The following is a 57,671-nucleotide window of genomic DNA, read 5'->3' on the forward strand; positions in this document are numbered from 1 at the left end:
TGATGATACTGGCTAAGACGAAATAGGGAAGTGAAGGCGCAAAAGAAAAGCCCTCGGTGCGAGGGCTAAGAAAGTTTGACTGCTTTCAAGGTGTTGTGAGGAGATACAGGTCGATACTAGGCCAGGTGTGTTACCGAATTGTGACAATCGCCGTCTGACCTAGCGTCTCAGCGCATGGCCTTTTCCTGCATTGCCCGCACGTCGCGCACCCTTTCTTGCAGGATTGCCGTGGTGTGGTAGTTGCCTTCGGCCAGTTTCAGGCCATTGCGCAGCTGCACCATGGCGGCGTCGTAGATGCCGTTTAGGATGAAATACTCCGCTCGCGCTTCGTGCACACCTAAAATATTGCCCGCTAAGCCGTGAACTTCCGCCAGCTGATACCACACATAGGGGTCGGCGCTGCGGCGGCGAGAGTGGCGGTCGAGAACCTGTTCGCTCTGTAGGTAAAAGCCGGCCTTCATCAGGGTATCGGCGTAAGCCATGTTGACCGGATGGTTGGTGGGCTCGGTTTTCAGTAGCTGTTGCTGGACGGCAATAGCTTCTTCGTAGCGGGCTTCGGCGGTGTAGATATCGGCGAGGGCGAGTTGATATTCCAGTTTATTCGGGGCCTGTACGAGTAGAGGCGCTAGCGCTTCGTGGGCGCGATCGGGTTGGCCAGACTTGCTGTAAGCGAGGACTAGGCCATAGCGGCTGGCTTCTTTATTCAGGCTGTCGCCGTCAATTTCGCTACTGAAGCGCTTAACAGCTGCTTGTGGGCTCTCGGCTTGCATCAAAAAGACCCGCGCGCGCATCAAATGGAAGCTTAGGCTGGATTCGTAGCTCTTCTTCGGAAAGCGGGTGGCTCTGTTCATGGAGTCGGCGATTCGGCTTTCGGTCACCGGGTGAGTGAGCAAAAACTCCGGCGGCCGGCGCGAGTAGCGGGTAGAGCGTAACATGGACTCAAACATCTCTGGCACCGCGTAGGGGTCTAGCCCTGCAGCTACCATGGTCTCCATGCCCACCCGGTCTGCCTCTTGCTCATTTTGGCGCGAGAAGCGCAATTGGTTGTCGAGCGAGGCCGCTTGGGTTGCCATCATCGCCGCCATGCCAGCATCGCCGCCGGCAGTGGCCATTAACACCAAGCTTGCCAGCATGGCCGCGGTGGTGGGAATGCTGGCATTTTGCCGGGCTTCGACGCCACGGGCAAAGTGACGCTGGGATAAATGCCCCAGTTCGTGCGCCAGCACCGATGCCAGCTGGTTTTCAGTATTGGCCGTGGTGAACAGCCCGGTGTGAATACCCATAACGCCGCCGGGCACGGCAAAAGCGTTCATGGTGGGGTTTTTAACCAGCAAAAGCTCTATTCTCTTATCGGGCAGCTCGCTGTAGCCGGCCAGTTTGGCCACCAACTTCTCTAAATAATCGACCATAAGTGGGTCGTGCGAGGTGGGCACCTGGGCGCGAAAGGCCCGTGCCCAACTTTCCCCCAACTCTCTTTCCTGTTGGGGTGATACAATGCCGCTGGTTGCATCGCCGAGGGCGGGAAGCTGGATGTCGTTGGTTTGGCTAAACGCAGGAGCGCTTAAACAGGCCGCGGCCAAGAGGGTGGCGATCAAGGTTTTCGTGGAATGTCGGCCGCAAATTTTGGGCACAAAGCGCTCTCCGTGTAATGATGGCTCCACTCTATCGGTTTCGGGCTTTATCGACCAGCCGTGTTGAGTGGTGAATGTGTAATTTGACCCTGAACTTGAACCTAGGTTCAGCAATTTTTTGTAAAGCGAATGAACATGTCTGCAGACAAGCCGTTACCCGATGCGCAGCTAACCATCGATGCCCGCCATATGGCTTGCCCTATGCCGCTGTTGAAAGCCAAGCAGGGTATGAATCAACTCACCAGTGGCGAGGTTTTATGCCTGTTGGCCACAGACGCCGGTTCGATGCGCGATATTCCGGCTTACTGTAAAATCAGTGGTCATTTTTTGATCGCCGAGCGCGCGACCGATACTGAATTTTGCTATTGGTTGCAAAAGCGCTAGGATTCGCACCCGGTACTCTTCCCCTATTTTGGAACCCCACAGAATGCTCAATATTTTTCGCAGTTGGACTAATCGCTACTTCTACGACGAGGAAGCGATTCTACTGTTGATATTGTTGGTTGTCGGCTTGGTTTTGGTGGTCACCATGGGCACCATTCTTGCGCCCATGATTGCCGCTATTATCTTGGCGTTTCTGTTGCAGGGGCTGGTGGTTCGATTGTCGAACATGGGGCTTAACCCCATGGTGTCGGTGTGGCTGGCGTTTACCTTGCTAGTGGCGGGGTTGGTGTCCACTTTATTTGTAGTATTTCCCATACTCTGGCGGCAAATGGGCAACTTGCTCGACGAGCTGCCGCGCATGATGGTGCAAGCCAAGTCGCAGCTGGCATTGCTACCCAGCCGCTACCCCGAGTTTGTCTCTGAAGAGCATATCGAGCGCATTAACAATTTGGCCGGCGCTGAACTTGGCCAGGTGGGGCAGAGCCTTGTGACCTATTCGGTCGCCTCGGTGCCGCTACTGGTTACGGCGTTGATCTATTTAGTGTTGGTGCCGATTTTAGTGTTTTTCTTTTTGAAAGATCATCGCCAAATACTCGCCTGGCTGAGTGGTTTTCTGCCCCGCAAGCGCCCGATTATGCGCCGTGTTTGGTTGGAAATGAATGACCAGGTGGCTAACTATATCCGCGGTAAAGCCTTGGAAATTTTTATTGTTACCGGGGTCAGCTTTGCCGCCTTTTCCTTCTTAGGTTTGCGTTATTCGCTGCTGCTTGCTATCGCCGTAGGCTTGTCGGTTTTGGTGCCTTATATAGGCGCTGCGGTAGTCACCTTGCCGGTGTTAATGGTGGGTTTGTGGCAGTGGGGGTTGGCGCCAGATTTTTATTGGCTGCTGGTGGTTTACGGCATCATTCAGGCGGTCGACGGCAATGTCTTAGTACCCGTGTTGTTTTCTGAAGCAGTTAATTTGCACCCAGTGGCGATTATTTTAGCGGTATTGGTGTTTGGCGGTGTCTGGGGCTTTTGGGGCGTGTTTTTTGCGATCCCATTAGCCACACTCATTAAAGCCGTGTTGAACGCTTGGCCGAGTAAGACCAATGGTGAGAGTGCGCCGGAAGTTTCAGTTTGAAAATGATTGCACAACCTAAATATTGCCTCTCGGCGCTGACCTTGTGGTTGGCGACTTATTTTTTCTCCGCGCTGGTGTGGGCTCAAGTTAGCGAGCAGACCACGCAAGCGACAACAGCGGTGGATAAAGGCGATAGTGCGGTCGCAGAAGAAGTACTGAAAGCGCCATCGGCAGAATCAGTGATCGTGCAATCGGTGGTGCCGGTTAAAAGCCCTAACGACGATCGCGATTACAAATACATAGAGTTGGCCAACGGCTTAAAAGTATTGCTGATATCAGACCCAGTCACCGAGGAGTCGGCCGCGTCGCTGCAGGTTGCCGTGGGCAGCGCGCAAGACCCAGAAGGTCGCGAGGGGCTGGCACATTTTCTTGAGCACATGTTGTTTTTGGGCACAGAAAAATACCCAGAAGCCGATGCCTACCCGCAATACATCGCTAAAAGTGGCGGCAGTCATAACGCTTACACTAGCCTTGATCACACCAATTATTTCCTCAGTGTCAGGCCCGACTTTCTCGCCGGTGCGCTGGATCGCTTCGCGCAGTTTTTTATTGCGCCGCTGTTTACCGAAGCCTACGTAAACCGAGAAAAAGAAGCGGTACAGGCCGAGTTTCTGGCCAAAATTAAAGACGATAGCCGGCGCAGTCATTCGGTGGTTCAGGCCGTCATGAACCCGAATCATCCCGCGGCTCGGTTTACGGTCGGAAATCTCGACACCTTAGCCGACAGGCCGAACCAAAATGTTAGGGATCAACTCATTGAATTTTACGCCAAGTATTATTCGGCCGACCAAATGTCGCTGGTGGTGCTGGGGCGTGAGAGCTTAGCGGAACTCGAGCGCATGGTGGCCGAGCGCTTCAATGCGGTGCCGCAATTGGTGAGACCCGAAATGCTCAATAGTCAGCCGCTGTTTCTACCCGACGCGCTACCACTCGAGGTGCGCTATAGGCCAGAGCAAGAATTGCGCGAGTTGCGGCTAACCTTTCCCGTGCCCGATAGCCGAAGTTATTTTCAAGAGAAGCCATTAACGCAAATTGCTAACTTACTCGGTCACGAAGGCCGCAGTAGTTTGTTGTCGGCGCTGAAGGCCGAGGGTTTGGCAGAAAGTTTATGGGCCGGCGAAAACGACTACGGCCCCTATGGCAGTTCCTTCGTGGTCTCGATAGCCCTCACTGAAAAAGGCCAAAATAATCCTGAGCTGGTTAAGGCGTGGGTATTTACCGCCATCGATATCATCAAGCGCGATGGCTTAGAGCCGTGGCGGTTTGAGGAGCTTAAACAGCTGGCCGATATTAGCTTTCGCTTCCAAGAAAAAAGAAGCCCCGCGTCTCTCGTGCAAACCTTGGCGCGAAATTTACATCTATACCCAGCGCCCGATGTGTTGCGAGCCGGCTATATTTACGAGGGTTTTGACCAATCTTTATTAGAGTTATATCTCGATTACTTGCGGCCCGACAATGTGTTTGTGCTGCAGGCCGACGACAAGCTAGAAACGCAACAATTAAGCCCCCTGTACGACACGCCTTATTTAGTGCAAAAGCCAAAGCCGCTTTTAGCGTTAACACAAGAACAGCGCGACCAACTCAAGTTGCCTGCGCCCAACCCCTTTATACCTGGGCGTTTACAAGTGCGCGATACGGTATCTAAAAGCAGTTTGCCCGAACGCTTAATTGCCGAGTCAAAACTCCGGCTTTGGTATATGCAGGATAACCAATTCGATTTGCCCAAGAGTGTGATTCGCATTCAGTTGCGCTCGCCGGCGGTTGGCGTCGATTTGCAAACTCGGGTGCAAGCCGAGTTGTATGTCGCCATGGTGTTGGACGAATTAAATGAATACAGCTACCCCGCTTTTTTGGCCGGCCTAGGGTTTGATGTGCAGGCCACGGCGCGCGGGCTGGATATTACCGTAGCCGGTTACAACGATCGACAGGGCTTGTTGTTAACGGAAGTGCTGGAGGCCTTGGTTAGCCCGCGGTTGGAATCATCTCGGTTTGCCAATGTGCGCGGTGAGTTAATGCGGCGAGCGCGCAACGGCGATAAGCAACCACCTTATATTCAGCTGTTTCAGCAACTGGTGCCTACGCTGTACGAACCCGCTTGGCCGAGCGCCGAAATAGCCGACGCCATGGGCAACACTGGGCTTGCCGATTTGAAAAATTTTGGCCGCAGGTTCACCCTCAATAGCCAGGTCGATATGCTCGCCTATGGCAACCTGCTGCCGGCCGAAGCGCGCCAACTGGCCACCTTGGTGGGCCAGCAATTAACCCAAGGTAGGCCGATCAATCAGAAGGGCAAGTTAAAACTACTCACCTCCGCGCGCGGTGGTTACGAGCGGCAATTATCAGTGCAGCACAACGACAACGCGCTGGTGATCTATCACCAGGCCGACAGCGATAGGTACAGCGATAGAGCCCACCTGATGCTCTTGGCGCAAAGTATTCGCACGCCTTTCTTCAACAGTATTCGCACCGAGCAGCAATTGGGTTATGTGGTCTTCGCCGGCGCCATGCCCATCGCCGAATACCCGGGCCTAGTGCTGGTGGCTCAGTCGCCGCACGCCGATGCCCGCCGGTTGCGCGCGGCCTTTGATGACTTCATTAGCCAAATGCCCGAGTGGCTAGCCGATGATTTGGATTTACAGCGCAGTGCCGTGCTGGCGCAATTGCAGGAAAAACCCAAAAATCTGGCGGAGCAGGCCGGCCGCTTCTGGGATGAGATTGCCGCTGTGGGGCCGGCCGGCGACGTCGATTTTCAGCGCCGTAAAAAGCTCATTAAAGCGCTGGAACAGGTTAATGCGGTGACCTTGCGAACCTTCGCCTATCGACTATTCGACCCAGAGCGCCGCTTGGTGCTGGGGACAGGGCCTATGGCCACAGAGGCCGAGCCGGTGACCAAGGTCACGGACCTCTCAAGCTTTAAGGCGAGCGGTAAGCACTATATAGTGCCTTGAGCTATGCGGTATTGCCCTCAGGCCATGTCTAGGTTGGTTTTGTAGAAAAATTACAAATGAAACTAATTTTACACTAGGCCATTTCGGCAATTATTTTCGGCATTTCCGCCGGAAAACTCGCAATAATCTAAACGACCCAGTATTATGATGCCAATTATCAAGCGCATAGCTGTATCTCATGCCTTGATTTTGTAAAAAAACTACAAGAATGAACATAGAGGACGTAATTCTCGCTCAGTCAGTTTTTTTTGAGCGATCATTGCGCTGCCTCTATACTCTTTCGATTGTTTATTTCACACGTTGACTACAACCGGCATGCCCGGGTGAAAGGAGAGTTGAATGACAGAGGATATTGATGCCCTCGAAACGCGCGAGTGGCTCGATGCTCTACACGCGGTAATTCGTTACGGCGGCGACGGCCGTGCGGCGTTTTTGCTCAAGCAGATGTTCGACCGCGCCACTATGGCCGGTGTGGATTTACCTGCAGCAATTACCACCCCCTACCGCAACACCATTCCCCCCAAGAAAGAAAAGCGCATGCCGGGCGACCTGTTCATGGAACGCCGCATCCGCTCGTTAATTCGTTGGAATGCCTTGGCCATGGTTATGCGTGCCAATGACAACGACGACGGTTTGGGTGGCCACATCTCTAGCTTTAGTTCCGCGGCGACTTTGTACGACGTGGGCTTTAACTATTTCTTCCGCGGCAACGACGGCGAAGAGCTAGGCGACCTCATTTACTACCAGGGCCACAGCGCGCCGGGTATGTACGCTCGCTCCTTCCTCGAAGGCCGCTTGAGCGAAGATCAGCTCGACAACTTCCGCCGCGAAGTGGATGGCGCTGGTTTGTCTTCTTACCCGCACCCTTGGTTAATGCCCGATTACTGGCAGTTCCCCACCGTATCTATGGGCTTGGGGCCATTGCAGGCCATTTATCAGGCGCACGTGATGCGCTACGCCTCGGCGCGGGGCTTATCGCCACGTGGCGATCGCAAAGTTTGGGCCTTCTTGGGCGACGGCGAGTGCGACGAGCCGGAGTCTTTAGGTGCCATTGGTTTGGCCGGCCGCGAAGGCTTGGAAAACCTGATTTTCGTGATCAACTGTAACCTGCAGCGCCTCGATGGTCCGGTGCGCGGTAACGGTAAGATCATGCAAGAGCTGGAAGGTATTTTCCGCGGCGCGGGTTGGAACGTGATTAAAGTGGTGTGGGGCCGTCATTGGGACGCACTGCTGGAAAAAGACACCACCGGCTTGCTGCAAAAGCGCATGGACGAAGTGTGCGACGGCGAATTGCAAAACTACAAGGCCAACGGCGGCGCTTATACCCGCAAGCATTTCTTCGGCAAATACCCGGAGCTGCTTGAGCTGGTAAAAGACATGAGCGATGACGAGATCATGAAGCTCAACCGCGGCGGTCACGATCCCTATAAGGTTTACGCGGCTTACGCCGAGGCCATGGCCTGTAAAGGTCAGCCCACGTGTATATTGGCCCAAACTGTAAAAGGTTATGGCCTAGGTGCAGCCGGTGAAGCGGCCAACATCACCCACTCGGTGAAGAAGTTGGATGTGGAATCGCTGAAAGGTTTCCGCGATCGCTTCGGTATTCCTATCTCCGATGAAGAGCTGAAAACCGTTCCCTACTACCGTCCAGCGCCAGACAGCCCAGAGATGCAGTACATGCACTCGCGCCGCAAGCAGCTGAATGGTTACCTGCCCGCGCGTCAGGCAGATTTCGATGCGCTGGAAATTCCCTCGTTGGAAACTTTTAAAGCCCAGCTTAAAGGTACCGGTGAGCGCGAAATTTCTACCACCATGGCGTGGGTGCGTTTTATCTCTACCTTAGTAAAAGATAAAAACATTGGCGAGCGCGTGGTGCCCATCGTGCCCGATGAAGCGCGCACCTTTGGTATGGAAGGCATGTTCCGTCAGCTGGGTATTTATACCTCTGAAGGGCAAAAATACGTGCCCCATGATCACGATCAGATCATGTACTACAAGGAAGACAAGAAGGGTCAAATTCTGGAAGAGGGTATCAACGAAGCCGGTGCTATGGCCGCTTGGTTGGCCGCGGCAACTGCCTACTCGAACAGCAACTGCCCGCTGATTCCTTGCTACATCTATTACTCCATGTTCGGTTTCCAGCGTATCGGTGACTTGGCGTGGGCTGCAGGCGATAGCCAAGCGCGCGGTTTCTTGATTGGCGCAACCGCCGGTCGCACCACCCTAAACGGTGAAGGTTTACAGCATCAGGATGGTCACAGCCACGTATTGGCCAACACCATTCCCAACTGTAAAACCTACGACCCAACCTACAGCTACGAGCTGGCGGTGATCATGCACGACGGCATGAAGCGGATGTATCAAGACAAGGAAAATTGTTTCTACTACATCACCACCATGAACGAAAACTACGTTCACCCCGACATGCCCGTTGGCGCCGAAGACGGCATCATCAAAGGTATGTACTTGCTGAAAGAAGGCAAGAAGACCAAGAAGGGTGGCTTGCGGGTTCAGTTGATGGGGGCAGGCTCAATTCTGCGCGAAGTGGAAGCGGCGGCGGAAATTCTGCGCGAAGATTTCGGCGTAGAGTCCGACATCTGGAGCATGACCAGTGTGAACGAACTGACCCGCGACGGTCAGCGTGTATCGCGCTGGAATATGTTAAACCCAGAAGCCAAAGCGCCACGCAAAGCTTACATTACTGAGTGCCTAGAGAAGCAAGAAGGCCCAGTGATTGCAGCAACCGACTACTTGAAAACCTATACCGAACAGCTGCGCGCCTTTATTCCTGGCGACTATGTAGCGCTTGGTACCGAAGGTTTCGGTCGCTCGGATACGCGTAAAAAGTTGCGTCACTTCTTCGAAGTAGATCGTCACTTTGTTGCCGTTGCTGCGCTGAAAGCGCTAGCAGACCAAGGTGCTATTAAAGCCTCTGTGGTGAGCAAAGCGCTGAAGCAATTCGGTATCGATTCAGAAAAGCCAGACCCAATGAGCGTGTAAACGCTCTGGCCTTAAAAAGTGGTGGTTCACTTCGCCACTTTTTACTTAGGGGCCGATAGGTAATAAAAACAGGATAATTTTTTATCCGAGATCTTTGCAGGAGCGGGAATTTTGTTCTCTGGCAAGGCGGATCAGCACACAGAGAGGGCGTTTATGTTGATAAATGACCGATTGAGCACAGATCCAACGCCAGCAGAGGGGAAAATGACAAACCTGCACTGATCTCAAATCCCTTGAAAGATCATACGCAAGGAGTTGACCTTGGCTATTCAAACTATCGCGGTGCCGGATATTGGCGGTTCTGCAGATGTAGAAGTGATAGAGGTATGTGTTGCAGTGGGCGATACCATCGAGTTGGAGCAATCCTTGGTGGTGTTGGAAACTGACAAAGCCTCTATGGAAGTGCCGGCTACGGTTGCTGGCAAAATTACCAAGCTTTCTGTGAAAGAGGGTGACAAAGTCTCTGAAGGCAGCATTCTGGTTGAAGTTGAAACTGGTGCTGCGGCAGCCGGTGCTGCGGCAGTCCACACTGCGGCAGCCGATACCGCCCCAGCTGAGCCAGAGGCCGAACCAACCGCTAAGAAGTCAGCGCCCGTCGCCGATAAGCCGGCACCAGCCACTGCTTCGGCTCAAACCAGTGCCGAGCAGTCGGTAGAAGTGCCCGATATCGGCGGCGCCGACAATGTAGACGTGATTGAAATTTGCGTCAGCGTTGGCGATGAAGTCGCCGAAGGCGATTCGCTGATTGTGTTAGAAACCGATAAAGCCTCCATGGAAGTGCCAGCACCATTTGCCGGTAAAGTGGTGAGCTTAAGCGTGGCCGAAGGCGCAAAAGTGTCGCAAGGTACTGTGATTGCCGTACTGGCGACAACCAGTGCAGCAACCCAATCTGATGCTGCCGAGCCGTCTCCAAAACAAGCGGCGGCAGCGCCTGCCCCCACAGCGGCGGCTAAAGCTCCTGCAAGTGCACCGGCCGGCGATCAAAATTTGGTTGTGCCAGAAATCGGTGGCGCCGAAGGTGCTGAAGTTATCGAAATCTGCGTAAAAGCGGGCGATAGCATCAGCGAAGGCGACTCACTGATTGTGTTAGAAACCGATAAAGCCTCCATGGAAATTCCAGCGGCTTTCTCGGGCAAAATTAAGAGTTTGTCGGTTAAAGAAGGCGATAAGCTTTCCGCCGGTGATGTGATTGGCGTCATCCTGGCTGAGGGCGCAGCAGCGCCAGCGCCAGCAGAATCGACAGCGGCTACAGCCAGTGCCCATGTTGTTTCATCTAAAGATGCACCGGTAGCGGAATCTGCCGTGGTCGCCATGCCTTCGGCTAAACCGACTGCGAGTGCAGAGCTTGCAGCTACCACTGGTTTTGGCGATAGCGTTTATGCGGGCCCCGCCGTGCGTAAGCTCGGTCGTCAATTGGGTGTTGATTTAGCCAAGGTGAAGGGCAGTGGCCCGCGCGGTCGTTTAACCAAAGATGATGTTCGCATCTATGTGAAAACCATCGTTAACGACGTGCAAACCGGGAAAATTTCAGCCTCTTCTGGCAGCGGTATTCCGGCTATGCCAGCGGTAGATTTTTCCAAGTTCGGCGCCATTGAATTGCTCAAAATGAGCAAGATCAAAAAACTTACCGCCGCTAACATGCAACGTAATTGGCTGAATATTCCGCACGTTACCCAGTGGGATGATGCCGACATTACCGACCTAGAAGCTTTCCGCGCCAGCATGAAAGCCGAAGGTGAAAAGCGCGGTGTTAAATTAACGCCCGTGCCTTTCCTGTTAAAAGCGGTAGCCTCTGCTTTGCGCGCCGAGCCAAGCTTTAACGTGTCTATGCATCACGATGGTGAGCACATAGTGCAAAAAGATTATGTGCACATCGGCATGGCAGTGGATACGCCGAACGGGTTGGTTGTACCGGTTATTCGCGACGTAGACAAAAAAGGCCTGTGGGAACTGGCCGCCGAAGCCACCGCAATCGCCAAAAAAGCGCGCGATGGTAAATTAACCATGGCAGAAATGCAGGGCGGTTGTTTCACCATTTCAAGCTTAGGCGCCATGGGTGGCAATGGCTTCACGCCCATCGTCAATGGCCCAGAAGTTGCCATCTTGGGCGTATCGCGCGCACAGATCAAACCGGTTTGGAACGGCAAAGACTTCGAGCCGCGCAACATGTTGCCGCTCAGTTTGTCTTACGATCACCGCGCAATTAATGGTGGTGATGCAGGTCGGTTCTTTACTTACTTAACAGCGGTTATTGCGGATATTCGCAAGCTGTTGTTGTAGTGGGTTGCTGAGTTATTCAGTGATGAAAATGGGCGCCTTTGGTGCCCATTTTTTTGCTTGAGATTTGGTGGATGGGATTTGAGTTGTTGTTAAAGCTGGTGAGCTACAAGCTACAAGCTACAAGCTACAAGCTACAAGCTACAAGGCGGGGGGGGCCGCCCCCTACAAGCTACAAACTACAAGCCGCAAGCCGCAAGCCGCAAGCCGCAAGCCGGATGGCCGGACCCCGCAAGTTAAAAGTTAGAAGCTAAACGAATTAACGTAGAGTTTGGTGTGCTGCCCTTCACCCAGCCATTTCACCGCTCCATCAGTGCTGTCTTCGGCAACTGCTCCTGCGTCACCTGATGGTGCCTACTTTTGGTGCTCTACCTCCTGTTTCCCTATAGTCGTGCACTAAGTCGCTCCCGCCACATACCGTCGAGCGGCACCGAGGTTGTAGTTTGCTTGCAGGACGTAGGTACACTTGGTGAAAAGGAAGTCGAAGGAGAGTGTTGTAGAAGTGGTTTGGAGAGGGGCTCTCCATGGTTTGGCTGGCGTCAAAAGAAGGGTGGCAGTTTGTTGTGTTTGTTGGCGTCTTAATCTACCTAGGGCGCTAAGTATCTGTTGTAAAGAGATTTTTGGTGTGGTTCGATTGATGGGTATTTTGGATGTACGACGAGATGTCGTTTTATCTTGCGACGCCCAGTCGTTTATTAAGGCTGTTAAGCGCTTATGAAAAATATCGAAGAATTTAACTTGATAGTAGGCGAGATACTTGGTGAGTGCTACCGATCATTTGCTTTTCCAACGAATGTGTCAAAGGTGGATATCGGTCAATTTGTAACGACCCAAAGCAACATTATATAGATCAATTGCTAAATAGCGTTATTGAAGTATTTGGAGATTATGTCGAAACTACCCTTTATTACCTTTTTTCTAATTCGATCGTCGAAAAATGAGCTTATGGATATGGCGGCGACCGGCCATATTCTTTTATAAAAAACGCCATTTGATAAGCGCTTTGTGTTCCCTGATATTCTGATAGGAGATTTTAATCTTAACCCTCAAAGTCGGGTGTAGCGCATCACCTACGGCAAGTGCCAATTACTTGGCAAAAGCTCAGCAAGAAAATTAATTAAGTAAAGGTCGCCGGTAAAATGACAGCTTAATCCTCGTCCTCCCTCTGCGAAGGTTTAGCAATACTGTCATGCTAAGCGCCAGATCTTAAGATGGTTGCCATTCACTACCGTACGTGGTAAAAATGCTGCTTCGATTTAGCAGGTAGAAATTGAAAAGGCAAACTCGTGGCGACGCGAGGACGCAAAACCAGTGTCTCCTATTGGTTCGCAGGAGATCGAACGGTTGCCAATTGAAGTAAACCCTACATTTGCAATGCATTTTTGTGCGCTGCCCTTCGATTTGTGACCTTAGAAATTATCTATTTTTAAGGAATTCCTACCCTTGAAATCAATTACTGCCTTTGCGAAATTTACATTCGCATTACCTAGCTGGTCATCTAGCGCATCCTTGAATAACACTTTAGGCGTCGTTCGTTCAGGTGGAAAGAGTGCATTTTCATTGAGAAAAGTGCCGATAGTCATAAGCTTGTTAATGGCATTCCCTGTAACGATATCAGCTTATGCTGATGGGGCTTCAAAGGAAACTCTAGAACCTAGCTCCGCCATTCAGATCGAAGAACAGACCGGCTCACGAGCCTCCGCAGAGGAGGCAGAGCCCAAGAAAAAGGGTCTATTTTCAAATGTTGTTAGCGGCTTAAAAAATGTAGGCGGTGAAATAAAGAGGGGCATTGATAATGCCAATGAGAAAAAACGACTAAAAGAAGAACAATATTCTGACATGGAAGCCATACACACTTATAAGGGTAAGTATATCGGCATGTATATGTGGAAACATAATCGCTCACCACTTAACCCAAACGGAACAAAGACAGACATCGCTGGATTTCGTGATATGGAATGGGGTGTAGGTGTGCCTGAAAACATGAAATATCTTAAGACGGACTTGAGTGGTCTAAAGCACTATACTCGATCGGGCGACAGGATGGTGATCGGTAGCGCCAAGCTAAGCAGCATACATTATATATTTTACAAAGAGGCACTCCATTCAGTGCAATTATTTGCTGTCAACAATGACGTGAATGCCAATAATCTTTTGCACGCAGCAGACAAAACATACGGTGACGAAAAGGCTCCAGACAGTGTTTCTCATCGCCCTTGGACAGCTACCTATGAAATCACTAACAACCCGTATCGAGTGAAAGGTAGTAGTTACTTCTATGATAAATACTTTGGTTGGGCTGAGTTTAAGTGTGGTTAGTTAGGGCAAGATGGTTGCGACCTAACCCTTACCTCTAAAATTCAACAAATAGATTTTATGGGAGAAGAAATGAAAGATGCAACGAATGCGGCGGATGATTTTTAATTTACTAAGACCGAGCTAGATCTTAACCCCGTCAGCGCAATCTGTGGATGCACTTGGGTTAAAGGAATAACAAGGCTGGGGGCCGATCCTTTGGCGCCAGCAATAGTGAAACACTAGGAGACGTACACAGTGACCACATTACGACCAAGTCACCTGATCTTTTTAGATATCGATGGGGTGTTGCGGCCCGATAAGGCATACGACGCGAAGTTGAAAAAGGAAAGCGTTGATTGCCTGAAGACGATTGCAAGGCATTTTAATTCTCGCATTGTTATCACATCTACCTGGCGAGATCTGCATACATGGGAAGTCTTTAACAAGCCTCATCTGCTTGACGGCTTGGTCATCGGCGAAACGCCGGATCTTGATCCTATGCACAATCAAAATGGTCGTTATTCTGAAGTGCAGGCTTATCTAAAAAAGAACAAGTTCGACAGCGTTCCGTGGTTAGCTTTTGATGATAAGCAGGTTCACTACCCTGTAGGGCATCCGCAGGTTTACTTGACCAACCCATCAACCGGTATTACTCGTGATGATGTGCAGAGGATCATTAATGGCAATATCGTACAAAAGCCCAGCGCTGCCGGTTCTACGGCATACAACGAGAAAACCATGAAACACATTCGCAGTTATATGGCTCAAGAAGGCTGCTCTGAAAAAGAGGCCGTGGAAAAGCTTATTGGTATTGCGGCAAGTATTCTCTAGGTCGCCTTATCCTCATTTCATCTATTCATTTTTCAATCTTTATTATGAACGCTAATCTCACACAGATCGTAAGAGGCAAAACCGCCGTTCTTTTGGTGGCAGCTGCGTTGGTGCAGGGCTGTTCGACTGCGCCTAAAAAAGACGTGGACACTCATGTCACGCCACCTGAGTTAAGTCACCTTCCAGCTACCCAGATGCCTATTGAAAAGTTAGCTCTAGGTACCGAAAAGCATCATGAGTTGGTCGACATACAGCGTAGTCTTGCCGATAGAAACCTTTTCCTGACAAGGGATAATGTGATTGAAGTTGTCGACAATCAATCGTGTTCTGTGGATGTCGTCGCTCATCGAGGCTATTACAAGCAGCCCGAAAACAGTTTTCAGGCTATCAGCGTAGCGGGCGGTCTTGACTATCAAGAAATCGAGATTGATCTGCGACTGCTGGGTGATGGTACTTGGGTTAATTATCACGATGCTCGGCTTGGCATTGCAGCGATACACCCGGATGAGAGTTTTAAAGAGCTATCCCGTATGAAATTCAGCGAGTGGAAAACACTGCATCTGCGCGATAAAGCCACCAACCAAATATTACCCTCTAAGCGTCCCTTGTCGGGTGCTGAGAGCATCCGCATCTTTGCTATGTACAAATCGCCGGGGCAGAGACTTAACGTTGAAATCAAAGATGAGTCTGTGAAAACACACCATCTTCGTGAGCTGAATGACTATCTTATCGCGATGCTAGGCCAGGATGCCTTCTATTACTCCAGTTCATCGATGCAGCTGCTGAAGGATCTGCGTGAGTTAAATGGACAGGTGTACCTCGGCGTGGTCCAGCTCCCCCACAAGAAGAGCGTTGATATCCAGAAGGCAGCCTTAGAAAAGGCTGTGGGAGACGATGCGACCTATAAGAATCGTCCTTGGTGGTTCGATATGTATGCCGGCTATAAATACAAGCGTACCTATCTGGCCAAGCTCAAAGAGAATGACTTCACCCAGTCTGCAGGGCTCAATCGTATCATGAATGCACTGGGCAATAATGCCGGCTTGCACCTCGATATTCGTCGATATGTTGAAGCACCCGATGTCCTTCTACGCGCAAGGCAGCGCGGCCTTCGGGTGTACACCTATACCATCAATGCGGATGAATACCATATGGAAGAGCTAATGAGGATGAAAGCAATGTCTCGCTTACCGCATGGTGTCATTGTCGATAACACGCCTTATCGCGTTTGTGATCGACTATTCGGTGTGAGTAAGCGAAAGCAGTCCTACACAGCGACTACGCCAATTGGTCGCTATATCACCTCGCTTCCTGGTAATGCAGATCTGTCTCGATTTAAAGAAGGGTATTCCCTGGATAATGGCGAAACCTATTTCGCCCTTAACGGCCAAATCAAAAGTATAGGTTCATCGTCTGTGGTTGACAGTTATACGAAGAGGACGAAGGGAAATAGACCGGATTCCGATGCTAAGGATGACCCTTTGTCCCCCATTCCGAAGACAAGCATTATTCAAATCTCTATACCTAAGTAATTATGACGACTAATAGCAAGCCACAATATCAAGTCCCACTCTTTTGGAAGCTGTTGATGCTATCCATGGGGATATTCTATTTACTCCCTGAAATCATCTTTAATGCAGCTTTGGTGGATGCAGCCAGTGGATCAACAGGATTCCAGTACGATATTAAAACGGTTGAATTATTTGGCCGAGGTATCAGTGGTATCGGCATGTCCATGCTCGTCATGGATCTATGGGTCACAAAAGGGCGACTTAAAAATCCCCTATCAATATTAATTGTCGCAATATTGTCCTTTGCCATCATATGGCCGACCACGTTCTTTGGGCAAAAAATATTGGTAGATCATTACCTCATCAATGGGTCGACCGCGAAGGAGCGACAGCAGGCCTACGGAGCTCAGATAGCTAAGCAGTCGCTAGCAATGAAAACTATTCAGCTAGAGGGGATAGATATCGACCGTGATGCGCCTTTAACACCGGAGGACAAGACGTTTTTATCGGTGTTCTCAGGCCTCCTGTTCTCTGATGAGCGACTATTGAAGCGCTTTGAAAAGAAGGCTGAGAACATTGTTGAAAGCTATGTAGCAGAAAAGGCAAAACTCGACTTTGATGATACCTATGCTGACTATAAGCGGCTAAAGGAAGAGGTTCGTGATATGTATGGCCGGTATGATGATGCCTCTATCGATTATGAACATGCCTACAATTCTTGGCCTGGTGAGTCCGATAAACAATGGTCAATGGTTTTAAATAATATTGATACTGGCTGGGGAAAATACCAAAAGGCCGTTAAATCCTTTGATAGCAAAATGGATGCGAAGGCGCAAGATGTTACGCCAGACATTAAGAAAGAGCTCAAAAGACTCTCAGGATGTGCAGAGGAAAAGAGTCGTGACCGGGCTGTCAGATGCCGCAATAATGCGAATGATCGATTTGATCGCGAAGCTAAGAGACATGGTCTCACCAAGCTAGCACTGGCAGATTTCTACGGCTTAAAAAAACGGTCTTGGGCTGAAAAGACATTTACTAAACTAGGTTCGTGGTATTTATCGGGTGGTCTGGCCTTGTTGTTGGATGGCGCAAAACTCTATCAGGGTAAAGATATCTCAAATGATTACGTGCTAGTGATCGTGGATGATGTTTCTTGGTATAAGAAAAAGTTAATCCTGGCCTTTGAGGACGATTTTAAGAAAGATTCTGGTGGTTACCCCGTTGGTATAAGCTCATTCACTGAGTTTAAAGATCACGCCGTTACACAGGATAAAGCCAGAAATGAGTTACGTAAGAATGGCTTAACACTGGCAGATAGCTGGGATCTTACTCAGAAGCCTGCGTTCCGCGAGTCTGTTAAGTCTTATGTTCAAAGTGAAGCTAAGATAGAATGGCGTCGTGGAATTAAGAAGCAGGGCCTTGATCTGCAGCCGGGGCTTTCGTGGGTACAGTTTCAAGAAAGCAGCTCACTTCAAAAGAAAATACGCAACCGCATAGGCGATGACGCTTATGTAATAGGCATGCGCTTTGATTGGAATAATACATCCTTCTATAACAAGGTTGTCGTTCCTCAAGTAAAGAGAGAAACCAAGCGTATGATCGAGTTGGCCCGGTCAAGCGAGTCAAAGTTCGAAGATGGCGGCAAGTATGAAGAGGCTGGAAAGGAAGCGCTTCGCTCAACGTTGGTGCCACCCATTTCTATGGCTCTGAGCTTGTTCTTGGTATTGATGACAGCCATAAAAATCCCGTTTCAGGTTGTGGGATTACTTCCTGCTCGTGCCCCCAAAACGCCGAAATATGAGGTTGGAGCTGAAGTTAAGCATGTCGAGCCGGATACCAATAAAAGCATATTGAGATTCTTACCCTTAAAAACATCTTGCTTTTTAGCTTCGATATTGCTGTTGATTGCTTTGCCTTTTACATTTTGGGGTGATCGTATAACCGATGACAGTATTATGGCTTATTTCGAGGAAAGCCTTGAAAAACAGGATGCTGAGAATGTTGCCAAAGCACTAAGATGGACGATATTGGTGCAGCCTGAGTTCTACAGACTGGCGTCAATTATCACCGAGAACACGCCACTTCTTGCTTATTTTGATGAATACTCTGAGGAGCTTGCCAAACAAGACGACGAACTTATTTACCTGATTAATACGTACATCGATGGCACCGCTATATGAGTGATTCCCAGCTAGAGAAATTAATCTTTTTAGATATAGACGGTGTAGTTCACAAGTTGAACTCAGGTACACATATGCACTGGGAGCAGTGCATGAAAGATCCAACCTTCTTTTTGCCCGAGCTTGTTGCTCGTGTTCTTGCGATTGTTGGAGCGACAGGGGCGGGGATCGTTATCAGCAGTGCCTGGCGGAGAGATTTCAGAGTAGATCAGTTTAATGAAGTCTTCGACGGTAAGGTCGTTGGGGTAAACGGTCACTTTGGTGGGGACTTCAAGGAATACAAGAAGGGCCAGATCAGATACAAGGAGTGCCTGACGTATATCGCCAGCAACAAACTGCCCACTGCGCGCTGGATAGCGATTGATGACCAGCCCAAGCACTACCCAGGCCGAAACAATATATTTATTACTGATGCCAGTATTGGGATTACAGAAGCCATACAAGATGACTGTATTCGTTATCTAAATCGCTGATGCAAATATAACCATAGCGCCAGTGTCGAAATAGGAAGAAATATGCTCAATATTGATCCGCTCATTATTATTGATATCGAGGCCTCAGCCTTGGGCAATGATAGCTATCCCATAGAGATCGGTATCTATTCCGAAGAGCATTCAGGCTCATTGCTGATTAAGCCATGAGATAGCTGGACACATTAGGACCCGAATTCGGAAAGCATTCACGGAATTTCAAGGCTCGACCTTATCGATAACAGTACGGATGCAGTTGGAGGAAGGCAATCGGGGTCAGATAAGAATAAAGGCGTATAAATCATCTTTTGAGATTACCGTCTACATCTAAACCCCAGTGTTACATTCACCTCACGCTTCAATGGCGGCAAGGATGCTGAGATGGCAAGACTACCTCGGATATCTCTCATAGGTATTGGTCAACACATCGTTCGGTGCGGCAATAATCGATAGGTTTGCTTCGGCTTAGAGGAGGATATGTCCTGCTCCGTACTGGTTAGCCGAATACGCCAAAGAATTCAAAGTCCACATTCATGCATGGGAAATAACTGGGACATCGGAAATAACTGGGACATCCACCTTAAATCCGAATTTAAGGAAATAACTGGGACATCCATCTTAAATCCGAATTTAAGAAATCGACGCAACTTGATCAATAACGCCAAACTGGAGTTAAGCAAATCCAAGTTAGATTTTCAATTGAGCTTTTATGCGAAAAAATGCCAAGTTTGGCTCGACAAAAATTCTTCCGGCGGCGATTCGATTGTGGGGAAGGTGTGTAAGTCGGCTCAACTAAGCAAACGACAGCTACCTAAGCCTGGCGTGCGTTGATAGCCTAGTTTTTGACAGGCTTGTTTTAATTTATAAACCCCGCCCACTAAGCCCTTGAACCGACTTTCAAACTGTGTGGCGCTGTAGAGCCAGTGTTTTGGATCTATGTCGAGACGGGTTAGTATGGGGGGAGTTTCCGCAACGATAGCATCACGTTTATTGCTGTGCATTTGTTTGCCTGTCCAATCCAACAGATCCAAATAGTCGGCTAACTTAAACGGTAAGCCTGCTGGTATATCTTGCTTTGGGTTACCTACAAATGGCCGAAGAGACTTTGGCTGTTGTTGTTTGTGGTTTGGATTGTGGGCAATTTTGGCTTTAGTGATGCGGCGCTTAGCGCTGGTGTAATCAGATTGCTCCGGTGTTTTTGCTATCTTGGCGCGCACAGGGTTTAGATCGACATAGACCATGCACGCAGCTAGAGCTTTTTCATCAAGTAGCGCCTGAGATTTAAACCGGCCCTCCCAGAAGCGGCCGGTACAGTTGTCTTCTGAGTTGGCATCACGCGCAATGGGTTCGTTGATTTGACGCATAAACCAACTGATATTTGCCAGCCGGCTACGCCACACTGCAACGCAACTATCAAGCGCCTCTCGCTCAGCGCTTGCGAGTTGATCACCCCGTAAAAATCGTTGACTGAAGAGATTACCTTTAAACAGTAGGTGCCAGCGCTGAATAACGTCTTCAGTTGTCCAGGTTTCAGCTTGCGCAGCGTCTATTTCTAGAATCAGATGGTAGTGATTCGACATAACGGCATAGGCGCATACGTGGATGGCGAATATGTGGGGCAGGGCGAGTATTTTGTCTTCAATCCACTGACGTCTGTGCTCGAAATTATTTCCCTGCGTATCTATGCCGCAAAGAAAGCTACGGCGCACGCAGCGAGACACAATATGGTAGAAAGGTGTGGTGTCAGCATCGATAAGTTGTTTGCGCGGTTTAGTCATCCCTGATCACCGGTAGCGATTTTAAATCATTTATACGCGCAAATTAGCGTGTCGCCTACCGTTAATTAGTATGGATTGTTTTGTGACTGATGGTTATCTTTTATTAGGGTGGCTGCCCTGGTTATGCTGGCCCTGGTTATGCTGGATGGTTATGCTGGATGGTTATGCTGGATGGTTATGTTGGATGGTTATGTTGGATGGTTATGTTTTATTAGGGTGGCTGTCCTGGTTATGCTGGTCCTGGTTATGCTCCGGTTATGCAATGCGGTTATGTTTTTAGGGTGGCTGTCCCGATTATGTTTAGTCCCGATTATGCACTCCGATTATGCAGTCCTGGTTATGCTGTTATGTTACCGGTTATGTTTTCATAGTACCCAGCCTTCGGTGGAGGGAGTAACTGATGTGCAGCCTCGTGTAGTGAATGGCTGCCCCCTATTGTCGATTGCCATCGGCACAACACGTCAGCCTGCGCTATGCTTAAGTTTTACGCAGCCGGTAAGCACGGCATGAAGATTCTCGGCATTCTATTTTCTGTATTGGCCATAGCGCTACCCGTTCATGGGGCTGAGATTCAAGTGGTCGCTGCTGAACTTGCTCCTCACGCTGGGCTGCTGTTACCACAGCAAGGCTGGGTGCCCCGCGTATTGACGCTCGCGTTAAAGGATAGGGGCTATGAGCCGTTGATCCAGTTTATGCCCTTTCCCCGGGCGCTCTCCTGGGCACAGCAAGGACAGGTTGAAGCGATAGCGCCACTTTATAAAAGTGCCGCGCGGGCCGAGTATCTATTGTTCTCTGAACCTTTGGGCTGGTCCCAAACCGCGTTGTTTTACCACAGCAAAAAGCCAATTCATTTCAAGGACTTGGAAGACTTGAAAGGTCTTAAGGTCGTGCTCATGCGCGGCGCCCGCGTTAGCGACGAGTTTGACGATAATACTGGCATGGTACGTGTTGAAGTCACCAGCTATGAGCAGCAGGTGCGCATGCTAATGGCGGGGCGTGTGGATGCGATAGTCGGCGAGGAATTTGTGGTGCGAGCAATGTTGCGTCAACAGTATTCTCCTAGCGCACAAGACATCGTACAGGCGGAGCAGCCTTTGGCTGTGCAAGCGATGTACGTGGGTGTGGCCAAAAACGCAAAGTATGCCGCTGCAAAATTGACAGCCATTAACCTGGGCCTCGCCCAATTGCGTGCCTCCGGCGTATATGCAGCCATTTTAGCGGAATATGGCATCGTCTATCGTAAAGGTCATTTGTTTGCTATCGACGCGATGGATACGTTCGAAGCGCCTATCGAGCAGCGTTTAGGTGAGGAGATGTGAGATGCTTAAATCGCGCGGGCAGAAGTCCCGATCCCAACTTCAAGGGACTATAGTCTTTAGGTTGCCAGTCTACATTGCCATCTTTAGGATGGAGGCATTTTTCCATTTGCCCGGCTTTATGTCGCGGGATCTTTTCACCTACCAGTCAATCTAAAATACTTACTATGCAATCAGACCCTAAAAAACTCGTCGATAAGAACCGAAACCTTATTCACTCAGAACTGATGAAAGTGGTATCACACGTGCAGCGGGATCAGGATGATTGGGTCTTGCACACGGTGATGGTTGAGGGCTGCGATGTGCCGTTTAAGTTCAAGCGCAAAGGCAAGTATCAAAATTTGAAAGGCGCTAGGGTGAATATCACCTATTACCCGGAACAGGAAACGGTTGCTGGTATGGCGTTTGAAACGATGAAAGTCGTGCGTATTAAACGGGGGTGATTATGCTTAGCAGCAAGCAGCAAGCAGCAAGCAGCAAGCAGCAAGCAGCAAGCAGCAAGCAGCAAGCAGTAAGCGCGCCGAAGCGCGCTCGTGTTAGTGCTTAAACGCTAGCGTTAATTTTTTACGTCTTTCGCTGCCTTTTTAATATCATCGGGCGTTTGTTCTAGCGCGGTTTTTTCAGCTTTCAATTCAGCCTCTACGGCTTTTGTTGTCGCTTTGGCAGACTTAGCGGCAGAGACTCCGGCTTCGATATCTTTCACAAGCGCTTGGTCGCCAACCTGTTCAATAATCGCGGCTTTTGCGTTTTCTCTGGCGCTGCTAACGGTAGATGCCACGGCTTTTTGCATTTCTTTTTCTATCGTATTTTCAACATTCAGCAGCGCTTGGACTTTTTCTTCGTGTGCCTTTTTGAACTCGAGGGCTTGATCTAGGCGCGCTTGCACCTCAACGGGCAAGGTGGGTATTAGCGCTTCCTTGGCGTTGGCGATTTGTTCTGAGAACACCTGGGGCATGCCATCTTGTATCAACATTACTGCCATCTGGTTGGTGTCGGCGTTCCAGACCATGGCGGCTTGGTCGGCTATTTCGCGCACTTCGCTGGGCGCGTAGCGGGACACCACATAATATAATGCACCTTCCTTTTGGATGCTTTGGGCTGTGTTCAATAATTTCATGGTGGGTTCGTAGCTATCGCCCAAAATCGCGGTCATACGATCTTTCACCAAGGGAATTTCGAACAGGTCTACATCGGCGGGGTTGAAGCCTATTAGGGGTGTTAATAGGGCTCCCATCAACCGGGCCTGCATTTGATTGCCTACTAATAACGACGAGACACAACCAATTAGGCACAGGCAAAGCGCTGCGCTGAGCAGAAGTTTTTGAATACGCATGAAAAGGATACTTTAGAAAAGAGTCTATGTTTAGCCGAATGGCGTTGCTAAGGCGCGCGATGATTGGGTTTCACGGCTGTTAGCGGCGGGCATTCTGCGCTAGCGGTTGTTTTTCGTCTAGCGGTATTTGTTGCTTTTTGCTCGCCAGGCTCAGCGCTGGTGGTTACGAGGGTTGTGCATTTTTTTAGTCGAAATTTGGCTAGGGCGGGCGGATGGTGATCCTGTGCCGCGCAGTTGGCTTTTTAATAAGTGGCCTTCAGTGAGGCTGAATGCAAATAGGGAATCGTCAATAAGTCGCCGAGGTTGACGGCATTGATTTCACTAAATGTGACTTTTGGGCGCAATGGAGAAGTCCGTGCTAGGTAAGCCGTGGCGTTATAGATCTGAACGGAGGTGGCGAATCTGCGAGTAGTTTTCAAACTCCTTAAGATAGGAGGGGTGATGAAAATTTTTGTAAAGCCTCCGTTTTTACTGACGCTTCATTTAACTTCGGTGACAAACAACCCGGTTTCGGCCTTGTTCCTTGGCTCGATATAGCGCTGCGTCAGCATCGTGTATAAGTGCCTCTAGATCTGTTTCGTCAGCGATATCCGCAACGCCTAAGCTGATGGTGATTTTTGGGGTCTCGGGTAGTTCCATCACGACGAGGCGGCATCGCTCTGCCAGTTGGTTCGCTGCATTAGTATCTGTTTCTGGGCACACCATTAAGAATTCTTCGCCGCCATACCTGCCTAGATAATCAGCCTCTCTGCAGCACCCTTTGAGTGCTTGGGCGACGTGATTCAATGCATCATCACCAGCTTGGTGGCCTTTTGTATCGTTAATTTCCTTGAACAAATCGATGTCAATCATAATCACGGAAAAATTGCGGTTGTAGCGCTTAGCTCGAGCGAATTCGCTATGGCCTAAGCGGATGATTTCGCCGCGGTTGGCAACCCCGGTTAGCGCATCGGTACGGGCTAATTTTTCCAATTCTGCTGTTCGTCTTTGCACTCGCTGTTCGAGTGTTCTGTTGGCATTTATGAGCTCTTCTTTCACGGTAAGTAACTCTCGATTACTTAACTCCAGTTGTCTGGTGCTAGGAATTCTACGAATGCTCGGTATCAGCCTGAGTAACATAATGGCTGTTATTGTAGAGATCAGCCCCGTGCCGAACTTTACCAGGCCTTCAATAAAATAATAGCCGTGCCAAATATTGATTATGCCCATCACGTGACTGACGCCACAGGAAAAAATAAAGGCGGCGAAAAGCCAGAAAATCCAATCGAAACGCAGGTCGTCGCGGCTTCGTACGATATAAACGAGGGTTATTGGAATGATGGCATAGGAGAGCGCCGTTAGAATGTCGCCACCTAGATGAAGAAACAGTAGATCTTCTCGCCAAAGTAAACAATGACCGTGGGGCATTAGGCTGCCGTCAAACAGCTTTTCGAATACAAACAAAGACCACCTCTACCACAATTTATACGTTATGGAGTTCAAACCAGCACTCAGTATAGACCAATAAAAAACCTGCTGTTGAGCTAAGTGCTTGGTTTTTATCAGGTTAAGCGCTTATTCAACACGTAATACCCGCATGTGCTTTCTGACATTCCAGCGCTTGTTAAGCGTCTGGACCAATAGGCGTCTATTAAGTGGCTCTATGGTGTTTCTACGCCGTTGTTACTATCGGGTTTCCTTAGATCTAGCGGTGGATGATTCGCGTTGCCGAGGTGCAGCGAGACGCGTTGCTGTGCCCAATCGGGGCTGCTGAGGTGGCTAGGGATCGACTGTAAATAGCGCGCTTTTGCACATAATAACTAATCGAGTCATACGGGATAAAATTATGCGTCCAGTTAAATTGATCTTGGCCTCAGCTTTGCTCGCGAGTATGTCGCTGGGTTGCCACGCAGACGTCCAAGAAGATTTTGAAGATGGCAATGCCGACGGCTGGAGTACTACGGGTACAACGGCCATCGTAACTAACGTCACCATCGGCCAATACGCACTGCGCCTTAAAGGTGGCGCTACCGCCGAACGCAGTTTTTCGGCCGACGGCGATGTGACGGTATCCGTTGCTGCAAGTAGTTTGGAAACCAATGACCGCTGCGATGTCTATGTTTCTAACTCTAACCAAAATTGGGGTACACCCCTGATAACCTTGAACAACGGGCAGGACAATAGCTCGTTTTTTAATGCCACCAAAACCATCACTGGTGGCACCACCTATATTCGCTATGTACAAACCGGTAGTGCGGCGGACTACTGCTACGCTGACGGCATTAGTATTGTCGGCTCAGCCGCGCCCGCGCCTAAACTATCGCTCAGCGGGAGTGCTGCTTTTGGTTCGGTACTTGTCGGCAGCAGCGCCAGCAAAACCGTGACCATTTCAAATACCGGCAATGCAAACCTAACCCTCACCAGCATGACCGGCGCCAGCGCTCCCTTTGCCTTGGCAAATAATAATTGCGCCAATACCACCTTAAGCCCCAGCACGAGTTGTAGCTTTAACGTGAATTTTACGCCCACCGTTGTGGGCAGTGTCGGTGCTTCGCTGAGTATTGCCAATAACGATACACCAACAACGTTATCGCTAACCGGCACCGGAAGTGATGTGGTCACACCACCGTCTGGCTCGCTGCACAGCTTTACTGGTGATGGCAATGTCAATCGCACGGCGCTGAGTTACGCCCAGCTCAATGGCTCAAGTATTGGCATGGTGGATTTCAGTCAGTACAGCCACGGCACCTCTGAACTTAATGCCGATAATTCCAAAGCTAAGCAACCGAGTAACAGTTTTTCTGGTCGCTTGGTGCTCAATGCTGGTAACGATACGGCGCTGAGCTTTAATGAAACAACATCGGGTCGGGCGCAAGCGGGTAACTATGTGTCGCCCAATACCTTACCCAGTTTTGACTTTGAGTTTGTGCAAACCGGTTCGCACATCATTCCCCAGCAGCGCGGTCTTGTTGTAACCGGCCACGGCGATTGGAATTACATTCTAGAACCCGGGCGGGTTTGGGATGAAAACAACGACCAAGGCTTTTCCCGTGCCGCCATTCCCTTTTCGCTACAAGAGAATCAAGCCAATTGTACCCATAACGGCATACTAACCTTCTTGTTTAAAAACGACGGCTCTGTATCCAAGGTGGCCGTGCAAGTGGGTGGCGAAACCTGTTTGTATTTTAATTACAACTTGTGGGGCTTGGTGTCGGCCAGCTATGTGCCCGGCGCCGTTAGCGATACATCGAATTTAATCGCTAACTACGAAGCGGAAGTGCTTAACCGTATCCCCACGAAAGCCATCTCTGAATTGGCGGTGGATTACCCTGGTGTTGTGGTGAGTAATATCGCCGCAGAGCAGGCCTCAGGTGAAACCACTCACGGGGTTTACTACAACGGCATTCATTACGCGGCGCCCTGCGTGACACAAAATGGCAATTACCCCTTCTGCGAGGTCATGGGCTTGCCGTCTTATTCAACGGCGAAAACGGCGGTGGCGAACTTCGCCCATGCTTTATTGAGCCAGCAAGACGGTGCTGTAGCGCGCAACATGAAAGTGGCCGACTACGTGAGCGAATGTCAGGATGGCATTAACGGCACAGCGTCTATTTGGAGCGATGTGACCGTTGAAAATGCCTTGGATATGGCCACGGGGAATTATCGCCTTTCATCTTATGAGGGTGACGAGGGCAGCACAGCAGTGTTAAATGATTTCTTCTTGGTGTTTACCCACGCGGAAAAAATCAAGCACGCTTGCGAGCGCTATATTCGCAAGGCCACACCTAACACACACTTTTCCTATCACTCATCGGATACCTACATTGCCGGCGTGGCCATGGATAATTACTACGCCGCTGGCGATCTATTCGATAAGTTAGTGAATGAGGTGTACAAGCCGTTGAAGTTAAGCCCGGCTACTTACACCACCGTGCGCACTCAAGCCAGCCCAGCCGATCCGTTCTGGAGTCACGGCATGAACTGGCACGCCGATGATATGGTCAAGCTCGGTAAGTTGGTTAATGATCGCGGTGTGATTAACGGCCAGCAGGTGTTAGACCCAGCCATTATGGATGACATGTTATTAAAAGGCAGTGATAACGGATTGGAAACCTACGGCAGTGAGTCAACTTATATAAACGGTATGTGGACTTATGATATGGGCCAGCGTAGCTCGCCACTTTGCCCAGCGGGCTCTTGGGTAACTTACATGTCTGGTTACGGTGGTATTGGTATTGTGCTATTCCCCAATGGCGCAGTTTTCTACCATGTTAGTGACAGTAATTCTTTTGCCTTTGCCGGTGCAGAAGCAGAACTACATAAGATCAGTAATATTTGCGGTAACTAAGCAAAAACTGACGCGCCAAATTGATTGAACTGTAATTGATGAACACCCTTCGCCGCGCTATGGAGAATTTGCCTAGCGCGGCTTTTTTCTTTCTGAGTCTACTGTTTAACTGAGCTGATAAGCGCAAATGCTCACGGCGCTGGCTAAGTTAAGGGATTCAATAGTCCCAGAGCCGGGGATGGTAAAGGCTTGGGCCCGTAGATCCTGTCTCGCTTGCTCGGGTACACCGCGAGCCTCATTGCCAAATAGATAGCATTGAAAATCACCGAAGCTGTTATGGCCGATAGTTTCGCCTTCCATATCTAAGTAGGCAACGCGCGAGTAGCGTTGGTTTAACTCAGCGAGTTCTACGTCCAATTCCAGCGGCAAATGAAAAATAGCACCCATACTGGCGCGCACGACTTTTGGATTGTAGGGGTCGACGCTGTTGGGGCTTAATAAACAGCGAAAATTACCGAACCAGGCGAGGGTGCGTAAAATGGTGCCGAGGTTGCCTGGGTCTTGGGTTTCAAATAAATAGATGGCGCGCTCTGCGCTATTTTTTTCGTCGGACGTTAATGTCGAGCTGGCCCTAGCGAGATTTTTTGCACTGGGGATGGGCACCAGGGCCACAATGCCCTGCGGTGATTTGGTGTCGGATATTTGCTGCATTTGCCGTTCGGAAATAACTGTTTTTTCGAACCGGGTTTGCCAATACTGATAATTTTCCGTAACAAATAGTTTCGCGTCTTGGAGGTTAGGTTGCTTATCTGCCGCCTTCTCCAGTTCTAGAATGAGATGCTCGCCTTCGACTAAATAGCAGCCAAATTCCGCGCGGTATTTTTTCTGGTGCAGTTTTTTTATGTCGTCAATTTTCATTGCGCTACTTCACCCCTATCTTCCAGCATCGCTATGGCTAAGGCTTCGGCGACTTTGATGCCGTCTACCCCGGCCGATAAAATGCCGCCAGCGTAGCCCGCACCTTCGCCCGCGGGAAAAAGGCCTTGGGTATTTAAGCTTTGCAGTGTGTGGTGGTCGCGGGTGATGCGCACGGGCGATGAAGTGCGGGTTTCTATGCCGGTTAAAATCGCATCGGCTCTATCGAAGCCGCGAATTTGTTTGCCGAAGGCGGGCAGGGCTTCGCGAATGGCGTCTATGGCATATTTCGGCAAGCTGCTGGCGAGATCGACAAGTTTGATGCCGGGTTTGTAGGAAGGTTCTACTTCACCTAATTGGGTTGAGGCTTTGGCTTTAATAAAATCGCCAACTAATTGCGCCGGCGCGCTGTAATCTTCACCACCTAACACATAGGCGTGAGATTCTAATTTTTCTTGCAACTCAACGCCCGCGAGTGGGCCGCCGGGGAAATCCTCTTCGGGATTAATGCCTACCACAATACCCGAGTTAGCGTTGCGCTCGTTGCGGGAATATTGACTCATGCCATTGGTGACAACGCGACCTTCTTCAGAGGTGGCGGCCACGACAGTGCCGCCTGGGCACATGCAAAAGCTGTACACCGCACGGCCATTTTTCGCGTGGTGTACCACTTTATAATCGGCCGCGCCCAGCTCTGGGTGGCCTGCGTATTTGCCTAGTCGCGCGGTATCGATGAGTGATTGCGGGTGCTCGATACGAAAGCCGATGGCGAAAGGTTTTGCTTCCACGAACACGCCATTTTTATGCAGCATTCTAAAGGTATCGCGGGCGCTATGGCCGAGGGCGAGTACAACATAGCGACTATCGATGCGGCTACCGTCGGCGAGTGTTACACCTTGTACTCTGTGTTTTTGATCGCTGTGATTGTTGCCGTTCTGGTCGAGACGTATGTCGGTCACTTTACTTTCAAAGCGCACCTCGCCACCTAGGGCAATAATTTCTTCGCGCATGGCCGCCACTACGCCGGTTAGGCGGAAGGTACCTATGTGCGGTTTGCTGACAAACAGTATTTCTTCCGGCGCGCCGGCGCGGACAAATTCGTGCATCACTTTGCGGCCGTAAAATTTCGGGTCTTTAATTTGGCTGTAGAGTTTACCGTCGGAAAAAAGCCCAGCGCCGCCCTCGCCAAATTGCACGTTTGATTCCGGCGTTAACTCGTGTTTGCGCCACAGTGCCCAGGTGTCTTTGGTGCGCGTGCGCACGTCGCGGCCGCGCTCGAGCACGATGGGTTTAAAGCCCATTTGCGCCAAGATCAGTGCGGCGAATAAACCGCAGGGGCCGAAGCCAATAATAATAGGCCGTTCGGTTAGTTTTTCGGGCGCTGTCGCCACAGGGTAGTAGTGGGTATCCGGCGCGGGTTTGATGTGGGTATCTTGTTCAAAGCGCGCGAGCAGGGCGGCTTCATGGCGCACTTCCACGTCGACAATGTAGATGAATTTGATTTCCGTATTCTTTTTACGCGCATCGTAGCTGCGCTTAAACACCTGCACCTGTAATAGGTCGCTGGGGTCTATGGCTAGGCGTTGGCTAATCGCCTGATTGAGCGCCTCGGGCGCGTGGTCGAGGGGCAGGGCGAGTTCGGTGATTCGTAGCATGCGGGCTTCCTGGCCGGTGTCTCCGGCAAAGGCTAAAAATAGCGGTAATTGTACCTAGGGGCGTCGAAATAGCCAGTTTTCTAAGGCGGGATGTTTTTGCCGCCAGACCGGTGAGCGCGTACAATTGCCGACTTTCATGGCCGCAAAACGGCCCCGGTGATAACGACATACCTAGAGTGGTGCCATGGCCAGATCCAAAAGCAGTAACCGTTGGCTGGAAGAGCATGTTAACGACCCATACGTGAAGCGCGCGCAAATAGACGGCTACCGCTCCCGCGCCAGTTATAAACTGATTGAGCTGATCGAGAAAGACCGCTTGGTAAGGCCGGGCATGGTCATTATGGATTTGGGCTCTGCGCCTGGCGGCTGGTCGCAAATTGTCGCGCCTATGGTGGGCGACAAGGGCCGGGTAATTGCCTCCGATATTTTACCCATGAACCCATTAGCCGATGTAGATTTTATTCAGGGTGATTTTACCGAAGATGCCGTGTTCGAACAGATCTTGGCCCTGCTCGACGGTGCCGGTGTGGATCTCGTGATCTCCGATATGGCGCCCAACATCAGCGGTGTGAACGCCGCCGATCAAGCCTCGTCTATGTACCTAGTGGAATTGGCGCTGGACATGGCGCGCCAGGTATTAAAGCCCAAGGGTGCCTTTGTCGCTAAGGTGTTTCACGGCGAGGGTTACGACGACTATTTAAAAGACGTGCGCTCATCCTTCGACAAGGTGGTGATCCGCAAGCCAGATGCGTCCCGCGCTCGCTCGCGCGAAGTGTATATCGTGGCAAAAGGTTTTAAGGCTTAGTTGAATGCAAGGAAGAAGCGCTTGCCCCTTGTGTTACGGTGCAAGCGCCTGTATTTAGGTATGTTTAGGCAAGTTCAGGTATCTGCCTAGGTAGATCAAGACAGCGAGCTTACAAAAGCTTTGCTAATCGATAGCGCTGATTAGAAAGTGTAGGCCGCGCCCACCGAGAAATAGTCGATATCGGCGTCTTCAATGTCGATCAATTCGTATTCAGCGCGCAGCTGAAATGAACCTAACTGAAATTTCGCACCAATACCGTAGGCTGGGTCTGAGCCTGAGTCTGAGGTGTTTCCGCCGAGCTCTTTAAAATCGCTGTTCCAATTGACTATGCCGGCCTTGGCAAATAACCCCACTGGGCCAAGATTGACGCCGACTAGGCCTGAGGCCATAAGACCGGTTGTTGCTAGGGTGAATTCTCCACCCGACGCGTCGCCTGTCTGGGTGCCAAAATCCAAATAAGACGCTTCAAGGGCGAGATCGACGAGCGGAACTAAGCCAAAATTGTAGCCGCCGAAGACTTTATAACCCACGTCGCTGTCGTCTAAATCAATGCCGGTTTCCTGCGCTTCAACCACGGCAGAACCCACCGAGCCACCGAGATAAAAACCGCTGTCGCTGCCTGCGTTGGCGGCTTGTGCCGCAGTTAATGTAAGTAATGTAAATAGAGGTATGGCGATTTTTTTCATACTTTCATCCTTCCTAAGGTGTGTGAAAAGCTCATGAGGATACGCCGTGTCAGTTTGAAAGCAATAGGGTGAAGCTAGGCCTGAGTGCTGATTCAAAGAATCCTGCGACGAAGTTGAATAAATATGCGACAGACGCGATACATCGGTGCCGCTTAGGGGTGAGTTATGGTCGGTAAATAGCGGAAGTGCCCAACAATGGGGTAATCAAATAGCATGTCATCCAAACTTGGGCCTCGGCCAATGTTGTGAACGATTTTATAGCGCTGTTTATCGTCGCTCTTTTCATCCACAACAATGCCGATATGGGGAAGATTACCCGGCAAGCGCCAGCTGACCAGATCGCCGGGTTGGAAATCTGCATCGAGTGGCAGCGATGTGCCGAAGCGCTGGAAGTAGACCTCTAGGTTGGGCACTCTGCGGTGGTCGATATTGGTGTCCGTCGTGTTTAAACCCCAGATTTTCTTGGACGGGTATAGGCTAAAGTTCGCAGCCATATCTTCGTGTACATTTTGTTGCAAATCTATGCCTAGGCTGCGGTATGCGCGAACAATCACATCGGTACAGACGCCAATATTGGCCGGTACATCGCCATTTGGATAGGCGATGGAGTGATAGCGGCCATCGTAATGCACCGAATGATTCAGCCTCGCCATCGCCGCCTGCACTATGTCCCTAGGCGCTAAGGGCTGCTGAGCCTGCGCCAGATGTAGCCACACAAGACTGGCGATGGTGATGAGATATTTAGCGGTGGCCGAAGTGATAGGCATATTTCATCTCAATAAAAAGGTGATGTTTCATGTGCGCGCAGTTCTTGTGGCTATAACCTGAACCGCTGCCGACTTATACGCGGGTGTTCGGCTTCTTGGGTCTAGCTCTCTTCCGATCAATACATTGAGCTCGGGATAGTAACCTAAGACGGAACCGGGTGTGATATTAAATATTTTTACCTGCAAACCGTTTACCTCACCGTGGGGGGAAATAATATCCACCCACGCATTGTCTTTTAAACCAAGTTTGAGCAGGTCTTGCTGATGCATAAAAACAGTTTGCCGGTGCGTCGCGCCTCGGTAGGTATCTTTTTGTTCATAGATGATGGTATTGAATTGGCCTTCGCTGCGCGCGCTAATTAGATTGAACGGAAATTCAGAATTGATTTTGTGTGGTTGCAGCGGCGATGCCAAAAAACTCGCTTTACCACTCTCTGTTTGAAAGTGTGGATGATTTAACCGGCGCTGAGGGATATGAAATTCTTGTTTGGTCTGGTCAATGGTTGCAAGCGCTTCGAGGCCCTTGATGGTTTTGGCTATTGCCTGGCGCAGCGTTGTGTGTGATCTAAAGGCTGAAAAGTCGAATACCTTGCTGTCGATAACGGCGCTGGCAAGGCTGCCGATTATCTCGACTTCGGGTTTAACGTTGGTAAACCGGGTGATACCGCCATCGCTCAGCCGAACATAGTTAAACATAGATTCTTGCGTGGTCGGCTGATGCTCTTCGTCTCGGGCGGTTACCGGTAAAATCAGGCTCTCGCTCTTGTCCGTGCCGTGTAAATGGCCTCTGTTTAATGTTGTGGTGAGGAAGAGCTTGAAGTGGATATTGTCCAGTGCTTGGCTGGCCCAGCGGGTATCGGGTGCGGCTTCTAAGATATTTCCGCCGAGAAAAAGCGCTGCCTCAATCGTATTTTGAAACGCCGCCTCTAGGCAGGCCATAGTATCCATGCCCGGAGTTTTGGGGCTTAAAATACCCAGTTGTTGATCGAATTTTTCGATCACCTCACTTGGCAAAACAGGCTTCATGCCAATGCTGCCCATACCTTGCACATTACTGTGGCCGCGCAGCGGTAATAAGCCAGCCCCAGGCTTTCCAATCATGCCGCGCAACAGTGCGACATTGACCAGGTGTTCGATATTTTCTACGCCCTGTTTATGGTGGGTTAAGCCCATGCCCCAGGCAAAGATGGCGCGCTTCGCTTGGCTGTAAATTGCTGCGAGATTGGAAATAGCCTCTCGCGTTAACCCGGTTTCCATTTCGATGGTCAACCAAGAGGTGCTTTCTATTTGTGCCAGATAATCAAGGTAGTGGTGGGTATGGCTTTCGATAAATTCGCTATCTTGCTTTTGGCCTTCGAGTACTGCTTTGCCGACGCCAAGAAATAGATAAGCGTCTGCCCCCGCTTTGGGCTGTAAATACACCGATGCAATTTCATGGCCACCTGCAATTAACGAGCTGGGGCTTTTAGGTAGGGCGAAGCGAACCAAGCCCGGCTCTTCGGCGGGGTTAATGACAATGACTTTGCCGCCGCGATCGCGACATTTTTTTAAACTGTGTAGCAAGCGGGGGTGGTTTGAGGCTGGATTGGCGCCGCTAAGCAGCACAAAATCACAGTCGGCTAAATCCTCCAGTGCGACGGTGGCCGTGCCAGAGCCGATAGCATTTTGCAGCGCAACACCGGTGGCTTGGTGACAGAAATAGGAGCAGTTGTTGATGTTGTTGGTGCCGTAGGCCCGAGCGAATAATTGCAACAAAAAGCCGGCTTCATTGGACGAACGGCCCGAGGCATAAAAAAAAGTTTTATCTGGCCGGGCTGCGTTGAACCTCGCGCTAGCAATTGCTAAAGCGTCGCCCCAACTAATGGGTTTAAAGTATTGTGCATCTTTGGCCTTAAATAGCGGAGTATCGAGTCTACCTAGGTGTTCCACTTCATAGCCGTCGAGCTCTTGCAGTTCTTTCAGGTTGTGATTAAAAATTTCAAGCGGTATGGGGTTTTGAATGTCCGTTGATTGCGCCTGGACGCTTTTATTACACACGGAGGGAAACTCGTCCAGCTCGTTGGTCATGCCGCCTCTTTGGCCACCCATGCCAAGCCCGCAGGCTTTGCAGGCGTTTTTCGCTGTGAGCGCTTTGGCCGAGGCGCGCAGGCCGATGCGATTGGCAGTTTGTAAGGTGTAGAGCACTTTATTAAAGCCGCCGCCTACAATTTTTTTTGAATCTTTATTCATGTCACAACCTTGGTGTTGTTTTTTCCGCTCAAATGAAAACTTGGCTTAATGATAAAGTAATAGAGTCCGTTCTGTACTTTTGACTCCTTCTTCCGACCTCACTGTACGAGATAGCGTTTGGCCAAACAGGTCATAAATGACCTTGGCGCGGATCGACTCCTGCTGGCGCGCCAAGTGTGGAACTGGTGTACCTTTGAGTTTGACATATGTGGCACTTTTTTATCATAAAAATGTTCATTTATAGCTATTTCATGTGACTTTTAATTTTTTCATCCTGTCTTCATGTTGATCTTTAGTGAATTTTCGCGCGCTACGCTAGCCTAATTTTTCGGGCATTTCCCTCGTCTAGTAGTAATGGCTTAAGCAGTAATGCCAGCGGAAGCAGTAGCTCGAGCAATCGGAGAATAGGCAGTTGCCTATTTTTTTGACCATGAATAACAGGGAAATAAGTGAGATGACTAAGAAAAATAATATGAAGTTCACGGCCTTTGTTTTGGGCGCCGCGAGTTGCTTATCAGCGCAAGCTGCCGAGCGGGCTTTTTTGCAAGAGCGACCTGACCTCGTCAGCAGTCTTGCGGGAACACCAGCTTTGATGCAACAGGCGAACAATGGCTTGGTATTAGGCTTAGCTGCTGGTGACGAGCTACAAGTTAGAAAAACCTACACCGATGCCAACGGTGCGGTAACCACCCGTTACACCCAACTGTATAAGGGCTTGCCCGTGGTGGGTGACGATGTGGTTATTAGCCGTCATAGCACCGGTTTATTCAAGCGTGCCCATGGTGCGGTGTTGAATAATATCGCCGCTGACGTTGTCAGCACGACGGCGCGCATCAGTGCCGATGCCGCGATGCAAAGAGCTAAGGCACACTCGATGGCCGGCGCCTCTATTCGCGCCAACTCGACACCGATGAGTTATGAAAACGAAACCAACCGTTTAGCCATCTGGCAGGATGAATCGGGCAAGGCGCGTTTGGTTTATGAAGTTAGCTATGTGCAATATGGCGATACCCCGTCGCGCCCTTACATGATTATTGATGCCTTAACGGGTGCTGTGCTGTTGGAGCGGGATAATCTACAAACCGCCAACGCGACTGGCCCTGGTGGTAACCAAAAAACCGGTCAATATTTTTACGGTACAGATTTCCCTGCGATGAACGTATCGCAGTCGGGCAGTACCTGTACCATGCAAAATACCAACGTAAAAACCGTGAATTTAAATCACGGTACGTCGGGTAGTACGGCGTTTAATTTTACTTGCCCTCAGAATACTGTGAAATCTATTAACGGTGCTTACTCACCGTTGAACGATGCTCACTACTTCGGCGGCGTAGTGTTTGATATGTACAATGCCTATGTGGGTACGGCACCCTTGTCGTTCCAGCTGCAAATGCGCGTGCACTATTCCAATAGCTACGAAAATGCTTTCTGGAATGGTTCGGCGATGACCTTTGGTGATGGCGCCAACACCTTCTATCCCTTAGTCAGCTTGGATGTCTCTGCGCACGAAGTGAGCCACGGCTTTACCGAGCAAAACTCCAACCTAACTTACTCCGGTAAGTCCGGTGGCTTAAACGAAGCCTTCTCGGATATGGCGGGTGAAGCGGCCGAGTACTACATGAATGGCACGAACGATTGGAAAGTGGGTGCTCAGATATTCAAGGGTAACGGCTCTTTGCGTTACATGGATAACCCGCCTTTAGACGGCAAGTCTATTGGCCACCAGTCTGATTACACCAGCGGCATGGACGTGCACTACAGCTCCGGTGTTTACAACAAGGCGTTCTACTTGTTGGCAACCACCTCTGGTTGGAATACTCAAAAGGCTTTCGAGGTCTATGCCCGTGCCAACCGGCTTTACTGGACTGCAAACACTAACTGGGATGTAGCCGGCAATGGTGTGTTAGATGCAGCCTGTGACCTCGGTTACGATGTTGCCCAAGTTAATGCATCGCTTGCAGCGGTTGGTGTCAGTTCTTCTGCCAGCAACTCTAACTGTGCGATTGATCCACCACCACCAACCGATAATGTGTTGCAAAATGGTGTTCCAGTCACTGGCTTAGCGGCAAGCACGGGTGCGGATTTAACCTACACCATGCAGGTGCCTGCAGGTGCCACCAACATTCAGTTTGTCATGAGCGGTGGCAGCGGTGATGCCGATTTGTACACCAAGTTTGGCTCAGCGCCAACCGATAGCAGCTACGATTGTCGCCCCTATGCCAACGGCAATAACGAAACCTGTACCGGCACGGCCACAGGCGGTACTTACTATGTTCGCGTTAAACCCTATTCGACCTTCTCTGGTGTTACCTTAACCGGTAGCTACACCGAAGGTGGTACGGGTGCAGATCCTATCAATGAAACTGTTTCTAATATTTCTGTATCAAGGGGTGCTTGGAAATATTACACAGTGCAGTTGAATGGTGATTATTCGAACCTTAATGTCACCATCAGTGGTGGTTCTGGCGATGCTGATTTATATGTGCGCCGCGGTAGCCAGCCAACCACATCGTCTTACGACTGCCGGCCCTATAGGAATGGCAACAGTGAGAATTGCAGTTTCACTAATCCACAAAGTGGTACTTGGCACATCGGTATTCGCGGCTACTCTGCGGCATCTGGTGTGACCCTGAACTACACGGCTACGCCTAACTAAGTGGCTTAACGTGTTAGAGAAGAGGAGCTACGGCTCCTCTTTTTTTCTCGCTCTATTCATTTACATTTCATTATTTTTTCAGATTAAAATCTGAAGAGCAGGGTGATTTATGAAAGTTATTTTTACAACATTGCTGTGTTGCACGCTAAGTGCATGGGCTAATGCTGCCGAACCCACATCGCAGGATCGAGCCTGGATTACCATTGGCTCGGACGCCAGCCAACTATTAACGCGTCAGACAATTACCGGGGTAGATTTTCAGCCGTTGTTAAGCACGAGCGCCAATGTGAGTGCGCCGGCTATTACCATCGGCAGTCTGCCGGCGACGCAGGTTGAGTCGTTGAGTAGTTTTATGCACGACGAGTTTAATCGCTGCGGCGGTTTTATGTTTCATGAGAGTTTTGCCGACGCACAGCAGTATGCGTCTTTATCTCAAGCGCAGCAGACAAATTCACTGGTGAGTTACTCCATCGATAACCCGGCGGGTGTAAGCGCACTGCTCGGTGAAATGAGCGCGAGCCAATTGAACGCAACGGTTAATACCTTGAGTGCTTACAACAACCGCTATTACACCCAGCAAACCGGTGTCAATGCGGCTAACTGGACGCTGGGGCAGTGGCAATCTATTGCCAGTGGCCGCAGCGATATTCAGGTTGCTCTTTACGGTCATACTTGGGCGCAACCGTCCGTGATTGCCACCATTACCGGTACCACTTATCCCAATGAAGTTGTGGTTATTGGCGGCCACCTAGATTCAATCAATCAAAGCAATCCGAGCAGCGGTCGAGCACCAGGTTCCGATGATAATGCCTCCGGCATCGCTGTTATCACCGAGACACTACGCGCGATGGTTGCGGCCGATTTTAAACCGGCCCGCACAGTAAAAATTATGGCCTATGCGGCAGAAGAAGTTGGCTTGCGCGGTTCTAAAGCGATAGCCGAAGCGCACAAAGCGGCGGGCACCAACGTGATTGGTGTTGCGCAGTTTGATATGAGCGGCTACAAGGGCACCAGCAATAGAGATATTGTGTTCATGACCGACTACACCAACACGGCGCAGAATCAATTTATGGCGCAGTTGATCGACACCTACCTGCAAGGGGTGAGCTATGGCTATGATCAATGTGGTTATGGTTGCTCTGATCACGCCTCGTGGAATGCCCAAGGTTATGCGGCGTCTATGCCGTTTGAATCGAATATGTCGGACCATAACCCGAATATTCACACCGCCTACGACAATACCTTCGACGCTCAGCACTCGCTGAATTTCGCTAAATTGTCCGCAACTTTTATCGCGGAGTTGGCTAAAGGCGGCACCGGCGATACGCCTCCGCCACCACCCGTGGATAATGTGTTAGTCAACGGTCAGGCTAAGACGGGGCTTGCCGCAGCAACAGGTAGCGATCTTGTTTACACCCTGCAGGTGCCAGCCGGTGCCACCAATATTCAGTTTGTTATGAGTGGTGGCAGTGGCGATGCGGATATGTACGTTAAGTTTGGCTCGGCGCCTACCGATAGCGTTTACGATTGCCGGCCCTACAAAAACGGCAACAGTGAAACCTGTGCCGGTAGCGCCAGTGGTGGCACCTATTACGTGCGGTTAAAAGCCTATAGCAGCTTTGCCAATGTCAGCTTGGTGGGCAGCTATACCGAAGGCGGCGGCCAAACTAACCCGCCCATTAATGAAACTATCTCGAATATTAGCGTGGCAAAAAGTCAGTGGGCGCGCTACACGCAAACCTTGGCCGCGGGCTATACCAGCTTGCAAGTTAATATGAGTGGCGGGACGGGCGACGCGGATTTATATGTGCGTCACAACGCGGCCTCAACCACCTCGGCCTATGATTGCCGGCCCTATAAAAACGGTAATAGCGAAACCTGCAGTTTCAATGCGCCGGCGGCTGGCACCTGGTATATCGATGTGCGCGGTTACTCGGCGGCTTCGGGAGTCACGTTAAATATTATTGGCACACCATAATGTGAACTGATTCTTTTGATGGTTCGCAAAGTCCTAGCCGCGCCTGTAGCGCGGCTTTTTTACGTCCGAATAAATCTTTGGAAGCTGGTGTAATGCCAATCGCGCATGGCTAACACCAACGTAACCCCGTCTCTTTTACTGACGTCTAGGGCTGCATCGGCGTTGTTTAGTTGATCGAATTCTTGCGCTAGTTTATTTAGTTTAAGTTGAAAGGCTTGTGTCGACTGCGGCGAGAGCATGCCATTTAAAATGGCAAGGTGATTGGCTGGCTGTTCAAAATCTGCGTTAAACAACTCTCGCTCAATTGTGTGCTTGAAAAATTTGGCAATCGGTCCGTTCGGTTGCCAGTGAAAGTTTGCCGCAACTTTTAACTTGATATGATTGTTAGGCAACAATTCAATAATGTTAAGTTTATCTAAGAGTGCCAGCTTGCGAATAATGTCAGTCATTTTAAAACGGTAAAAGCTCACCATCTCTTCCGCAGTCCAGCGATTCAAAACGCATACGGCAATCAGTAATGTCGCCGGATCTTTGGCGATCTCCTCTTCCTGCGCAAGGCTGAGCTGAACTAAGCCAGGGTTGTGTTGCTGCATGGTTTGAATTAAATCCGATATCTCCATTCCCATGAGCTGGCAAATAGCCTGTAATTGCTCTAAGTCAAAGCTGCGCATTCTGAATAGCCGCTTGACGCTCGCCTCAGACAGGTTGAGCGCCTGGGCTACTTCCACATAGCGTAAGCCGTGGGCTTTTAGGCAGCTTTTTAATGTGTCGATGATGGCAGCAACCTGAGCCATAGTTTCTCCTTTTCGAGACTTTTGAGATGACAGGGTGCATATATTGATACTTTGGGGTTAATAATGCACAACTTTTTAGATATTGGTAGCAAATCGGGTGGCCATCTGGCAATTTAGCCAACTTCAAAGCCGCCGGCGCTAGAGCCGTTATCAGGAGTGAATTATGCGGAAGCTGACCGACTTTAAAGGATTTTTACCCTATATCAGCGTGGTTTTTCTGAACGCGTTTGTGGATTTGGGCCATAAAATCGTGATCCAGAATACGGTCTTTAAGGTGTACGACGGCAATGAGCAGGTGGTGCTCACGGCCTTAGTCAACGCCCTTATTTTGCTGCCTTTTATCTTGTTGTTTTCTCCGGCTGGTTTTCTTTCCGACAAGTTTCCCAAGCATCAGGTGATGCGCGTTAGCGCTTGGGCCGTGGTGGTTGCAACGCTGTTGATCACCTTCTGTTACTACCAGGGTTGGTTTTGGGCCGCGTTTGCTTTGACCTTGTTATTGGCTATTCAAAGCGCTATCTACAGCCCGGCAAAATACGGCTATATCAAAGAATTGGTGGGTAACGAACCTTTGGCGCGCGCTAATGGTGTGGTTAACGCTGTGAGCATTTTGGGCATCCTGCTCGGCACTTTTGTGTTTTCGGCCTTATTCGAATGGATGCTGATAGGGGCAGAGCTGAGCAGTAGCAACCACATAGTCGGCAAGATTGCACCCTTGGGCTGGCTCTTGGTTGGCCTTGCCTGTTGCGAAGTGGCGTTGACTTATCGCCTAACGCAAAAGTCAGAGGGGCGGCCAGACAAGCGCTTTGAATTGGCGCAATATGCGCGCTTAGGTTATCTACGTCGCAATTTGGCAATACTGCAAAGGCGGCCTGCTATTTGGTTATCCATTGTTGGGCTGTCGACCTTTTGGGCGATTGCACAAGTTGTGTTGGCGGCTTTCCCGGCTTTCGCCAAAGCGTCTTTGGGTGAAACTAACACGCTGGTTATCCAAGGTATTTTGGCCTGCACCGGTTTAGGCATTGTGTTGGGGTCTGTTTTAGCGGGGCGTTTGTCGCGCAATTACATTGAGATTGGTTTAATTCCCATTGGCGCTCTGGGGTTAACCTTGGCGCTGTTTGTTCTGCCCGGGCTAGATTCTTCTGTGGCGTTGGCACTGTGTTTTTTGCTTATCGGCACAATGGGTGGTTTGTTTATCGTACCGCTTAACGCCTTGATACAATTTCACGCGCTGCCCAAACAGCTCGGTACCGTCTTGGCCGGAAACAACTGGGTGCAAAATATCACCATGTTGTCTTTCCTCGGCATTACCGTTTGGGTGGCAACCTTAAACTTGAGCGCGGCGTGGCTTTTGGGCGCGATGGGTTTTGTCGCACTCGTGGGCGCGGGTTATACGCTGTTTAAACTGCCCCATGCCTTCGTGCGTTTAGTGGTGAGCTTCCTGTTTAAAGGCCGGTACAGCATCAACGTGGTCGACTTTAATAATTTACCGGCCCAGGGGCCGGTGTTATTACTCGGCAACCACATCAGCTGGATCGACTGGGCCTTGGTTCAGATAGCCTGTCCAAGACCGGTGCGGTTTGTTATGCAGCGCGAAATTTATCACCAGCCGCTGATTAAACCTTTTGTAAAATTATTTGGCGTTATCCCCATCGCTAAAGGCCATAGCGACGATGCTTTGCAAGAGGTGAATAAACACTTGCAAGCGGGCGAGGTGGTGTGTTTATTTCCCGAGGGGGCAATCAGCCGCAACGGCCAGCTGGGGAAATTTCACAGCGGTTATCAACGCGCCACTCAGGGCTTAGATAATGGTGTGATAGTGCCTTTCTATTTGCACGGTTTGTGGGGCAGTCAATTTTCTCGCTCCAGTGAGCGCCTGCGCGAAAGCCGCGCACCTGAGGGGCGTCGACGCGAATTGATTGTAGCCTTCGGTGCGCCTTTAGCTATCAGCACAGAGGCAAAAGCGTTAAAACAAAAGGTCTTCGAATTAGCCGCCCATGCGTGGCAGGAACATAGCCAAGGCTTTCAATCCACCGCGATTAATTTGATTCAAAGCGCGCAGCGCCAGGGCGGGCAGGCTGCTCTACTCGGCGCGCGCGGTGAGACTATCAGTTATCGGCAGCTGTTAGTTGATGCTTTGATCTTGGCAAAAAACTTGAAGGGCAAGCGGCTCACCGGTAAGTCTGTGGTTATCGAAACAGCGGCGGGGCGCGATTTCTTTGTTGCACACATGGCGGCGTGGATCGCCGGTGTGACGGTGGATCTCGCCAGCGCCAGCGGCCCTAGAATTATTAGTGAACCAACAGGCGCGGATGCCGATGAAATCGCGTTGGCAAAACCGCACGCCGGGCTCGCGGCAAATTTCATCTTAACCCTGCTGCCCGCACGGCTTTTGGCACACTGGTTTGGCAGTCCACAAGCCTTGCACACAGCCGCCTTGCGCACAGCATCGGGGCAGGCGATCGATCACCGTCAGCTGCAGCTTAATAGCAAGCAAATTAGCGATGTGATTAATACCCGCGCCGATGATGTGGTGGGTGGTTTTATCGACGGCAAAAATCCCTTTGAACTGATGTTTTCATTAATCATGCCCTTGTTTGAAGGCTTGCCGGTTGTGCATCAATTCGACGACGAGTCGTTGTTAACGGTGGCGAAAAAAGTGGCGCGCAGTCGCGTGACGCTCATGTGTTTGTCGCCGAGCTTATTAGCGCAATTACCCGAGCAGGAGGAAATAGAACCCATTATGTTTTCAGCCCTGCGCATGGTAATCAGTGAGTTTTCATCCGCCGCAGTGCGTCATGCAACGGTGTTTGAACAGCGCTTTAATCAACCGGTTTATTTAGGCTTAGGTGGTTCACCCTGGGTGCCGGTGGTGAGTTTGAATGTGCCCGATGCACTCGACACCACCTATTGGCGCATTCAACGCGGCTGCGATAAACGTTCGGCGGGGATGCCGCTGCCGGGTTTAAGTGTGTTAGTGCGGGATCACCAGGGCTTACCCGTGGGCAGTTTTAATCAACCTGGCGAATTGGTCTTGGGCCTCGGCCTAGCTGCGCTTGTGTCGGAGCCGGAACCGCTCGGTCATGCCTGTGCCGATAAAACTTGGTTGCCCCTCGATAAAAAAGGCGAGCTAACCGATGAAGGTTTCGTGGTGCCTGCCGGTGATTGAACTGCATGGGGTGGCGCAATTGCGGTTATTAAAGCGGTTGTTGCGCCAGCTGTGCGATAATGCCGCTTTTGAGTGTGTGTGAATAAAGCTATGCATGTGGATTGTATTGTCATTGGCGCGGGTGCTGCGGGTTTAATGTGCGCGGCGACGGCGGGTTATCGTGGCCGGCAGGTAGCGGTGCTGGATCACGCTAGTAAAGTGGGAAAGAAAATTCTCATGTCTGGCGGTGGGCGCTGTAATTTTACCAACTACACCATCGAGCCTAACCAATACCTGTCGGCCAATGGCCATTTTTGTAAGTCTGCATTAAGCCGGTATAAGTCGTCCGATTTTATTGAGCTGGTAGAGCGTCACGGCGTTGCCTACCACGAAAAAACCAAGGGCCAGCTTTTTTGCGACAATAAAGCCAGCGACATTCTTAACCTATTGTTAACCGAATGCGAATATGCCGGCGCGAGTATTACCAGCCAGTGTTCGATTGAAAAAATTGAAAAAATTGCCGATACATTTTATTTGCATACCAACTTAGGCCAATACAGCTGCACTTCGCTCGTGGTGGCAACCGGCGGTCTGTCCATCCCGACGATGGGCGCCAGCGGCTTTGGTTATCAAATCGCGCAACAGTTTGGTTTGGCTTGCACGCCTGTATGGGCTTCGCTCGTGCCCTTTACCATTACCGATAAATGGCAGCCCATTGTGAATGCGCTGTCTGGTTTATCGCTCAATGTGCGAGTTACTTGCAATAAGCAAACGTTTAATGATCCGTTATTGTTTACCCATCGGGGCTTGAGTGGCCCGGCTATGTTACAAATTTCAAATTATTGGCGCCCGAGCGACACGCTGTTGATCGATTTTTACCCAAGCGGCGATCTAGCCGAGCAGATAAAAGCTTGGCGCAGCCAGGGCAGCAAAAGTGAGTTGAAAAATTTGCTGGCAACCATATTGCCTAAGCGCTTTGTGGAATCTTGGTTGACAGAAACTGAAGCTGGGCGCGCGGTTAATCAATACAGTGATGCCGAGATAAACGCGGTTGCGCTTAAGTTCCACCAGTGGCGCATAACGCCCTCGGGCACGGAAGGTTATCGAACCGCAGAGGTCACCATGGGTGGTGTGGATACCGACGGCATCTCATCGAAAACCTTCGAAGCGAAAACAACACCCGGTCTTTACTTTGTGGGTGAGGTGCTCGATGTTACCGGTTGGTTGGGCGGCTTTAACTTTCAATGGGCTTGGGCCAGTGGTTATTGCGCGGGCCAGTATGTGTAGCTTGCGCTGTTAAGATGTGGTTGGGGTGTCGCACAGTTATAAAGTTGTTTTAATGAGGGCATCAATTCAATAGACGGGTGATTCCCTTTTCCGTGTTTGCCTTCGTGTCTTCCTTTCTTCGTCTCTATTTCTATTGCTTGGCGAATGTTCGCTCAATCCTTTGCCATTGACGTAAAAGAAACTGTTTTTCATGTACATTAGTGCCATGTTGGTAATGATCTTCTTTGCCGTAATCAGCGCATAGTAGGTATAACTTTTTTATGCCGAGTAATAGTCATTCTGTCTAGCAGAAAAGTGGATGTTTTTGCCGGATAAGATTAATCGGATGTAACCGAGTTATTGTTCTGCTTTTTACCTTAACTAGGATTAACCCTATAAAATAAGCCTTTTATTGGTGCGCAATTATTGCCGCGCCATTTAACAGTGCGACAGCTAAGTGGGGCTTGTTGGACATAGAAGGTGTCATTGAAAAAAATGTAGTGACCAGTGTTTTAGAAAAAACTAATGCGAAAGTTGTAGTAGGAAAGACCGTAAAAAATTGACTGGCAAGTCTGACTCTTTATCCACTTTTTTTGTTAATACGCGCCATTCCTTTTTTAACGCAAGGAGTGCGTAATTACTTCGCAAAAATGTGACAAAGATGTCCTATTTAAATTTTTATCTATTCAGTTACTCGTATTCTATTTATATTCGACGGGCAATTGGACGCTGTAAACCAAATCTTCGGTTTCGATTTGGATAGGGACATTAAGAATAATGATCAGCACAAGCTGACAAAACATTCACCAGAAAGACGCTTTATCTAAGGCATGATTTTTCGCTTTTCTTCTTTCGCTCCAAAGGATTGATCTGGCATCGTCTTTGCTTTTCTTTATTTGCTACATAACTATAAAAATTATTTATAAAGGACTGTATTACCAATGACATTTCCCGTAAAAACATTAGCATCTGCCGTAACCGCGAGTATTTTGGGTCTCGCATTATCGGCTAACGCCAGCGCCCAAGGCGATGTGCAAAGCCTTTCTGTACAAGGCTCCAGTGTGAGCAGCTTGACACAGGTTAGCGATCAAACGCCGAAGCGCTATATTGTTAAGTACAAAAAATCCGCCGAAAACACGGTGATCAAAAGCTTTGGTCGCAAAGCCTTTAAAGATCAATCGATGGGCAGAGCGCGAGACGGTTTGCAAAGGCGCGGCGGTAAAATAAAACTTGAAATGAAGAACCATCACGCATTCGCCGCCGAAATGAGCGCGCGGGCAGCGGCTGAATTGCGTTTGGATGCTGAGGTTGAGTATGTTGAGGAAGACGTGCCGCGTAAGATGTTAAGTCTGTACAACGACGACGTTGGCAACCCAACCCAAACCCAGTTAACCCCCTATGCGGTTTACCAATCACAGGCCAATCAACTGGCGTTGCAGTCTGGCCAGAAAGTCTGTGTGATTGACTCGGGTATTGCCGGCTCTACTGGCGAGACCGGCGGTTTGAACAATGACTTCGAGTGGAATTCCATCACCGGTACGAGCGATTCAGGCACCGGCGATTGGTTCGCCGATGGCGGCCCGCACGGCACCCACGTAGCAGGTACGATTGCGGCAAAAAATAATGGCTTCGGCGTTGTTGGTATGGCCCCAGGTGTGCCATTGCACATTATTAAAGTGTTTAACGACGACGGTTGGGCTTATTCGTCTGATTTAGCCGAAGCGGCGTCTCATTGTGCCGATGCCGGTGCAAATATTATTACCATGAGTTTGGGTGGCGGTGCGGCGAACACCACGGAAGAAAACGCGTTTAAGCAGTTCACCGAAAATGGTGGCCTCGTGTTAGCGGCCGCAGGTAACGATGGCAATAACGTTCGCTCTTACCCTGCCGGTTATGATTCAGTCATGATGGTTGGCGCAAACGATGCCGATAATGCCATTGCCGATTTCTCCCAGTTCCCCGCCTGTAGTACGGCTAAGACTAACTGTGTAGAAGTTACCGCCGGTGGTGTGAATACCTTATCTACTTACCCCGCCGGTGGTGCGACACTGCCGAGCTTGACGGTGAATAATGCGGCTTATCCAGCCTCGGCATTCGAAAATACCGGCTCTGTTAGCGGCACGACTTTTTATATGGGCACGGCTGAGAGCACCAATGCTAGCGCTAATGGCAAGGTGTGTGTGATTGATCGCGGCAATATCTCTTTCCACGATAAAGTTAAAAACTGCCAAAACAGTGGCGGCATTGGCGCCATTCTCATTAACAATGTGGCGGGTGTGTTGTCTGGCACCTTGGGTGACACTAACACCACCACTATTCCAGCGGTGGGTGCGGCACTGGAAGACAAAACCGCGTTAGTTAATTCCAGCACCGCCACGGTTGCGGTTGCGCCGGGTGATTATGGCTACATGAGCGGCACCTCTATGGCAACGCCAGCGGTTGCCGGTGTGGCAGCCTTGGTTTGGTCTAACCATCCCAGCTGTACCGGAACGAATATCCGAAATGCCTTGAAAGCCTCGGCTGCCGATGCGGGCACTGCCGGGCACGATGTGTACTTCGGCAATGGTATTGTGAAGGCAAAACTGGCGAGCGATTACCTGACCACTCATGGTTGTGCGGGTGATACCGGTGGTGGCACCGATCCTGTAGGCAATGCACTGGTCAACGGTGTGGCGAAAACGAGTTTGGCTGCGAGCAAAGGTGGCAATCTCATGTTTACCTTGGACGTGCCAGCTGGCGCCACCAACTTAAGCTTTGTGTCTGCCGGCGGTAGTGGTGATGCCGATATGTATGTGCGCTTTGGTGCAGCCCCCACGAGCTCTACCTATGATTGCCGTCCGTACAAAAATGGCAATGCTGAAACCTGTACCATAAATAATGTGCAGGCGGGAACTTACCACGTGATGTTGAGTGCCTATGCTACCTTCTCAGGTGTTAGCTTGACCGGTTCCTACACTGAACCCTCCACGGGTGGTGGCGGTGCCGGTAGCGCATCTGAAACCAACCTTTCTGGTGCACGCAGAGCTTGGGCGCATTACAGCGTTGAGGTTCCTGCCGGTATGTCCAGCTTAACGGTTGATATGGCCGGTGGCACGGGCGATGCGGATCTCTATGTGCGCAAGGGTTCGCAACCCACGTCAAGTGCTTACGATTGCCGCCCCTATAAGAGTGGCAATACCGAGTCCTGTAGTATCAGCAGCCCAGCTGCGGCCACTTGGTATATCAGCATCTACGGCTACAGCGCTTACAGCGGTGTGTCGCTCAATGTCGAGTGGAAATAAGAAAGTGTAAGATTGAAAACTGAGTGGATCTAATCCACTCATGTTTCTAGGTTAAAAAAGAGGAGCATTTGCTCCTCTTTTTTTGTATGGGGCGGCCTGATTTTATCGAGGCTAGGCTCCGCGCGCGGTTATTTAATTCAGACACGCCGGCGTAGATTGTGGTATATAAAGGTTGCCATCAAACGCTGCTGTTTATTTATGCCAGCTTTTGGATTGCGCCAATAATAATTAATTCACGGTTCAAGGACGCTTCTATTCATGTTCAGTGCATCAGCCGATCACTCGCCCTATCAGAAACCCAATTATCGCCTGTATGTTTTAGCGCTGCTCACCTTGGCCTATGTGTTTAACTTCGTCGACCGGCAAATTATTTCGATTCTGCAAGAACCTATCAAACTGGAGTTTGGCTTATCTGACACACAGTTAGGTGTGTTGAACGGCTTTGTGTTTGCGATTTTTTATGTTGGCTTTGGCATTCCCATTGCGCGCTGGGCCGATAGTGGCAAGCGGCGCAATATCATCGCTTGGGCCATTGCTCTATGGAGTTTAATGACCGCGCTGTGTGGTGTGGCTCAAAATTATGTGCAGTTGCTCGCCGCCCGAATCGGCGTGGGCGTAGGCGAGGCGGGCTGCAGCCCGCCAGCTCACTCCATGATTTCCGATATTTTCCCGCAAAAATTTCGCGCCACGGCCATGGCAACCTATTCCCTCGGCATTAACGTGGGCATTTTAGTTGGCCTATTAATGGGCGGTTGGCTGAACGAGCTCTACGGTTGGCGGGTGGCTTTATGGGCAGTAGCCGCGCCCGGTTTAGTGGTTGCCCTGTTGCTAAAATACACAGTGGCAGAGCCAGCGCGCGGCGCTGCGGACATCAACAACATGACTGCTGCCGACCTTGATTATCGCGCTGAAACGGAAGCGACTGGTGAGGCTGCTGATGCAAGTGTTAGCCGTACAACGCCTAGCACCGAGGCTATACCCATCACCCAGGTTATCCAACATTTTTGGCGCTCGCGCACGGTCAAGTGGTTGGCCTTAGGCGCGGGTTTAAGCAGCTTTGTCGGTTATGGTTTGGCCAACTGGATGCCGTCTTTTCTCGTCCGCAGCCACGGGATGGGCACGGGTGAAATAGGCACTTGGCTGGCGTTAATTGCCGGTGTTGGCGGCGCCTTAGGCACCTTTGCCGGCGGCTTTTTAGCCGATCGACTTAGTCAAAAAAATGTGCGTTGGTCGCTATGGATTCCCATGGGCATTTTATTACTTTGCGTGCCCTTGTTGTCGATGACTCTGCTTATGGATACCAAGCTCAATGCCATGCTTATTTATATTATTCCCGGCAGTATCATGACCGGCTACATGGGCCCGGTGATCGCCGTTACCCATAATCTGGCGGATAATCGCATGCGCGCCATGGGTTCCGCCTTGCTGTTTTTGGTGATCAATATTATTGGCTTGGGCTTAGGGCCTGTCATTATCGGTATGCTAAGCGATTGGCTGGGCAATACTATGGGATTAGAGGGGCTGCGCTACGCCATGGTCTCGGCTGTTATTGTGAGTGGTTTGTTGGCCGCTTTGTGTTTTTATTTGGCGAGTCGGTCTTACCCTGAGGAGCTGGCGCGTATGGCGAGCATCAAATATAAATAGATTAACTATTACAGCCAATGTCGTTGAACTACAGCGCTCAACTACAGCGCTCAACTACTCGTGAGTAACCAGTGGGGTAAATAGGGCTCGAGCAAATAGCGTGTCATTATTTTAGATTTTTGCTAAGCGACCTAGGTTTATACTTAGCAGCCTGTCAGTCGTCTGATACCTCAAAGTCATCCAACCCGCCATGGTGGAGGCGGCCCTGCTTGCCGTCTTCATCGTAATCATTAATAGACCCTTCATAATCCTCTGGCCCCTCGTAATCGTCCTGGTCTCCATCCTTATCGTCTTCGCTGTAGGACGATGTACTTTCTCGCTCTGCGCTTTCTTCCCCGTCGGCGTGGTAGTACTCGATGGCGAATTCGCACTGAATTTTGTTGGCGCCAAGCTCGGAGTGATAGCAATAATTGGTTGCGCCTGCGGGATACTCCCACACCTCGAAGGCGATAGAGATAGTTTCACTGCAGCCAATACAATTATTCAGGTGTAGAGCCTCATAACGTCCTTCGCTCTCAGGGTCATTTCTAGCTGGGCTCCCCATTTCAAACGAAAAGGTGTTGGCATCTATCGCGTGCTGATAACCACAGGCGCTGCAACAATAAGTGGTATTACCAATAATGCGTGTATCCATAACCGTGTTGGTATCCGTTGATACGTAGAAGTGTCTAAACAGGTAAGCGTTTAGGTGCTTGAGGGCGCGTGTTACTGGGGTCGACGGAAAAGTATATACGCTGGTTTACTGATTCCCTAGGTTTATGTGTGCTGCTCTGGTGGTCGCGTGAGGGGTTGGGGCGAGCTGTCGGCCTGGCGATTGCGGGAAAAGATAGGGTGCATGTGCTTGCTTAATCAGCTATAGCTGATTAAGCAAGCAGTCTAGCGATAACTCAATTTGGCGACTACAGGGGGCCGTATACTTCGTCCAGCTTCTGATTCAAGAATATAGGCGCCGATAAAAGGGGAGCTGCACCCGGAAAAATAGGCTGGTACTTAATTTGAATAAAGTGGTCCTCACCTTCTGGCCCTTGAACCGTCTCTACCACAAAACCTATGGCTCTAAAGTGAGCGTACTCTGGCTCGGGAATTCCCGGTTCAATATAAAAGGTTTTTGCGCCATGGCCCAGCCAGTTAGCTCTAATCTCGAAGCCACGATCGTTGCCGGGCGTTGGAAGAGTGTGCTTGTTTGTGCCAAGGCGATCCATCAGCTGTAAGGTAACGCGTTTAGAGGCAACCTCTACACTGATTTCATCAGCTAATACGCGGGGGCTGACATCATGCACCAAGCCTTGACCTGAGAAAATCTCTGGTCCCGTGGGGAAGTCGTCGAATCTCATGTTTGAGGTAATGTCCACCAAGCTAACGCGCACAGAAACATCCTCTGGGCTGTTAAATCCATTGTTACTTTCAACTTCAACGAATAGCTCCCGGAATACCCAGACGTTTTTAACCGTCGCGACATACCGCTGTGGATTTACTTGCCGAAATCCCGTCGCGTGCAGGGAAGGCGCAAACTCAAAATCTAATTGCAGCGATTCGAGTTTTAATTCAGGTGAATGGAGGTTGTTAGACGTTTCTATACTCAAACATCTTAACTTGATGTAAATCCAGCCCGGGAAAAGGTACTTGGCTTGAGCCGCTAAAAAACACAGACTCGTATTGGTAGCTATCCGCATTTGCTGTTGCAACGACGCTGAAAAACAATATTGATGTGATCCATTTGTTTAGCATGATATGAATATTCCTCTTTCATATGGGTTATTTTGCGTTGTGAATACTAGCACGGGGAAAAATATTTTTTCTATATTGGCTTGCATGAACGACGTGCCAATGTGGCTTTTCACGCCAGATGTGGAATTTAACGGAGTGTTAGAGTTAAACCGGCAAATGTCATTCATTCGTCATAGTATTTATGCTTACTGGATATATTTTGGTCTGACAAAAACGTGTTGTAGCTTGGCGGGAAAAATAGGTAGCGATTTAAGTGACAATGTGAGATTTCTATCCGAACGGCGATCAAAATGCGTGAAAAGTGGGTGGGCGTGTTGATAGTTCTGATCGCATGCGTTATCAGAAATACCTATTGATTAGGTGCACTCTAGTATCGGTCAGACCTGACTAGTTACTGCAACCATTATGCTAGAGCGTCAATCCTCCTATGCGTTAATAGGTTTACACATAGGAGGATTTTTTAGTTACAGTTTGTAAACGTACATTTTACTTATATTGGTGTCATAGCTATCAGCGAATACAAATAGATATGCATTATCTCTCGAAAATACAATATTTTGCACTCGCGTCATTGAAGCATCCAGTGAAATGCTGGGCGATGATTCAATAAATATCCCTGCAGGGCTTGAAATATCAAAGATTCGAATCGATTTGCTTGCTTCAACAAAAATAGCGGCATTGTTTCCATCAGGTGAAATACCAACCTTGTCTGTCGAGCTTCTGGTTAGGTCGCCAAGGGCGCCTAGATAATGTAGTTGAGCATCATAGATATCATTGAAATGCGCAATCCGACTTCCGTCAGCGCTAATACTGAATAAACTTTGTAAATAATAGCGGTCGCCTACTGTATTTAGAATGTTCATAACATTCGTTCTTGCATTGTAAACGTAGGCTGTTTGGGCGCTCGAAATGGTTGGTCCACCGGCCCAAATCATATGTGTTCCTTGTTCGCTAAATACAACCTCGGGTGAGTGCTCGCTGGGTAAATCAAAAGGAATTGCCCCCCAGCTTGGATAGCTGTACATGCTTGGCCATTGATTGGTATCTGCAATGACGGTTAAGCCATTATAAAACTGATTGATGGCACCATAATAATCGTAGTAACAATCTGTTGGGCCATTGGGTTGGGTGATTAATAGCTGCCCTAAGTCGATTTCCCAGACGGAGCATTCATAGGTGCCAACGATTAATTGGCTGCCGTCTCGCGTTAGCGCCATACTTGCCGGGTTTTCAATCGGCAGGGCCGACCAGCTCCAGCCAGTGTTATCATGACTTAGGCTATAGATCGCGTTACTCCCGTACCCCTCAGAAACGTAAAATTTTTCTCGTTGTGCATCGTAGATAACTTGATTGGCTTTCCGTTGCAGCGTAAGTTCGCCTACCGGAAAGTTAGGCTTTGCTCTTACTATTATTTGTGCCGCGCTTCTGTTCAGGCCCAGTAGGTTATTAACTTGTAGCGGGTAGGAGCCAGCCGAGAGGTTTGTGTTTATCTGCAATTCAATTTCATTGGCGTTAACGCGCGTATAGCTACCCAAGCCCTCGAGTAGTGTCGATAGTTGCTGCTCGGTCAGCTGGTCAAGGTTGTCGCCCCAAAGAACTACCTTAGTTGGTTCATTTTGGTAGCTCACTAAAGGTGTGGCGTACTTTAAATCAGTAAATGCGAGTACTACTTCAAGGTCGATACGCGTAGTTGTGGGGGCAGGGAGTGCTGGGTGAGTGTAGGTTACTTCGATCCATTCCTGATAATTACCGTTGGCTTTTTCTGCTAGCGTCGATGGGTCGACGCTGATGTCAATTCGGTTTGCGTTGTAATCGAGTTGCGCGCTTAGTAAACCGCTTTGGCCTGTCAGCTCCCAAGAAAGTGCACTGCTGTTGGAACTGATTTGGGTTGATGTAATCAGTTCAGACTGTGAGCTTCCCGAACCGATAGTGAGGCTGGATATCGGCGAGTGAGTGAGCGTTGGTGCAGCTACATGGTAGTTGACCGTTCTGACAGTTTCTGCTTTTCCATTGGCCTTAAAGTTCAAAATGGCCGTGTAGTCACCGGGCGTTAAGTCTGTTGTGTTGGCAGCTACAGTGAAGGTTGTGCCACTTAAGGTAAGATCTAACCAGTTTGAAACGGGGGGTTGGCCGTAGTTAATTGTAGCTGAGTAGTCAGCGCCATTTATACCGGAGCCCAGGGAAAGTTGCTGTGTAGGCGGTAAGGGGCTATTGCCGGAAACCGTTGAGATAAAACTGGGTGCGACAACTGTAAGTGCCACATCGAGGTCTTTATAGGTGACTTCATCGCCATTAGACTTGCCCGTCACAAAGCGCAAGGTTGCTGTATAGGTGCCAACGGTAGAAGGGTATTCAACGATAACATTGAACACCACAGTACTGGCGCTGGTGCTAACTTCTTCCACTGCCAGCCAGCTCGGCAATGCGACGCCAGGCGGCGTTCCTACCACTACTCCGTCTCCCTTGAAGTTGGCAGTAATGGCTTTCTTGTCGCGTTGATAGGTTTCCGTTGTAAATGCAACTTGGCTAGTGCTGAGGGAAATTGATGTTGACGCTTCGCTTGAACCGCCCCCACCACCACCACCGCCACCGCAGGCAGCTAACGAGTAAACTAGGCTAGCTAAAATCAGATTTAAAATGCACTTCATAACATCCTCTTATAAAGCAATTTAATTATTGTTAATTTCCCCCACTAACCGATCTATAAGACCTTTAGGTTCATGTCATCAATCGCCATAGGTTCAAGGGTTAGCCCAGCTTGAAGGCTAATTTTTTACGCATGATGCATGGAGTCGCCTTAGGTTAAAGACGCTGATGTTGGGGGAAGCGGTGTCGAGCTTAACCGAACTTAACATGACAAAGAAAGTGGGGCACAGCTGAAAAAAGGGGATTTTTTAGTGCTAAGGATAAATTAGGTATTTATCGTAATGTTGAGATGTAAGTAGGCGTCAAATAGGGATGTTAAGGCGGGAGTTAGTCTAGGGTAGACTTTACCTAAGGGGTGACTTAATCCGATGATGGTTTTTAGCCACCAGCGGGGATGGCTTCAGCCGGTCAAAAGCCGGTACATGACTATTTGGCAACTTTACAGGCGCGGGTTGAGTCATCCATGAAGGCGTTTGAGGGCGGGTGGCACTTTTTGGTGTCACGTTATCAAGACTTGCACGCAATTAATGCAGGCTCAGGAAATCGATAGCCGTAATTGTTGGGCTTTTATAAAGTGGTTCGCTTTTTGCTGGGTGAGAGGTAACGCCTTTTGGGAAATAGCCATGCAATACACCAAGCCTATGATTGACCTAATTTATGAAGTAAGACGCAGGGTTTCCAGTGAGTTGAAGCCCGATATTAAGATGGCCAATCCGGATGTGTTACATATTCTAGCCGACTATGCCCAACACTCGAAGGACGCGATTGCAAAGGCGCTAATAAAAGAGCTGCTGAGTTTAGCCGGTGCGCCTAGGAGTATGCTTTTAGCGGAACAACAAGCCATATCAACCGCAGCTGAAATTCCGGAGTTGGTCGCCAAGCCCATTGTGAGGGTTTACCGCGGGCAAGTGATGTTAAGCCCGGCGCCTGAGCCGCGGCCAGAAACAACACCTAAAAGCACACAACGCATTTACCGCGGCCAATTGGTGACATAACCCACGCCATAAAGCAGGCTTAGCTTCGCGAAATAGAGCGTTACAATGGTTGTTGAATAGTTCTCCGGCGCCTATCACTCTGATAGTGCCGGAGCGATTAAGCGGTAGGACAGAGCTGCTGTCATATTCACGGCTATCTATTCGCCTAACGCGGCAATTATTTTTCGCTTGGTTTCTTGAAGTCTGGCCGTAACGTCTTCTATTACATTCTCATTGATTCGATCGTCCAAATACGTCGACGCTTGTTCATAGTCTATATAGCGGTAATCCTTTTCCATACCTTGATTGACAGGGTATTTTTGCATGACCTCTTTTATTGACACCTGCTTGAAAACCACGACCTTAACGTCGTATGCCCTTGGCCGTGAGTCACCATGGGGCTGCCATTGCCACCATTCGTTGCCGATTACCTCACTAGCAATAACCTGCGGGCCAAAGTCTAGGTAGTCAAAAACGGCCATGCGTTGCTTTGTGTTGGAAGTGCAGGCGGATAGGAGTAGGAATAGGGCTAGGAAAAATCGAGGTTTCACTTTATTAAACCCCACATTCTATAGCTGGCTAACATACAAGGATTTCTTCGAAAGTGGCGAGACATACTTTATATATGACGGCGATAAGAGTGTTGAAATTTTCCACCTTGGCGAGTCAAATACAGTAGCGTGAAAGCGTGTTTCGTCAGAAAATGAAAACTCAATACAGCCTTCGTCAATGCGAAGCGCATGTTTAAATATAGCCGGTGTATAGGGTTGGCCGATGTTTATTAGCTCGTAAGTCTTTTTTCCAGAAGTAATGAGCATTACATGCAAGGCTTCTTCATAGGGGCTGTTGTCAGTGGTCAATAGTAAGAAACGTCCATCTTCTAGCTTTTGGCAATACTCTAATACTAAGCCTGGGACAGCCCATTCATGCGAATCTCGTTCTATACGTAATGTTGAATGATTCCCATCTATTGGTGTCAGCGTGACAGAGTCTTGGGCTTCCATTCGAGTAATAGTCCTTAAGCTGAAATTCTAGGTAAAGAGCCTATCGAACTATAAATATTCGAGTTTGTCTTTGCAGGGTGCATTATTTTCTATGTGGATAGTTGGTTTGCATAAGATTATCCCAGAGCGCATTTACGAAGCCAAAATTTTTGTTTCCTAGTTGGTGGTGTTTTGAATGATCAAGCGGGGCATTGTTGACTAATTTGATTGGTCGGTTGACGCCTCGTAATGAGATATTGCCGTGTAAAAAAATAGTGAACATCATGCCGCTAAAATGTAGAACGAAAGCTACGCCAATACTCATGGGTAGTAGATACATAAATAGCGGTGCTGTGATGCCGATGAGTGCAGCCTCAATAGGATGAACACTGTAAGCGCTCCAAGGTGTGGTGCGCACTGAGCGGTGATGCACGGCATGGATTTTAATCAGCCGCTTGGTGTGTAGTAGCCGATGGATAAAGTAGGAATAGGTCTCGTAGAAAATAACGAAGGTAATCACTTGCAGAATGAGTTCGGTCAATGAATTCGGCCAAACGCTAGTGTAAACCTCCCTTGTTAATAGGCTAAGTGTCGCGAAAATAGCGCAAGCGACAATGCCGTGTTTCATTTCCTGCTGTTTCTGCCTAGGCTTTAGCGCGCAATTGTCTAGCCACTCGATCAGACCGCGAGCGGTGAGCGCAGCACTTAGCTGGTCGATCGCGTAAGCACTCAGGAGATAGGCGCTGGTATTGGCAATGAATGCTATCGCCAACGCGATAGGCCAAGGTGCTGCGAGCCAATAGTTTAGTAACGTGTCAATGAGCGCCATATGAATTTCTTTGCCTTAAGTTGGACCAGCCGCGATTTGTTTGGCCCCTTTTTTAATAGGTGCACCTACTATTTGTTAGTTGCACCAACAAATTGCTGAAGATCGATCAGCGCCTGTTGATTCAAAACTAAGAAGCCATCGCGGGGGCGATCGAGGTCAATCACCATTGTGATAACAGCGGACAGTACGACAATTAAAATGGCGCTGGTAAGCGTGCTTCTGCGCCGTGTGAGCCCTGCGTTGTATCCGACCATGCCCAGCGTTAGCATCGACCCCATTAGCAAGAAGAAGATCACTGTTGAGGGCACGCGGGCATCGCGCCCGGCGATTAATCGCGTTGTGTGAAGGTCAATGGTTTCGTTTAGCGACACTATAAAGAGTGCGAGCATATCGGAATTGGGGAGTTCGCGCGCCAAGCTTTCGGTCACTGCCCACAACTCGGCATGCAGTTCGTCTGCTCGGGCGAGTTTACTTTTAATGTCGCTCATATCATTTTTAATAATGAGCTGAGGTGCATAGTCGCGCAGCATTTCTCGAACTTGGGTTGACGCAGGTTCGGGCAAATAACCGGCACGAAGATAGGTGGTGCTCACTGAGTTAGCCTGAGCCACCACTAAGCCCCGGCGGGTATCAAAGCGGTCGGACGCCATCCCCATCGCAATCGCCAATAGGAAGCCCATTAGCGCGAGCAGTGATCCTACAATCATGCTGGTCGGCCCTTCCTTCTCCTCAGGAGAGCGGGCTTGTAGCCAACGACCATGGCGAAACCCGGCTTCTGAAGCAATGACTGCCGCCAATGCGATAACCGCTAAAACACCTTCAATAGCTAGCGAATCAAAAAGCTCTTGGAGCTGCATATACTTCACCTTTATATGTTGATTCAGCGCCTTAATTTCCGGCGCCAACCTAATACCTACTATTTTGCCTTGATCACAGCTGGCAGCTAGCGCAAAGAACCTCTTGGATGGGGCGCGAGCTAAGGTGAGAAAGATACGTGTTAGGCAGATATATTGCCATATCCACGTATTCAATATTCCCGTCATTTAGTGATGATATTGTAGTGCTAATTTATAGGTCTACCGACCAGGGGCGGCGAGAGCGGGCTGAGTTACGACGAAGGGTTAGAAGGTTGCTAAGGGAATAATTACCTTAGTGACGCTTTTAGCGGCTAACCTAGCGATGTTGTATTCAGGTTCTTTATGGTCAAAGGGTGTGTGGGGCGGCGGGGCCTGAGGAGCGAGATTTCGAAAAAAGTGTTATGCGCCAAAATTCTTATCTGACCCCGATGCCTTCTATTTCTGATCATTGAAAAATAGGAGTAAATCGTCATTTGATAACGGCTT

At 49.7% G+C, this 57,671-nt stretch carries 40 protein-coding genes and 1 riboswitch (1 of these 41 only partly in view); of the genes, 22 read left to right on the plus strand and 18 right to left on the minus strand.

Translation table 11 applies throughout. The features are described 5' to 3' along the window. Nucleotides 1-167: 167 nt before the first annotated feature. Nucleotides 168-1,631, minus strand: coding sequence for a M48 family metalloprotease (locus tag QWY82_RS10015; RefSeq protein WP_290261832.1), 1,464 nt, complete (start codon nt 1,629-1,631; stop codon nt 168-170). A 135-nt stretch (nt 1,632-1,766) separates the two neighbouring features. On the opposite strand from QWY82_RS10015, the gene QWY82_RS10020 reads away from it, so the two are divergent. From QWY82_RS10020 to QWY82_RS10070, 11 genes are all read left to right on the plus strand, one after another. Beyond that, nucleotides 1,767-2,015, plus strand: a complete 249-nt coding sequence (locus QWY82_RS10020; RefSeq protein WP_290261834.1) for a sulfurtransferase TusA family protein — start codon at nt 1,767-1,769, stop codon at nt 2,013-2,015. 43 nt (nt 2,016-2,058) lie between these two features. Next, nucleotides 2,059-3,138, plus strand: a complete 1,080-nt coding sequence (locus QWY82_RS10025) for an AI-2E family transporter (RefSeq protein ID WP_290261836.1) — start codon at nt 2,059-2,061, stop codon at nt 3,136-3,138. 2 nt (nt 3,139-3,140) lie between these two features. Beyond that, complete coding sequence (locus QWY82_RS10030) at nt 3,141-6,086, plus strand: insulinase family protein (RefSeq protein ID WP_290263507.1); 2,946 nt, start codon at nt 3,141-3,143, stop codon at nt 6,084-6,086. Between the two features lie 339 nt (nt 6,087-6,425). Beyond that, nucleotides 6,426-9,086: a pyruvate dehydrogenase (acetyl-transferring), homodimeric type gene (aceE, locus tag QWY82_RS10035; RefSeq protein WP_290261838.1), complete on the plus strand. Its 2,661-nt coding sequence runs from the start codon at nt 6,426-6,428 to the stop codon at nt 9,084-9,086. 261 nt (nt 9,087-9,347) lie between these two features. Continuing rightward, entirely contained in the window at nt 9,348-11,366 is a 2,019-nt protein-coding gene (aceF, locus tag QWY82_RS10040) for a dihydrolipoyllysine-residue acetyltransferase (protein WP_290261840.1), read from the plus strand. Between the two features lie 1,264 nt (nt 11,367-12,630). Further along, nucleotides 12,631-12,715: riboswitch (cyclic di-GMP riboswitch) on the plus strand. 91 nt (nt 12,716-12,806) lie between these two features. Further along, complete coding sequence (locus QWY82_RS10045; RefSeq protein ID WP_290261841.1) at nt 12,807-13,682, plus strand: hypothetical protein; 876 nt, start codon at nt 12,807-12,809, stop codon at nt 13,680-13,682. A gap of 234 nt (nt 13,683-13,916) precedes the next feature. Beyond that, a complete protein-coding gene (locus QWY82_RS10050) occupies nt 13,917-14,492 on the plus strand; it encodes an HAD domain-containing protein (RefSeq protein WP_290261844.1) in 576 nt (191 codons plus the stop codon). Nucleotides 14,493-14,536: 44 nt separating this feature from the next. Beyond that, nucleotides 14,537-16,024, plus strand: a complete 1,488-nt coding sequence (locus QWY82_RS10055; protein ID WP_290261846.1) for a glycerophosphodiester phosphodiesterase — start codon at nt 14,537-14,539, stop codon at nt 16,022-16,024. Between the two features lie 2 nt (nt 16,025-16,026). Then, entirely contained in the window at nt 16,027-18,183 is a 2,157-nt protein-coding gene (locus QWY82_RS10060) for a hypothetical protein (protein WP_290261849.1), read from the plus strand. Then, nucleotides 18,180-18,656, plus strand: a complete 477-nt coding sequence (locus QWY82_RS10065) for an HAD domain-containing protein (RefSeq protein ID WP_290261850.1) — start codon at nt 18,180-18,182, stop codon at nt 18,654-18,656. The genes QWY82_RS10060 and QWY82_RS10065 overlap by 4 nt, the downstream gene beginning before the upstream one ends. Nucleotides 18,657-18,698: 42 nt before the next feature. After that, nucleotides 18,699-18,824: a hypothetical protein gene (locus tag QWY82_RS10070; protein WP_290261852.1), complete on the plus strand. Its 126-nt coding sequence runs from the start codon at nt 18,699-18,701 to the stop codon at nt 18,822-18,824. A gap of 617 nt (nt 18,825-19,441) precedes the next feature. On the opposite strand, the gene QWY82_RS10075 is transcribed toward QWY82_RS10070, so the two are convergent. Next, nucleotides 19,442-20,431 (minus strand): transposase, encoded by a 990-nt coding sequence (locus QWY82_RS10075; protein WP_290261854.1) that lies wholly within the window; start codon nt 20,429-20,431, stop codon nt 19,442-19,444. Between the two features lie 473 nt (nt 20,432-20,904). Between QWY82_RS10075 and QWY82_RS10080 the strand changes: the two genes are divergently transcribed. Both QWY82_RS10080 and QWY82_RS10085 read left to right on the plus strand, forming a co-directional pair. Beyond that, nucleotides 20,905-21,750 (plus strand): substrate-binding periplasmic protein, encoded by an 846-nt coding sequence (locus tag QWY82_RS10080; RefSeq protein ID WP_290261855.1) that lies wholly within the window; start codon nt 20,905-20,907, stop codon nt 21,748-21,750. 164 nt (nt 21,751-21,914) lie between these two features. Then, complete coding sequence (locus tag QWY82_RS10085) at nt 21,915-22,190, plus strand: hypothetical protein (protein ID WP_290261857.1); 276 nt, start codon at nt 21,915-21,917, stop codon at nt 22,188-22,190. A gap of 113 nt (nt 22,191-22,303) precedes the next feature. Here QWY82_RS10085 and QWY82_RS10090 read toward each other — a convergent pair whose 3' ends face one another. Next, a complete protein-coding gene (locus QWY82_RS10090; RefSeq protein ID WP_290261858.1) occupies nt 22,304-23,080 on the minus strand; it encodes an Ivy family c-type lysozyme inhibitor in 777 nt (258 codons plus the stop codon). Between the two features lie 483 nt (nt 23,081-23,563). After that, a complete protein-coding gene (locus QWY82_RS10095; RefSeq protein WP_290261860.1) occupies nt 23,564-24,523 on the minus strand; it encodes a GGDEF domain-containing protein in 960 nt (319 codons plus the stop codon). A 382-nt stretch (nt 24,524-24,905) separates the two neighbouring features. Between QWY82_RS10095 and QWY82_RS10100 the strand changes: the two genes are divergently transcribed. Continuing rightward, entirely contained in the window at nt 24,906-27,407 is a 2,502-nt protein-coding gene (locus QWY82_RS10100) for a choice-of-anchor D domain-containing protein (RefSeq protein ID WP_290261863.1), read from the plus strand. A gap of 105 nt (nt 27,408-27,512) precedes the next feature. Here the strand turns inward: QWY82_RS10100 and QWY82_RS10105 are convergent, their stop codons facing one another. Next, the gene (locus QWY82_RS10105) at nt 27,513-28,265 is read right to left on the minus strand and encodes a TrmH family RNA methyltransferase (RefSeq protein WP_290261865.1); all 753 of its coding nucleotides are present in this window, start codon (nt 28,263-28,265) and stop codon (nt 27,513-27,515) included. After that, complete coding sequence (locus QWY82_RS10110) at nt 28,262-29,917, minus strand: NAD(P)/FAD-dependent oxidoreductase (RefSeq protein WP_290261867.1); 1,656 nt, start codon at nt 29,915-29,917, stop codon at nt 28,262-28,264. Before QWY82_RS10110 ends, QWY82_RS10105 begins: the two co-directional genes overlap by 4 nt. A gap of 184 nt (nt 29,918-30,101) precedes the next feature. Here QWY82_RS10110 and rlmE point away from each other — a divergent pair, with 184 nt between their 5' ends. Next, the gene (gene rlmE / locus QWY82_RS10115) at nt 30,102-30,722 is read left to right on the plus strand and encodes a 23S rRNA (uridine(2552)-2'-O)-methyltransferase RlmE (protein WP_290261868.1); all 621 of its coding nucleotides are present in this window, start codon (nt 30,102-30,104) and stop codon (nt 30,720-30,722) included. 140 nt (nt 30,723-30,862) lie between these two features. On the opposite strand, the gene QWY82_RS10120 is transcribed toward rlmE, so the two are convergent. The 3 genes from QWY82_RS10120 to QWY82_RS10130 form a co-directional block, all read right to left on the minus strand. Further along, the gene (locus tag QWY82_RS10120; protein WP_290261870.1) at nt 30,863-31,408 is read right to left on the minus strand and encodes a porin family protein; all 546 of its coding nucleotides are present in this window, start codon (nt 31,406-31,408) and stop codon (nt 30,863-30,865) included. 152 nt (nt 31,409-31,560) lie between these two features. Then, the gene (locus tag QWY82_RS10125) at nt 31,561-32,175 is read right to left on the minus strand and encodes a DUF1287 domain-containing protein (protein WP_290261871.1); all 615 of its coding nucleotides are present in this window, start codon (nt 32,173-32,175) and stop codon (nt 31,561-31,563) included. Between the two features lie 27 nt (nt 32,176-32,202). Then, the gene (locus tag QWY82_RS10130; protein ID WP_290261873.1) at nt 32,203-34,404 is read right to left on the minus strand and encodes an FdhF/YdeP family oxidoreductase; all 2,202 of its coding nucleotides are present in this window, start codon (nt 34,402-34,404) and stop codon (nt 32,203-32,205) included. 454 nt (nt 34,405-34,858) lie between these two features. Here QWY82_RS10130 and QWY82_RS10135 point away from each other — a divergent pair, with 454 nt between their 5' ends. Then, nucleotides 34,859-37,060, plus strand: coding sequence for a M4 family metallopeptidase (locus tag QWY82_RS10135; protein ID WP_290261875.1), 2,202 nt, complete (start codon nt 34,859-34,861; stop codon nt 37,058-37,060). Nucleotides 37,061-37,169: 109 nt separating this feature from the next. Beyond that, complete coding sequence (locus QWY82_RS10140) at nt 37,170-39,038, plus strand: M20/M25/M40 family metallo-hydrolase (RefSeq protein WP_290261877.1); 1,869 nt, start codon at nt 37,170-37,172, stop codon at nt 39,036-39,038. 59 nt (nt 39,039-39,097) lie between these two features. Here the strand turns inward: QWY82_RS10140 and QWY82_RS10145 are convergent, their stop codons facing one another. Further along, nucleotides 39,098-39,832: a helix-turn-helix domain-containing protein gene (locus QWY82_RS10145; protein ID WP_290261879.1), complete on the minus strand. Its 735-nt coding sequence runs from the start codon at nt 39,830-39,832 to the stop codon at nt 39,098-39,100. A 163-nt stretch (nt 39,833-39,995) separates the two neighbouring features. Between QWY82_RS10145 and QWY82_RS10150 the strand changes: the two genes are divergently transcribed. The 4 genes from QWY82_RS10150 (at nt 39,996) to QWY82_RS10165 (ending at nt 49,168) form a co-directional block, all read left to right on the plus strand. Next, the gene (locus tag QWY82_RS10150) at nt 39,996-42,998 is read left to right on the plus strand and encodes an MFS transporter (RefSeq protein ID WP_290261882.1); all 3,003 of its coding nucleotides are present in this window, start codon (nt 39,996-39,998) and stop codon (nt 42,996-42,998) included. A 90-nt stretch (nt 42,999-43,088) separates the two neighbouring features. Then, nucleotides 43,089-44,264, plus strand: coding sequence for a BaiN/RdsA family NAD(P)/FAD-dependent oxidoreductase (locus QWY82_RS10155; protein WP_290263510.1), 1,176 nt, complete (start codon nt 43,089-43,091; stop codon nt 44,262-44,264). Between the two features lie 920 nt (nt 44,265-45,184). Beyond that, nucleotides 45,185-47,524, plus strand: a complete 2,340-nt coding sequence (locus QWY82_RS10160) for a S8 family serine peptidase (RefSeq protein WP_290261884.1) — start codon at nt 45,185-45,187, stop codon at nt 47,522-47,524. A gap of 258 nt (nt 47,525-47,782) precedes the next feature. Continuing rightward, nucleotides 47,783-49,168 (plus strand): spinster family MFS transporter, encoded by a 1,386-nt coding sequence (locus QWY82_RS10165; protein ID WP_290261886.1) that lies wholly within the window; start codon nt 47,783-47,785, stop codon nt 49,166-49,168. Nucleotides 49,169-49,322: 154 nt separating this feature from the next. Here QWY82_RS10165 and QWY82_RS10170 read toward each other — a convergent pair whose 3' ends face one another. The 3 genes from QWY82_RS10170 to QWY82_RS10180 form a co-directional block, all read right to left on the minus strand. Beyond that, nucleotides 49,323-49,802 (minus strand): hypothetical protein, encoded by a 480-nt coding sequence (locus tag QWY82_RS10170; protein WP_290261888.1) that lies wholly within the window; start codon nt 49,800-49,802, stop codon nt 49,323-49,325. Nucleotides 49,803-50,067: 265 nt separating this feature from the next. Further along, nucleotides 50,068-50,751 carry a hypothetical protein gene (locus QWY82_RS10175; RefSeq protein ID WP_290261890.1) on the minus strand — a complete coding sequence of 228 codons (684 nt, stop codon included), beginning with the start codon at nt 50,749-50,751 and terminating at the stop codon, nt 50,068-50,070. Nucleotides 50,752-51,360: 609 nt separating this feature from the next. Then, the gene (locus QWY82_RS10180; RefSeq protein WP_290261892.1) at nt 51,361-53,544 is read right to left on the minus strand and encodes a hypothetical protein; all 2,184 of its coding nucleotides are present in this window, start codon (nt 53,542-53,544) and stop codon (nt 51,361-51,363) included. A gap of 621 nt (nt 53,545-54,165) precedes the next feature. On the opposite strand from QWY82_RS10180, the gene QWY82_RS10185 reads away from it, so the two are divergent. Continuing rightward, nucleotides 54,166-54,537, plus strand: a complete 372-nt coding sequence (locus QWY82_RS10185) for a hypothetical protein (RefSeq protein WP_290261895.1) — start codon at nt 54,166-54,168, stop codon at nt 54,535-54,537. Between the two features lie 137 nt (nt 54,538-54,674). Here the strand turns inward: QWY82_RS10185 and QWY82_RS10190 are convergent, their stop codons facing one another. The 5 genes from QWY82_RS10190 to QWY82_RS10210 form a co-directional block, all read right to left on the minus strand. Further along, nucleotides 54,675-54,998: a hypothetical protein gene (locus QWY82_RS10190; protein ID WP_290261897.1), complete on the minus strand. Its 324-nt coding sequence runs from the start codon at nt 54,996-54,998 to the stop codon at nt 54,675-54,677. 87 nt (nt 54,999-55,085) lie between these two features. Next, entirely contained in the window at nt 55,086-55,520 is a 435-nt protein-coding gene (locus QWY82_RS10195; RefSeq protein WP_290261900.1) for a hypothetical protein, read from the minus strand. Nucleotides 55,521-55,602: 82 nt separating this feature from the next. After that, nucleotides 55,603-56,328 (minus strand): sterol desaturase family protein, encoded by a 726-nt coding sequence (locus QWY82_RS10200; protein ID WP_290261901.1) that lies wholly within the window; start codon nt 56,326-56,328, stop codon nt 55,603-55,605. 68 nt (nt 56,329-56,396) lie between these two features. Then, nucleotides 56,397-57,185, minus strand: coding sequence for a bestrophin-like domain (locus tag QWY82_RS10205; protein ID WP_290261903.1), 789 nt, complete (start codon nt 57,183-57,185; stop codon nt 56,397-56,399). A 435-nt stretch (nt 57,186-57,620) separates the two neighbouring features. Further along, nucleotides 57,621-57,671, minus strand: the 3' end of a protein-coding gene (locus tag QWY82_RS10210; RefSeq protein WP_290261905.1) for a putative bifunctional diguanylate cyclase/phosphodiesterase. The gene runs 1,968 nt beyond the window's last position; the window shows 51 of its 2,019 coding nt (coding positions 1,969-2,019); the start codon falls outside the window, past its right edge — the gene reads right to left on this strand; the stop codon is at nt 57,621-57,623.

It is taken from the genome of Simiduia curdlanivorans (assembly GCF_030409605.1).
GTDB lineage: Bacteria > Pseudomonadota > Gammaproteobacteria > Pseudomonadales > Cellvibrionaceae > Simiduia > Simiduia curdlanivorans.

Excerpts from the sequence above, each read along its gene's own strand:
- QWY82_RS10170 (WP_290261888.1), bottom strand. The coding sequence starts at position 49,802 with ATGGATACACGCATTATTGGTAATACCACTTATTGTTGCAGCGCCTGT.
- QWY82_RS10085 (WP_290261857.1), top strand. The coding sequence starts at position 21,915 with ATGCAATCAGACCCTAAAAAACTCGTCGATAAGAACCGAAACCTTATT.
- QWY82_RS10160 (WP_290261884.1), top strand. The coding sequence starts at position 45,185 with ATGACATTTCCCGTAAAAACATTAGCATCTGCCGTAACCGCGAGTATT.
- QWY82_RS10060 (WP_290261849.1), top strand. The coding sequence starts at position 16,027 with ATGACGACTAATAGCAAGCCACAATATCAAGTCCCACTCTTTTGGAAG.
- QWY82_RS10020 (WP_290261834.1), top strand. The coding sequence starts at position 1,767 with ATGTCTGCAGACAAGCCGTTACCCGATGCGCAGCTAACCATCGATGCC.
- QWY82_RS10205 (WP_290261903.1), bottom strand. The coding sequence starts at position 57,185 with ATGCAGCTCCAAGAGCTTTTTGATTCGCTAGCTATTGAAGGTGTTTTA.
- aceE (WP_290261838.1), top strand. The coding sequence starts at position 6,426 with ATGACAGAGGATATTGATGCCCTCGAAACGCGCGAGTGGCTCGATGCT.
- QWY82_RS10090 (WP_290261858.1), bottom strand. The coding sequence starts at position 23,080 with ATGCGTATTCAAAAACTTCTGCTCAGCGCAGCGCTTTGCCTGTGCCTA.
- QWY82_RS10150 (WP_290261882.1), top strand. The coding sequence starts at position 39,996 with ATGCGGAAGCTGACCGACTTTAAAGGATTTTTACCCTATATCAGCGTG.
- QWY82_RS10195 (WP_290261900.1), bottom strand. The coding sequence starts at position 55,520 with ATGGAAGCCCAAGACTCTGTCACGCTGACACCAATAGATGGGAATCAT.
- QWY82_RS10145 (WP_290261879.1), bottom strand. The coding sequence starts at position 39,832 with ATGGCTCAGGTTGCTGCCATCATCGACACATTAAAAAGCTGCCTAAAA.
- QWY82_RS10110 (WP_290261867.1), bottom strand. The coding sequence starts at position 29,917 with ATGCTACGAATCACCGAACTCGCCCTGCCCCTCGACCACGCGCCCGAG.
- rlmE (WP_290261868.1), top strand. The coding sequence starts at position 30,102 with ATGGCCAGATCCAAAAGCAGTAACCGTTGGCTGGAAGAGCATGTTAAC.
- QWY82_RS10200 (WP_290261901.1), bottom strand. The coding sequence starts at position 56,328 with ATGGCGCTCATTGACACGTTACTAAACTATTGGCTCGCAGCACCTTGG.
- QWY82_RS10075 (WP_290261854.1), bottom strand. The coding sequence starts at position 20,431 with ATGACTAAACCGCGCAAACAACTTATCGATGCTGACACCACACCTTTC.
- QWY82_RS10080 (WP_290261855.1), top strand. The coding sequence starts at position 20,905 with ATGCTTAAGTTTTACGCAGCCGGTAAGCACGGCATGAAGATTCTCGGC.
- QWY82_RS10120 (WP_290261870.1), bottom strand. The coding sequence starts at position 31,408 with ATGAAAAAAATCGCCATACCTCTATTTACATTACTTACATTAACTGCG.
- QWY82_RS10070 (WP_290261852.1), top strand. The coding sequence starts at position 18,699 with ATGCTCAATATTGATCCGCTCATTATTATTGATATCGAGGCCTCAGCC.
- QWY82_RS10130 (WP_290261873.1), bottom strand. The coding sequence starts at position 34,404 with ATGAATAAAGATTCAAAAAAAATTGTAGGCGGCGGCTTTAATAAAGTG.
- QWY82_RS10165 (WP_290261886.1), top strand. The coding sequence starts at position 47,783 with ATGTTCAGTGCATCAGCCGATCACTCGCCCTATCAGAAACCCAATTAT.
- QWY82_RS10190 (WP_290261897.1), bottom strand. The coding sequence starts at position 54,998 with ATGGCCGTTTTTGACTACCTAGACTTTGGCCCGCAGGTTATTGCTAGT.
- QWY82_RS10055 (WP_290261846.1), top strand. The coding sequence starts at position 14,537 with ATGAACGCTAATCTCACACAGATCGTAAGAGGCAAAACCGCCGTTCTT.
- QWY82_RS10180 (WP_290261892.1), bottom strand. The coding sequence starts at position 53,544 with ATGAAGTGCATTTTAAATCTGATTTTAGCTAGCCTAGTTTACTCGTTA.
- QWY82_RS10185 (WP_290261895.1), top strand. The coding sequence starts at position 54,166 with ATGCAATACACCAAGCCTATGATTGACCTAATTTATGAAGTAAGACGC.
- QWY82_RS10030 (WP_290263507.1), top strand. The coding sequence starts at position 3,141 with ATGATTGCACAACCTAAATATTGCCTCTCGGCGCTGACCTTGTGGTTG.
- QWY82_RS10155 (WP_290263510.1), top strand. The coding sequence starts at position 43,089 with ATGCATGTGGATTGTATTGTCATTGGCGCGGGTGCTGCGGGTTTAATG.
- QWY82_RS10135 (WP_290261875.1), top strand. The coding sequence starts at position 34,859 with ATGACTAAGAAAAATAATATGAAGTTCACGGCCTTTGTTTTGGGCGCC.
- QWY82_RS10125 (WP_290261871.1), bottom strand. The coding sequence starts at position 32,175 with ATGCCTATCACTTCGGCCACCGCTAAATATCTCATCACCATCGCCAGT.
- QWY82_RS10105 (WP_290261865.1), bottom strand. The coding sequence starts at position 28,265 with ATGAAAATTGACGACATAAAAAAACTGCACCAGAAAAAATACCGCGCG.
- QWY82_RS10140 (WP_290261877.1), top strand. The coding sequence starts at position 37,170 with ATGAAAGTTATTTTTACAACATTGCTGTGTTGCACGCTAAGTGCATGG.
- QWY82_RS10025 (WP_290261836.1), top strand. The coding sequence starts at position 2,059 with ATGCTCAATATTTTTCGCAGTTGGACTAATCGCTACTTCTACGACGAG.
- QWY82_RS10100 (WP_290261863.1), top strand. The coding sequence starts at position 24,906 with ATGCGTCCAGTTAAATTGATCTTGGCCTCAGCTTTGCTCGCGAGTATG.
- QWY82_RS10065 (WP_290261850.1), top strand. The coding sequence starts at position 18,180 with ATGAGTGATTCCCAGCTAGAGAAATTAATCTTTTTAGATATAGACGGT.